This is a genomic window from Streptomyces sp. NBC_01451, assembly GCF_036227485.1.
Lineage (GTDB): Bacteria > Actinomycetota > Actinomycetes > Streptomycetales > Streptomycetaceae > Streptomyces.
The window spans coordinates 803494-859878 of the sequence record NZ_CP109479.1 but is presented as its reverse complement, the minus strand read 5'-3'; the positions used below and the strand labels follow the sequence as shown (position 1 = coordinate 859878).

52 protein-coding genes and 1 pseudogene (1 of these 53 only partly in view) are annotated in these 56385 nt (G+C 71.1%); 28 read left to right on the top strand and 25 right to left on the bottom strand.

Annotated features, from left to right (window positions below; genetic code table 11):
- Positions 1 to 131 precede the first annotated feature (131 nt).
- From OG595_RS03795 to OG595_RS03775, 5 genes are all read left to right on the top strand, one after another.
- Complete coding sequence (locus OG595_RS03795) at positions 132 to 725, top strand: TetR/AcrR family transcriptional regulator (protein ID WP_329282621.1); 594 nt, start codon at positions 132 to 134, stop codon at positions 723 to 725.
- A 74-nt stretch (positions 726 to 799) separates the two neighbouring features.
- Positions 800 to 1957, top strand: a complete 1158-nt coding sequence (locus tag OG595_RS03790) for an alpha-hydroxy-acid oxidizing protein (RefSeq protein ID WP_329267753.1) — start codon at positions 800 to 802, stop codon at positions 1955 to 1957.
- Positions 1958 to 2106: 149 nt separating this feature from the next.
- Positions 2107 to 3255: an ABC transporter substrate-binding protein gene (locus tag OG595_RS03785; protein WP_329267750.1), complete on the top strand. Its 1149-nt coding sequence runs from the start codon at positions 2107 to 2109 to the stop codon at positions 3253 to 3255.
- A gap of 94 nt (positions 3256 to 3349) precedes the next feature.
- Positions 3350 to 4627: a sensor histidine kinase gene (locus tag OG595_RS03780; RefSeq protein ID WP_329267747.1), complete on the top strand. Its 1278-nt coding sequence runs from the start codon at positions 3350 to 3352 to the stop codon at positions 4625 to 4627.
- A complete protein-coding gene (locus OG595_RS03775) occupies positions 4624 to 5289 on the top strand; it encodes a response regulator transcription factor (protein WP_329267744.1) in 666 nt (221 codons plus the stop codon). Before OG595_RS03780 ends, OG595_RS03775 begins: the two co-directional genes overlap by 4 nt.
- A 42-nt stretch (positions 5290 to 5331) precedes the next feature.
- On the opposite strand, the gene OG595_RS03770 is transcribed toward OG595_RS03775, so the two are convergent.
- Positions 5332 to 6393 carry a DUF2235 domain-containing protein gene (locus OG595_RS03770; protein WP_329267742.1) on the bottom strand — a complete coding sequence of 354 codons (1062 nt, stop codon included), beginning with the start codon at positions 6391 to 6393 and terminating at the stop codon, positions 5332 to 5334.
- A 112-nt stretch (positions 6394 to 6505) separates the two neighbouring features.
- Between OG595_RS03770 and OG595_RS03765 the strand changes: the two genes are divergently transcribed.
- The 4 genes from OG595_RS03765 to OG595_RS03750 all read left to right on the top strand — a co-directional run bounded on the left by OG595_RS03765 (position 6506) and on the right by OG595_RS03750 (position 10526).
- Positions 6506 to 7690, top strand: a complete 1185-nt coding sequence (locus tag OG595_RS03765) for a caspase family protein (protein ID WP_329267738.1) — start codon at positions 6506 to 6508, stop codon at positions 7688 to 7690.
- The gene (locus OG595_RS03760) at positions 7687 to 8970 is read left to right on the top strand and encodes a hypothetical protein (protein WP_329267736.1); all 1284 of its coding nucleotides are present in this window, start codon (positions 7687 to 7689) and stop codon (positions 8968 to 8970) included. Before OG595_RS03765 ends, OG595_RS03760 begins: the two co-directional genes overlap by 4 nt.
- 51 nt (positions 8971 to 9021) lie before the next feature.
- On the top strand, positions 9022 to 10065 hold the full coding sequence (locus OG595_RS03755) for a ComEC/Rec2 family competence protein (RefSeq protein ID WP_329267734.1): 1044 nt from the start codon (positions 9022 to 9024) through the stop codon (positions 10063 to 10065).
- 95 nt (positions 10066 to 10160) lie between these two features.
- Complete coding sequence (locus tag OG595_RS03750; RefSeq protein WP_329267731.1) at positions 10161 to 10526, top strand: cupin domain-containing protein; 366 nt, start codon at positions 10161 to 10163, stop codon at positions 10524 to 10526.
- A gap of 9 nt (positions 10527 to 10535) precedes the next feature.
- On the opposite strand, the gene OG595_RS03745 is transcribed toward OG595_RS03750, so the two are convergent.
- The 8 genes from OG595_RS03745 to rhaI all read right to left on the bottom strand — a co-directional run bounded on the left by OG595_RS03745 (position 10536) and on the right by rhaI (position 20730).
- Positions 10536 to 11915 carry a vWA domain-containing protein gene (locus OG595_RS03745; protein ID WP_329267729.1) on the bottom strand — a complete coding sequence of 460 codons (1380 nt, stop codon included), beginning with the start codon at positions 11913 to 11915 and terminating at the stop codon, positions 10536 to 10538.
- Positions 11912 to 12769 (bottom strand): AAA family ATPase, encoded by an 858-nt coding sequence (locus OG595_RS03740; RefSeq protein WP_329267727.1) that lies wholly within the window; start codon positions 12767 to 12769, stop codon positions 11912 to 11914. The genes OG595_RS03745 and OG595_RS03740 overlap by 4 nt, the downstream gene beginning before the upstream one ends.
- 163 nt (positions 12770 to 12932) lie before the next feature.
- The gene (locus tag OG595_RS03735; protein ID WP_329267725.1) at positions 12933 to 13619 is read right to left on the bottom strand and encodes a LutC/YkgG family protein; all 687 of its coding nucleotides are present in this window, start codon (positions 13617 to 13619) and stop codon (positions 12933 to 12935) included.
- Positions 13616 to 15097, bottom strand: a complete 1482-nt coding sequence (locus OG595_RS03730; protein ID WP_329267724.1) for a LutB/LldF family L-lactate oxidation iron-sulfur protein — start codon at positions 15095 to 15097, stop codon at positions 13616 to 13618. The genes OG595_RS03735 and OG595_RS03730 overlap by 4 nt, the downstream gene beginning before the upstream one ends.
- A complete protein-coding gene (locus OG595_RS03725; protein WP_329267722.1) occupies positions 15094 to 15849 on the bottom strand; it encodes a (Fe-S)-binding protein in 756 nt (251 codons plus the stop codon). The genes OG595_RS03730 and OG595_RS03725 overlap by 4 nt, the downstream gene beginning before the upstream one ends.
- A 72-nt stretch (positions 15850 to 15921) precedes the next feature.
- The gene (locus OG595_RS03720; RefSeq protein WP_329267720.1) at positions 15922 to 17388 is read right to left on the bottom strand and encodes a rhamnulokinase; all 1467 of its coding nucleotides are present in this window, start codon (positions 17386 to 17388) and stop codon (positions 15922 to 15924) included.
- On the bottom strand, positions 17385 to 19424 hold the full coding sequence (locus OG595_RS03715; RefSeq protein ID WP_329267719.1) for a bifunctional aldolase/short-chain dehydrogenase: 2040 nt from the start codon (positions 19422 to 19424) through the stop codon (positions 17385 to 17387). The genes OG595_RS03720 and OG595_RS03715 overlap by 4 nt, the downstream gene beginning before the upstream one ends.
- A gap of 136 nt (positions 19425 to 19560) precedes the next feature.
- Positions 19561 to 20730: an L-rhamnose isomerase gene (rhaI, locus tag OG595_RS03710; RefSeq protein ID WP_329267717.1), complete on the bottom strand. Its 1170-nt coding sequence runs from the start codon at positions 20728 to 20730 to the stop codon at positions 19561 to 19563.
- A gap of 288 nt (positions 20731 to 21018) precedes the next feature.
- Between rhaI and OG595_RS03705 the strand changes: the two genes are divergently transcribed.
- The 8 genes from OG595_RS03705 to OG595_RS03670 all read left to right on the top strand — a co-directional run bounded on the left by OG595_RS03705 (position 21019) and on the right by OG595_RS03670 (position 30127).
- Positions 21019 to 22536: a sugar ABC transporter ATP-binding protein gene (locus OG595_RS03705; RefSeq protein ID WP_329267714.1), complete on the top strand. Its 1518-nt coding sequence runs from the start codon at positions 21019 to 21021 to the stop codon at positions 22534 to 22536.
- Complete coding sequence (locus OG595_RS03700; protein WP_329267713.1) at positions 22533 to 23573, top strand: ABC transporter permease; 1041 nt, start codon at positions 22533 to 22535, stop codon at positions 23571 to 23573. The genes OG595_RS03705 and OG595_RS03700 overlap by 4 nt, the downstream gene beginning before the upstream one ends.
- Positions 23566 to 24561, top strand: a complete 996-nt coding sequence (locus tag OG595_RS03695; RefSeq protein WP_329267712.1) for an ABC transporter permease — start codon at positions 23566 to 23568, stop codon at positions 24559 to 24561. The genes OG595_RS03700 and OG595_RS03695 overlap by 8 nt, the downstream gene beginning before the upstream one ends.
- Positions 24562 to 24662: 101 nt before the next feature.
- The gene (gene rhaS, locus OG595_RS03690) at positions 24663 to 25745 is read left to right on the top strand and encodes a rhamnose ABC transporter substrate-binding protein (protein ID WP_329267709.1); all 1083 of its coding nucleotides are present in this window, start codon (positions 24663 to 24665) and stop codon (positions 25743 to 25745) included.
- A gap of 17 nt (positions 25746 to 25762) precedes the next feature.
- The gene (locus OG595_RS03685; protein ID WP_164413693.1) at positions 25763 to 26083 is read left to right on the top strand and encodes an L-rhamnose mutarotase; all 321 of its coding nucleotides are present in this window, start codon (positions 25763 to 25765) and stop codon (positions 26081 to 26083) included.
- Positions 26084 to 26152: 69 nt separating this feature from the next.
- On the top strand, positions 26153 to 27577 hold the full coding sequence (locus tag OG595_RS03680; protein WP_329267706.1) for a BNR repeat-containing protein: 1425 nt from the start codon (positions 26153 to 26155) through the stop codon (positions 27575 to 27577).
- A 91-nt stretch (positions 27578 to 27668) separates the two neighbouring features.
- Positions 27669 to 28700 carry a LacI family DNA-binding transcriptional regulator gene (locus tag OG595_RS03675; protein ID WP_329267704.1) on the top strand — a complete coding sequence of 344 codons (1032 nt, stop codon included), beginning with the start codon at positions 27669 to 27671 and terminating at the stop codon, positions 28698 to 28700.
- Positions 28701 to 28822: 122 nt separating this feature from the next.
- Positions 28823 to 30127, top strand: a complete 1305-nt coding sequence (locus OG595_RS03670; protein WP_329267702.1) for an alpha/beta fold hydrolase — start codon at positions 28823 to 28825, stop codon at positions 30125 to 30127.
- A gap of 14 nt (positions 30128 to 30141) precedes the next feature.
- Here OG595_RS03670 and OG595_RS03665 read toward each other — a convergent pair whose 3' ends face one another.
- Both OG595_RS03665 and OG595_RS03660 read right to left on the bottom strand, forming a co-directional pair.
- Positions 30142 to 30342 carry a DUF5999 family protein gene (locus OG595_RS03665; RefSeq protein ID WP_329267699.1) on the bottom strand — a complete coding sequence of 67 codons (201 nt, stop codon included), beginning with the start codon at positions 30340 to 30342 and terminating at the stop codon, positions 30142 to 30144.
- 105 nt (positions 30343 to 30447) lie between these two features.
- Positions 30448 to 31923 (bottom strand): cytochrome P450, encoded by a 1476-nt coding sequence (locus OG595_RS03660; RefSeq protein ID WP_329267697.1) that lies wholly within the window; start codon positions 31921 to 31923, stop codon positions 30448 to 30450.
- Between the two features lie 107 nt (positions 31924 to 32030).
- Between OG595_RS03660 and OG595_RS03655 the strand changes: the two genes are divergently transcribed.
- Together OG595_RS03655 and OG595_RS03650 are read left to right on the top strand one after the other, a co-directional pair.
- A complete protein-coding gene (locus OG595_RS03655) occupies positions 32031 to 32639 on the top strand; it encodes a TetR/AcrR family transcriptional regulator (RefSeq protein WP_329267695.1) in 609 nt (202 codons plus the stop codon).
- Between the two features lie 105 nt (positions 32640 to 32744).
- Entirely contained in the window at positions 32745 to 33470 is a 726-nt protein-coding gene (locus tag OG595_RS03650; RefSeq protein WP_329267693.1) for a DUF2470 domain-containing protein, read from the top strand.
- Positions 33471 to 33515: 45 nt separating this feature from the next.
- On the opposite strand, the pseudogene OG595_RS45285 reads toward OG595_RS03650, so the two are convergent.
- The 3 genes and pseudogenes from OG595_RS45285 to OG595_RS03635 all read right to left on the bottom strand — a co-directional run.
- Positions 33516 to 33611, bottom strand: a pseudogene (locus OG595_RS45285) (hypothetical protein); the annotation flags it as partial.
- Between the two features lie 253 nt (positions 33612 to 33864).
- Positions 33865 to 34908, bottom strand: a complete 1044-nt coding sequence (locus OG595_RS03640; protein WP_329267691.1) for a hypothetical protein — start codon at positions 34906 to 34908, stop codon at positions 33865 to 33867.
- Positions 34909 to 34975: 67 nt separating this feature from the next.
- Positions 34976 to 36241, bottom strand: coding sequence for an FUSC family protein (locus OG595_RS03635; RefSeq protein WP_329267689.1), 1266 nt, complete (start codon positions 36239 to 36241; stop codon positions 34976 to 34978).
- Between the two features lie 162 nt (positions 36242 to 36403).
- Here OG595_RS03635 and OG595_RS03630 point away from each other — a divergent pair, with 162 nt between their 5' ends.
- The 3 genes from OG595_RS03630 to OG595_RS03620 all read left to right on the top strand — a co-directional run bounded on the left by OG595_RS03630 (position 36404) and on the right by OG595_RS03620 (position 39060).
- Entirely contained in the window at positions 36404 to 37300 is an 897-nt protein-coding gene (locus OG595_RS03630) for a DUF3626 domain-containing protein (RefSeq protein WP_443072951.1), read from the top strand.
- A gap of 87 nt (positions 37301 to 37387) precedes the next feature.
- On the top strand, positions 37388 to 38359 hold the full coding sequence (locus tag OG595_RS03625) for a phosphotransferase family protein (RefSeq protein ID WP_329267687.1): 972 nt from the start codon (positions 37388 to 37390) through the stop codon (positions 38357 to 38359).
- Between the two features lie 38 nt (positions 38360 to 38397).
- Positions 38398 to 39060, top strand: a complete 663-nt coding sequence (locus OG595_RS03620) for a M15 family metallopeptidase (RefSeq protein ID WP_329267685.1) — start codon at positions 38398 to 38400, stop codon at positions 39058 to 39060.
- Positions 39061 to 39394: 334 nt separating this feature from the next.
- On the opposite strand, the gene OG595_RS03615 is transcribed toward OG595_RS03620, so the two are convergent.
- Both OG595_RS03615 and OG595_RS03610 read right to left on the bottom strand, forming a co-directional pair.
- Entirely contained in the window at positions 39395 to 40357 is a 963-nt protein-coding gene (locus tag OG595_RS03615) for an SDR family NAD(P)-dependent oxidoreductase (protein ID WP_329267683.1), read from the bottom strand.
- A 34-nt stretch (positions 40358 to 40391) separates the two neighbouring features.
- Positions 40392 to 41528 (bottom strand): PHP domain-containing protein, encoded by a 1137-nt coding sequence (locus OG595_RS03610; RefSeq protein WP_329282616.1) that lies wholly within the window; start codon positions 41526 to 41528, stop codon positions 40392 to 40394.
- A gap of 168 nt (positions 41529 to 41696) precedes the next feature.
- Here OG595_RS03610 and OG595_RS03605 point away from each other — a divergent pair, with 168 nt between their 5' ends.
- Positions 41697 to 41936, top strand: coding sequence for a hypothetical protein (locus OG595_RS03605; protein WP_329267681.1), 240 nt, complete (start codon positions 41697 to 41699; stop codon positions 41934 to 41936).
- A gap of 13 nt (positions 41937 to 41949) precedes the next feature.
- On the opposite strand, the gene OG595_RS03600 is transcribed toward OG595_RS03605, so the two are convergent.
- The 3 genes from OG595_RS03600 to otr(A) form a co-directional block, all read right to left on the bottom strand.
- Positions 41950 to 42471 (bottom strand): VanZ family protein, encoded by a 522-nt coding sequence (locus OG595_RS03600; RefSeq protein WP_329282614.1) that lies wholly within the window; start codon positions 42469 to 42471, stop codon positions 41950 to 41952.
- A 313-nt stretch (positions 42472 to 42784) separates the two neighbouring features.
- Entirely contained in the window at positions 42785 to 43444 is a 660-nt protein-coding gene (locus OG595_RS03595; protein ID WP_329267677.1) for a DUF4230 domain-containing protein, read from the bottom strand.
- 96 nt (positions 43445 to 43540) lie between these two features.
- On the bottom strand, positions 43541 to 45436 hold the full coding sequence (gene otr(A), locus OG595_RS03590; RefSeq protein WP_329267674.1) for a tetracycline resistance ribosomal protection protein Otr(A): 1896 nt from the start codon (positions 45434 to 45436) through the stop codon (positions 43541 to 43543).
- Between the two features lie 215 nt (positions 45437 to 45651).
- On the opposite strand from otr(A), the gene OG595_RS03585 reads away from it, so the two are divergent.
- Positions 45652 to 46602 carry a ribose-phosphate diphosphokinase gene (locus OG595_RS03585; RefSeq protein WP_329267672.1) on the top strand — a complete coding sequence of 317 codons (951 nt, stop codon included), beginning with the start codon at positions 45652 to 45654 and terminating at the stop codon, positions 46600 to 46602.
- A gap of 78 nt (positions 46603 to 46680) precedes the next feature.
- On the top strand, positions 46681 to 47874 hold the full coding sequence (tuf, locus tag OG595_RS03580; RefSeq protein WP_329267670.1) for an elongation factor Tu: 1194 nt from the start codon (positions 46681 to 46683) through the stop codon (positions 47872 to 47874).
- A gap of 47 nt (positions 47875 to 47921) precedes the next feature.
- On the opposite strand, the gene OG595_RS03575 is transcribed toward tuf, so the two are convergent.
- Together OG595_RS03575 and OG595_RS03570 are read right to left on the bottom strand one after the other, a co-directional pair.
- On the bottom strand, positions 47922 to 48302 hold the full coding sequence (locus OG595_RS03575) for an anti-sigma factor antagonist (protein WP_329267668.1): 381 nt from the start codon (positions 48300 to 48302) through the stop codon (positions 47922 to 47924).
- A 232-nt stretch (positions 48303 to 48534) separates the two neighbouring features.
- Positions 48535 to 48963 (bottom strand): MarR family winged helix-turn-helix transcriptional regulator, encoded by a 429-nt coding sequence (locus OG595_RS03570; protein ID WP_164413654.1) that lies wholly within the window; start codon positions 48961 to 48963, stop codon positions 48535 to 48537.
- A 103-nt stretch (positions 48964 to 49066) separates the two neighbouring features.
- Here OG595_RS03570 and OG595_RS03565 point away from each other — a divergent pair, with 103 nt between their 5' ends.
- Entirely contained in the window at positions 49067 to 50521 is a 1455-nt protein-coding gene (locus OG595_RS03565; RefSeq protein WP_329267664.1) for an aldehyde dehydrogenase family protein, read from the top strand.
- Between the two features lie 63 nt (positions 50522 to 50584).
- The gene (locus OG595_RS03560) at positions 50585 to 51694 is read left to right on the top strand and encodes an NAD(P)-dependent alcohol dehydrogenase (protein WP_329267661.1); all 1110 of its coding nucleotides are present in this window, start codon (positions 50585 to 50587) and stop codon (positions 51692 to 51694) included.
- Positions 51695 to 51849: 155 nt separating this feature from the next.
- Here the strand turns inward: OG595_RS03560 and OG595_RS03555 are convergent, their stop codons facing one another.
- Together OG595_RS03555 and OG595_RS03550 are read right to left on the bottom strand one after the other, a co-directional pair.
- The gene (locus OG595_RS03555) at positions 51850 to 52413 is read right to left on the bottom strand and encodes a TetR/AcrR family transcriptional regulator (RefSeq protein WP_329267660.1); all 564 of its coding nucleotides are present in this window, start codon (positions 52411 to 52413) and stop codon (positions 51850 to 51852) included.
- Positions 52410 to 52772 carry a DUF1304 domain-containing protein gene (locus OG595_RS03550; RefSeq protein ID WP_329267658.1) on the bottom strand — a complete coding sequence of 121 codons (363 nt, stop codon included), beginning with the start codon at positions 52770 to 52772 and terminating at the stop codon, positions 52410 to 52412. Before OG595_RS03550 ends, OG595_RS03555 begins: the two co-directional genes overlap by 4 nt.
- 138 nt (positions 52773 to 52910) lie before the next feature.
- On the opposite strand from OG595_RS03550, the gene OG595_RS03545 reads away from it, so the two are divergent.
- Complete coding sequence (locus OG595_RS03545; RefSeq protein ID WP_329267656.1) at positions 52911 to 53402, top strand: GNAT family N-acetyltransferase; 492 nt, start codon at positions 52911 to 52913, stop codon at positions 53400 to 53402.
- On the opposite strand, the gene OG595_RS03540 is transcribed toward OG595_RS03545, so the two are convergent.
- Together OG595_RS03540 and OG595_RS03535 are read right to left on the bottom strand one after the other, a co-directional pair.
- The gene (locus OG595_RS03540) at positions 53403 to 55037 is read right to left on the bottom strand and encodes an amidohydrolase (RefSeq protein ID WP_329267654.1); all 1635 of its coding nucleotides are present in this window, start codon (positions 55035 to 55037) and stop codon (positions 53403 to 53405) included.
- Between the two features lie 173 nt (positions 55038 to 55210).
- On the bottom strand, positions 55211 to 56385 hold the 3' portion of the coding sequence (locus OG595_RS03535) for an APC family permease (RefSeq protein WP_329267653.1). The gene runs 373 nt beyond the window's last position; only the last 1175 of its 1548 coding nucleotides appear in the window; its start codon lies beyond the right edge, outside the window; the stop codon is at positions 55211 to 55213.

Here is a 56385-nt window from a genome sequence, read left to right as displayed (position 1 = left end):
CTACGGTGGCCCAAACCGGAGAAGTAAGTCAAGCGTCCTGGACATTTGACTTACTTCTCTGGCCGACTGGTTATCCTTAACGGGCGAATCCACAGGTGAGACCGGTGCGGAGAGGAGAACGCGTGCCCCGCATGGCGGCGAGCGACCGGAGAGCGGAGCTCCTTGAAGCGGCGATCCGGGTCATGGCACGCGACGGCGTAGCCAAGGCCACCACCCGCGCGGTGGTCACCGAGGCGGACATGACCCTCGGGGCCTTCCACTACTGCTTCGAGTCCAGGGCGCAACTGCTCGAACTCGTCACCGAGACCCTCACCGAGCGGTACGTCGCCGAGGTCCGCGGCCTGTTCGCGCCGCACAAGGACATCCGCGACAGCGTCCTCGACAGCCTGCACGCGTTCTGGAAGGGCTTCGAGGCCAACCCCGGCGAGCACCAGATCAGTTACGAACTCACCCAGTACGCGCTGCGCAACCCCGGTTTCGAGGACGTCGCCGGGAAGCAGTACGAGATCTTCCTGCGCGCCTTCGTCGGCCTGCTCGAACTCGCCGCCGACAACGCCGGGATCGAGTGGACCGAACCCGTGCCGGTGCTCGCGCGGTACGTCCATTCGACGATCGACGGCCTCAACATGACCTGGCTCGTCGACCGCAACACCGCCGACAGCCGGGCGGCGCTGGAACTGCTCGCCGACCACCTCCTCCTGCACGCCCGGCCACGAACCGCCTGAGCACGAACCGCCTGAGCCATGAACCGCCTAGCCGCGAGGCGCGAGCTGCTCGACCTGAGCGAAAGGGTGTCCCGATGGCGTTCGCCGACTACCAGAACGAGATCTACCTGAACGGGCTGGGCGGTGTCCTGCCCGCCTTCCCCATGGAGTTCGCCGAACTGGCGGACCGGGCCCGGTCCGCGCTGCCCCCGTCCGTCTGGTCCTACGTCGCCGGGGGCGCCGGCGACGGGCACACCCAGCGGGCCAACGTCGCCGCCTTCACCCGCTGGGGCCTGATCCCGCGCATGTTCGTCGGAGCCGCCCAACGCGACCTGACCGTCGAACTGTTCGGCACGACACTCCCGTCGCCGGTGTTCCTCGCCCCGATCGGTGTCATCGGACTGTGCGCCCAGGACGGGCACGGCGACCTGGCGACGGCCCGCGCCGCCGCCCGAACCGGAGTCCCGATGGTCGCCTCCACACTGTCCGTCGACCCGCTGGAGGACGTGGCCGGCGAACTCGGCGACACCCCCGGCTTCTTCCAGCTCTACACCCCGACCGACCGGAGCATCGCCGAGAGCCTCGTCCACCGGGCCGGGCGGGCCGGGTACCGGGGCATCGTCGTCACCCTCGACACCTGGATCACCGGCTGGCGCCCGAGGGACCTCGCGACCGCCAACTTCCCCCAGCTGCGCGGCCACTGCCTCGCCAACTACACGAGCGACCCGGCCTTCCGGGCAGCGCTCGGCCGCTCGCCCGAGGAGGATCCGCAGGCCGCGATCCTCCACTGGACCCAGATCTTCGGCAACCCGCTCACCTGGGCCGACCTGGACTGGCTGCGCTCGCTGACCGACCTCCCCCTGATCGTCAAGGGCATCTGCCACCCCGAGGACGCGCGCCGGGCCCGCGACGCGGGAGTGGACGGCATCTACTGCTCCAACCACGGCGGCCGGCAGGCCAACGGCGGCCTCCCCGCCCTCGACGTCCTGCCCGCCGTCGTCGAGGCCGCGGGCGAACTGCCTGTGCTCTTCGACTCCGGCGTCCGCGGCGGCGCCGACATCGTCAAGGCCCTCGCCCTGGGCGCGACAGCGGTCGGTATCGGCCGCCCGTACGCCTACGGCTGCGCCCTCGGCGGCACCGACGGCATCGTCCACGTCCTGCGTGCCCTGCTCGCCGAGGCCGACTTGATCATGGCCGTGGACGGATACCCGTCCCTGAAGGACCTCGTGCCCACCGCACTCCAGGCCGTCTGACCGGCCGGCCACCCCCGTTCAACCGATCGGTTGAACGGGGGTTCGTCCGGCGGCTCGCCGGCCCGCTCCGTACAGCCGACGCGCGGACCCTCTCGCCCGCGTCAGGATCGAACTCCCAGCGCAACTCCCCCCATCGAGAGGCCCGCAGAGTGTCCAGTTTCCTCAGCCGACGACGTGTACTCGCCACCGGAGCCGGAGCGGCGCTCGGCGTCGGCGCGCTCGGTGCCACCGGGACCCCCGCCGCCGCGGCCTCGTCCACCGGATCCCACTCGGCCACGGGCGCCGAGGAGACCCGGACGCTCGACGAGCTGTACCAGGCCGCGCTGGCCGAGGGCGGCAAGCTCGTCATCTACGCGGGCGGTGACGTCGACAGCCAGGGCAACGGCGTACGCGCGGGCTTCGCGGCCCGATTCCCGGGCATCGACCTCAAGGTCGTCGTGGACTACAGCAAGTACCACGACGTCCGCGTGGACAACCAGTTCGCGACCGACACCCTCGTCCCGGACGTCGTACAGCTCCAGACCCTCCACGACTTCACCCGCTGGAAGGGGCAGGGGCGCCTGCTGCACTACAAGCCGGCGGGCTTCTCCAAGGTGTACAAAGCGCTCAAGGACCCGCAGGGCGCCTGGACCGCCGTCGCGGTGATCGGCTTCAGCTACATGTACAACGTCGCGGCGGTCGGCGCGGACGCCCCGAAGTCCCCGCTCGACCTGATCGACCCGAGGTGGAAGGGCCGGATCGCGTCGTCCTACCCGCACGACGACGACGCCGTCCTCTACCTCTTCAAGCTGTACGTCGACCACTACGGCTGGGACTGGGCCGCCGGGTTCGCCGCCCAGGACGTCCAGTTCGCCCGTGGCAGTCACACTCCCAGGCTGGCCGCCACGAGCGGGCAGAAGGCGCTCGGTGTCGGCGGTGGTGGCTCGCTCGTGGCGCCGTCCACGGCACCCGTCCGGTGGGCCGTCGCCGAGGGGCACCCGTTCATGGCCTGGGGTCAGCGGGCCGCGATTCTCAAGCAGGGCCGGAACACCACGGCCGCCAAGCTCTACCTCAACTGGCAGCTTTCCACCGCCCAGCAGCAGAGCGTCACCAACGGCTGGTCGATACGGACGGACATCACCCCCGCCGGTGGCCTGAAGCCCGTCTGGGAGTACCCGAACGCGAACCTCGACGGCTTCCCGCGGTTCATGGCCGACCGGGCGCAGGTCGAGCGGTGGAAGCAGACGTTCGCGCTGTACTTCGGTGAGGTGAAGGGGGATCCGACCCCCGGCTCACTGGGGCTGCACCCCGGCGCGTAGCCGGTCCTCGGCCGACTCTTCACAGCGGTCATACAAACGGTCGATAGAATCGGGGCCCTGTTCGATTGGATCAGTCCGCCCAAGGGGATCTGCCGTGTCCGACCGTGCCCCCGTCCGTTCACCGCTGACGGTTCGCGGCAGGTGGTTCACCCTGGAACACGTGTCGCATCTGGCGTTCTTCGTCATCGTGGCATCCGCGCTGCTCCAACTCACCTGGCTCAACAGCGAGTTGTGCTGGTACATCGCGACCGTCAGCGGGTTGCTCGCGCTCACGTACACGGGCGGAGTGACGCTGTGGGGCCGGCTCGGAGCGGTCGGCCGGGCGGCCTGGATTCCGGTGCTGCTCGCACTGTGGGGCCTCCTGCTGTTCCTTGTGCCCGCCGCGCTGACCTCCGCCTTCGTGTGGTGCGCCCTGCCGCTCGCGTGCGCCGCGCAGCGCGTGCTCGGCCGCCGGTCCGCGACCGCGGCACTCGCCCTCATCACTGTCGTGCTCGTCACAGCACAGGTCGCGGCCGGCGGCCGGTTCATGATCGACAGCGTGCTGGTGCCCGTGGCGGCCGTCTGGGGAACCGTCGCCCTCTACCGCGCCCAGCAACGGGACGCCGAGGCGCGCCGGCGTCTCGTCGAGGAACTGCGCGACACGCGCGACCTCGTCGCCCGGCAACAGCGCCGGGCGGGTGTGCTGGCGGAGCGGACGCGCATCGCCCGCGACCTGCACGACACCCTCGCCCAGGAACTCGCCGGCGGCCTGATGCTGCTCCAGGCCGCCGACCGGGACTGGGACGACCGCCCCGACGTGGCCCGCACGCGCGTACGGGCGGTCGCCGACGGCCTGGGCACCAACCTCACCGAGACCCGCCGCATGATCGGCGACCTCACCCCGGCAGCCGTCGCCGAGACCGGCCTCGAAGGCGCGCTGCGCGTGCTGTGCGCGCGCTCCCAGGCCGACGGGACCGCCGCCCAGGTACGGTTCCGGGCGGTCGGCGACCCCCAGCCGGTCCTCGACGAACACGCCGCCACCACCCTGTTCCGCGTCGCGCAGAGCACACTGGCCAACGTCCGCGAACACGCCCACGCGGTGAACGTCCAGGTCACCCTCAGCCGGCGGCAGCCCGACCGGGTGGACCTCGAAGTCAGCGACGACGGCGTCGGATTCGACCCGGCCGAGGTCCTCACCCGTACGCCGACGGGCCCGGGCCGCGGTTTCGGACTGCCCGCGGCGCGGGCCAGGCTGCGCGAGTACGGCGGTGACCTGGACGTCAGCGGGGCACCGGGCCGGGGCACCCGGATCCGGGCCACGGTCTCCGCGCGGCCCCGGCCGCAGGCCGCAGCGGGACCCGTCGCGCCCGTCCCCACGGTGACCGCGCGATGACCGCGGACCCGCCCGGCGCGGCCGGGCCGCTGCGCGTCCTGGTCGCGGACGACCACGCCGTCGTACGGGCGGGACTGCGCGCGCTCCTGGAGGGCGAACCCGGCATCGAGGTGATCGCCGAGGCGGGCAGCGGTGAGGAGGCTGTCTCCCTGGTCGCCCGGATGCTTCCCGATGTCGCGCTGATGGACCTCCGGTTCGGGAGCCCGGCAGGCGGGATCGACGGGATCGAGGCGATCCGCCGGCTCGCCGCCGAGGCGCCCGGTGTGGCGGTGGTGATGCTGACCAGCTATGCCGGACGGGCCGATGTGGTGCGGGCGTTGGAGGCGGGCGCCCGGGGCTATGTGCTCAAGGCGGGGCCGCCCGAGGAGCTGTTCCGCGCGGTGCGCGGGGCCGCCGCCGGGGCGCTGGGGCTGGCACCGGAGATCGTCGGGGAACTCGTCGGTCAAGTGGTCAGCCCGGAGCAGGAGTTGAGCGGGCGCGAGATCGAGGTCGTCCGGCTGATGGCCGAGGGGCTCAGCAACCGGGCCATCGCCGGGGCGCTGTTCCTCAGCGAGGCCACCGTCAAGACGCATCTGGTGCGCGTCTACCGCAAGCTCAGGGTCGACAACAGGGCCGCGGCGGTCTCGGAGGCCGTGCGGCGGGGTGTACTCGAACTGACCTGACGAGAGCGGGGAGTCGGAGGCGGGGAGGGTGTCCTGCGGATGTCACCCCCGGCCGGTGAGCCAGTCCTCGTCGGCCCAGGTGACCGTCTGCGGGATGCGTGAGCCGTAGTCCGGCAGCTCGCCGACGCGGGCGCGGACGCTCGCGTGCACCCGGGCGTGCGGGGGCAGCCGGCGGCGCCGGTAGGTCAGCAGGGCCCAGACCCGGCCCATCCGGTGCACCGTGCCCAGCGCGTACGCGGGGCCGACCGTCAGCTCGCGCCGGTACGCACCGGGCTTCAGCAGGATCCCCTTGCCGTCGACGGCGAGGGCGCCGTCCACGACCCACTTGAGGGCGATGGTGGCCAGCCGGTGATCGTCCTCGAAGGTGCCGCCGACGTCCGAGTGGACTCCCGCGAACCACACCTGCTCGACCCTGTCCGGCAGCGCCGGCTGTTCGCCCGGCGTGACCAGGTACTCGCGGTAGGGCGTCCGCTTCTCGTCGATGGAGACCGCGTGCCGGACCCGGAGGGCGCCCGGCACCTGCCGGGTGTGCGGCCAGCGCAGGTTCCACCGCAGGATGCCGGCCGCCTTCACGGAGTCCCACATGCCCAGGTAGTCGACCGGGATACCGGTCCGGGCCTCCACCCTGATGCTGAACGTGCCCGCGAACCGGTGGAGTTGGGCCCAGTCGTCGGCGGTGAAGGTCCTGTTCCTGGCGTAGACCGACACGGCGTACGGGACGAGGTTCTCCAGTCCGGGCCGCAGCAGGCCGATCGCCTTGAGCATGCCGGTGAGCGCGCGGGCCGTGTACGCGCCCCGGCTGAAGCCGAACACGTGGATGTGGTCGCCCGGTTCGTAGTGCCGCATCAGGTACGTGTACGCCTCGGCGAGGTTGACCCTGATCCCGGAACCGAGGGCGAGCCCGAAGAGCTTCGACAGCCGGCGGCCCACGGGCGTCCAGGCGCCCGCCGCGGAGAACGTGCCGACACCGGGGTCGTAGTACGCGATCTGCCGGGCGGGGTCGGAGAGGTCCAGCATCTCGTAGAGCCGCACGACGTTCGTGTTGCCCTTCGCCCGCAGCTGGTTGCCCGTGCCGTCCAGACAGATGACGAGGTTCTTGGCCATGGCGGGCCTCACCTTCACTGGCGTACGCCAGGACATACCGGGTTGTACGAAATATAGTAGGAGAAATGCTGCCAAGTGGCATGCCCGGGAGCGGTGGTGTTCCGGAGGATCCATGGCCGGTTCAGTGATCCATCTCGAAGAGGCGGCCGATCCGCCGCGCACCCATGCGCTGGTCGTCGGAGTCGGCAGGTATCCCCACCTCGCCGGCGGTGAGTCACCGGTCGCCGACTCCGACGGGATGCGCCAGCTGAGCTCACCCCCGGTCTCGGCCCGCGCCTTCGCCACCTGGCTGCTCGCCGAGTACAACGACCCCGAACGCCCCCTCGGCAGCGTGGCCCTGCTGCTCAGCGAGGAGCACCCGGCGCCGTTCACCGACCCCCGTACCGGGACCGACCACGACGTCGACGAGGCGACCATCGACAACCTCGTCGCCGCGGTCGCCGACTGGTACGACCGGGGTGACACCCACGTCGACAACCGGCTCCTCTTCTACTTCTGCGGACACGGCATCTCCCAGGGCGAGGACATGGCGCTGCTCGCCGCCGACATCTTCGCCGACCACCACAACCCCCTCAACGGAGCACTGGACTTCGCCGGACTGATGAACGGCCTCAAGCGCTGCAAGGCCGGCCAGCAGGTGTTCTTCGTCGACGCCTGCCGCTCCAACTCCGATGTCCTGATCGAGAGTTCGGGCACCCGGTTCGCCGGCCGCACCCCGCTCGGCGCCGGCGCGCGCCCGCTGGACCTGCCCCGGCGCTTCCACATCCCCTACTACGCCACCCTCGCGGGCGACCGCTCGCACGCCCGGCCCGGACAGGTCAGCCTGTTCACCGAGGCCCTGCTGAAGAGCCTCGCCGGGGCCGCCAGCGACGACCCCGAGGGCGACTGGCAGGTCAACACCTCCCAACTCCTCACGGCCATCGACCACTTCATGCACCAGCCGCGCTTCGCCGGCGCCGTCGCGGGCGTCCAGGTCCCCTCGGTCGGTGAACTGCCCGTCTTCGTCCTCCACCAACTCCCCGGCACCCCCGTCGTCCCGGTGTACGTCGGCTGCGACCCGGCCGAGGACAACGCCGGGGCCGAGTTCGTGTGCCGGGAGGACGGACAGGACGGCCGGGAACGGCTTCGCCGGCCTGCCGACGACATCGACGCGGAAGACCCCCAGGGCGAGTGGGCCATCGAACTCGGCTTCGGCAACTACGTCTTCGAGGCGCATCTCGGCGACCAGGAGGTGCGGACCAAACCGGTCACCGTACGGCCGGTGTTCCGGCGCGTGCAGTTGGGGAAGCCGTCATGAGCACCGGCCTGCGGATCACCGTGGCGCTGAGCCTCCACGAGTCCGACCTGCCCGACGGGGCGAAGGTCGTCGGCGACATCTATCCGGCGGACGGCACCGGCAGCGCCCACCGGGGCGTCCTCTTCCCCTGCGGGACCTCGGCACCGGCCGCCCGCTACGAGGTGGACCCCGGGCGCTACCTCGTCTCCGCGACGCTGCCCTCGGGCGTCGTGCTGTCCAAGGACGCCGAGGTGAGCGAGGGCAGGGACACCCATGTGACGCTGTGTACCGCGCCCTCGCCCTACGAGTCGCACTCCTGGCAGTACCTCATGGGCAACATCGAGCCGTACGGCGCCTACCACGACGCCGAGACGATCCCGGTGCCCCGGTCCCGGGGATCGCGCTCCGGGGTGTGGTCGACGGGCGGGGTGGTGCCGCCGGGGAGCGCGGTCTGGGTCGGCGATCCGAAGCCCGAGAGCCGGCGCTTCGCCACGATGCTCGCCCTGACCGACGGACCCTCACCGGAGCCGATCGCCCTCGACCTGGCCCGCTCGGCGCCGCACACCGTGCCCAGCCTCGACCTGGGCGACGCCGCCGCCCGCCTCTACCGCTTCGGCCCGCACGGACCCGTCGACGAACAGGGCGCCTCCACCCTCCAGGGGCCCACGGGCCGACGCCAGTTCCTCGTCGTCTCGCTGACCGGCGCCGAGTACGTCGTCACCCTTCCCGCGCCCTGGGGGAACGCGCAGATCGAGGTGCTGGTCAACGAACGGCAGAGCCCGACCGGCAGTACCGTCTCCGTCACCGTCCGCGACAGCCGGGTGGGACCCGCCCTCGGCTACATGACCCGGGGCGCCTTCGACACGGCGGCGGCGCTGGTCAAGGACGCCGAGGAACTGCTCTACGCCAAGATGGACAACCCCCTCGCCGCGGTGGCCGGCGCCTATGTCCTGGTCGGCAGCGAGCTCACCGAGCGACGGCACCGCTGGGACGCCTGGCTCGACCATCTGCGCCGCGAGTTCGACTGGCTGAGCGACGGCTCACTGCTGTGGGGCATGCGCCATCTGCGCCGCGCCCACACCGAGACCGAACTGCGCGCGGCGCGGGACGCCCTCGTCGAGGCCTTCGACCGGGGCGTCCCGGTCTTCACCCTGGGCCTGAGCCGCCTCATCCACGGCCTCTCCGAGTTCCCCGACGACCCGGAGTGCGTCGCCCGCCTCGACCAGGCGCGTCTGCTGTCCTACCGCGTGGACATGCGCGAGCCGTTCGTGATCGTCGGACTGCGAGGAGTGCCCCAGTAGCGCGAGAGACCCGGTGAGAGACCGGCGAGAGACCCGGCTTGGGAGGCCGCGATGATCCGCTTCACGATGATGCCCGGCGAGGACGGCGACTGCCTGCTCCTGGAATACGGCGACGACACGTTCGTCCGGCGGATCCTCGTCGACGGTGGTCGCGCGGGCACGTATCCGCTGATCAAGCCGGTGCTCGCCGGACTGGACGGGCTGGTGGACGTCCTCGTCGTCACGCATGTCGACCAGGACCACATTCTCGGAGTGCTCGCCCTGCTGGACGATCCGGACCGGTCGGTGGAGATCGGCGACGTCTGGTTCAACGGGTTCGACCACCTCCTCGACACCGAGGGGTTCGGCGCGCAGGACGGCGAGCGGCTCACCAGCGCGCTGCTGGCGCAGAAGGTGCCCTGGAACGACGCGTTCGGCGGGCGTGGCGCGGAGGTCGGCCGGCAGCTCGGCTGGTTCGACGACGGGTCCACGATGGAGGTGCTCTCGCCCGACAGGCGGCAGCTGGAGCGGCTGGCCCCGGTGTGGGTGAGGGAGTGCGCCGCCCACGGGCTGATCCCGGGCCGGGACCCCGACGAGCCGCCCGCCGTCCCCGGCTTCGAGCACTTCGGCGGCGCCGTGGACGTGGAACGGCTCGCCGCGACGCCGTTCAAGGCGGACACCTCGCCGACGAACGTCACCAGCATCGGACTGCTCTTCGAGTTCGAGGACCGGCGGATCGTCCTCACGGGGGACGCCGACGACCGGCGGCTCGTCGACTCGATACGGCCCCGGGCCGAGGCGGCGGGCGGACGGCTGCACGTCGACGTCCTGAAGGTCGCCCACCACGGCAGTGGCCACAACCTCTCCAACGACCTGCTCGGCCTCCTCGACTGCGACCGCTATCTGATCTCCACGAGCGGCGCCCGGCACGACCACCCCGACGACATCGCCATGTCCCGGATCCTCCAGCACGGCGGAGCCCGCAAGGAGATCGTCTTCAACTACCGCGACCGTGCCGCGCTCTGGGACGTCAGCTCCCTCAGGAACCGCTTCGGTTACACGGTGACCGCGCCGGAGCCGGACGCGGAGGACGGCTTCGTGACCCTCGAACTCTGACACCGGAGGACGCCCGGATGGCGGCCCCGGCTTGACAGGCGGACGATGGAGGGGAGCAGGGGGCCGACAGTCATGGAGGGGGATGGGAGGCAGACATGCTGGAGATCAAGACGGTCGAGAAGCCGGACGAGCGGCGTGATTTCCCCCGGGGACACCTCGAAGCCGTACACCTGACAGGCCTCGACTTCGCCGTGGGAACCTTCGAACCGGGCTGGCGCTGGTCCGAGTCCGTCGGGCCCGTCGTCGGCACGAAGAGCTGCGAGATCCACCACAACGGTTACGTCGTCCAGGGCCGAATGCACATCACCATGGATGACGGCGGCGAGGGCGAAGTGGGCCCCGGCGACGTCTTCGTGTGCCCGGCCGGGCACGACGCGTGGGTCGTCGGCGACGAACAGGTCATCGTCTACGACTTCGCGGGAGGCATGGCACAGGAGTACGCGAAGGCACCGGGAAGCTGACCGCAGGGTTCACACGGGGAGCAACCGGCTGATCAGCGCGCCGAGTTGGAGGGCGTTGCGGCACTCGCGCATCTCCACCAGCTCGGCGTACTCGGGCGCCGCGGAGTCGCCCGTGCCCCACTGCGACCGCGCCTCGGGATTCAACCAGTGCACGCGGCGGGCCCGTTCGGCCAGCTGCCGTACCGCGGGCAGGTTCGGGTCGCTCATGTTCGTCCGGGCGTCACCCAGCACGAACACGGTCGTACGCGGGCCGACCGCGTCGCCGTACCGTTGCGTGAACTCGCCGAGGGCGACGCCGTAGTCACTGCTGCCGTGCCAGCCCGTCAGGGTCGCCTCCGCACGGATGCGGGCGCTCAGACCGTCGGCGTCGGCGGCGCCGTGCACCAACAGGCCGGTCACCTCGTCGACGCGATTGACGAAGGCGAACACGCGGACCTTGCTGAACTGGTCGTGCAGTGCCTGTACCAGCAGCATCGTGAAGTCGGAGAACCCGGCCACCGAGCCCGACACATCGCACAGCAGCACCAGTTCGGGCCGGGCGGGCCGACGCCGGCGCAGCACGGGCCGCATCGGCACCCCGCCCGTCGACAGCGACGCGCGCACCGTGCGCCGCAGATCGATCGAGCCGCGGGCGGCCTTGCGGCGGCGAGCCGCAAGCCGGGTGGCCAGCTTGCGCGCGAGCGGCTGAACAGCCCTGCGCAGCTCGGCCAGTTGGGTGCGGCCGGCGAGCAGGAAGTCGACCCGGTCGGCGGTCGGCGCCACCGCCCGCCGGGCGATCTCGTCCCGGCCGCGCCGCTCGGCCACCCGGCGCCGCGCCTCCGCGCCGACCAGCCGCCGGAACTCCTCGATCCGCCCCCGGATCTCGTCGTCGAGCAGCCGGTCGGCGAACCCGGTCTCCCCGCCGCCCTCCCGGAGGCTGTCGCGCACCCGGGCCAGCAGCGTCTGCGGCCGGAGCCGGTCCAGCGTCTGGTACGACGACCAGCCGTCCGACCCCGGTGAGGAGCCGTACCCGCCGAAACCGTCGACCGCCTCGGCGGCCAGCCGGGCCAGCAGCGCCCGGTCGTTCGCGGCCAGCGCGGCGGCGAGCCGGTCGCGCAGTTCGTCCCGCTTCGCGGGCCCGGTGCCGGGCGCTCCGACACCCCGGGGAAAGTACAGCTCGAAGACCGGGTCGAACACCGGGCGCTGGTCCGTGCCGTGCAGCAGGGTCGCGGCCAGCCCTTCGCGCAGCAACTCCCGGTCGGTGAAGCCGAGCAGGGCCAGTGCCCGGGCCGCGTCCACGGTCTCCCCGGTGCCGATCCGCACCCCGTGCGAACGCAGCGCCTGGACGAGCCCCGTCAGCCGTTCGGCGACATCGGCACCCGAACCGGCCTCCGCCGACCGCGCGTTCACAGCGCGTCCAGGTCCAACTTGGCGCTCGCCTTGAGGACATCGTCCTGGTGCTTGAGGAGGACGCCCAGGCTGTCCCGTACGACCGTCTCGTCGAGGGTGTCCGCCCCCAGCGCCAGCAGGGTGCGCGCCCAGTCGATGGTCTCGGAGACCGACGGCACCTTCCGCAGGTCCATCGCGCGCAGCGCGCCCACCACCCGTACCACCGACTCGGCCAGCGCCGTGTCGAGTTCGGGCACCTTCAGCCGTACGATGCGGCGCTCCAGCTCGGCGTCCGGGAACCCGATGTGGAGGAAGAGGCAGCGGCGGCGCAGTGCCTCGGACAGCTCGCGGCTGGCGTTGGACGTGAGGACGACGAAGGGGCGGCGGGTCGCGGTGATCGTGCCCAGCTCGGGGACCGTGACCTGGAAGTCGGAGAGCACCTCCAGGAGCAGGCCCTCCACCTCGACATCCGCCTTGTCGGTCTCGTCGATCAGCAGCACCTTGGGGTTGTCGCCCCGGATGGCGGTCAGCAGGGGCCGGGGGAGCAGGAACTCCTCACTGAAGATGTCCGTGCGCGCCGCGTCCCACGTCTCGTCGCGGCCCGCGCTGATGCGCAGGAGCTGCTTGGCGTGGTTCCACTCGTACAGCGCCCGGGACTCGTCGACGCCCTCGTAGCACTGGAGACGGATCAGGTCGGCGCCGGCGATCTCGGCGACGGCCTTGGCCAGTTCGGTCTTGCCGACGCCGGCCGGGCCCTCCACCAGGAGCGGCTTGCCGAGCCGGTCGGCCAGGAAGACCGTGGTGGCGACGGCGGGCGAGGCCAGATACCCGGTCTCGGCGAGGCGTGCGGAGACGTCGTCGACGGATGTGAACAACGGGGCCTCCAGCGCCGGTGCGAACGGGTTCGACGTCACTATCTAAGCGCTTGTTCACCGCTTGTGTCACGCATGGATCCGCACGACGGCACGGGGGACGGCACTCACGACGGCACTCCGCAACGGGGGCCGGCCGCCGAAGTGCCCGACCCCTCAAGCCTGTTCAAGCCTGGTCACCTCCGTTCGCGTCCGTTCGGTCGGGACCGTCACCGCTCACCAGGACCACCTCCAGGGTGCGCGGACCGTGCACCCCCTCGACCCGGTCGAGTTCGATGTCACTGGTCGCGGACGGCCCGGAGATCCACGTCAACGGCCTTGCCGGGTCCAGGCGTTCAAGGGCCTGGGGCACGGAGGAGACGACCTGGCCGGGCACGCGGACGACACAGATGTGGTGGTCGGGTACCAGGGTGATCCGGCGCCGGCCCTGGTCCGGGCCGCCGTCGAGGACGATGGTGCCGGTCTCGGCGACGGCGAGGGCGCAGCCGGTGACCACGCTCTCGACCTCGTCCAGGTCGTACACGGTGCTCACCGCGCGGTCCTCGACACGGGCGGTGTCAGCGGCCGACAGCCACTCCGGCGGGAGCCCCGGCGGCACGACCACCGACGCCGAGCCGCGCGCGGCCAGTATCCCGGCGAGCACTCCCGGAAGCTCGTCGCCGGTGCAGCGGTGCACGATCGCCCGGTAGTCCGCCAGGTTCTCGGCGAGGAGTTCGACCGTCTCCTCGACGCTCCGGTCACCGTGCTCGCGCAGATAGTCGCGGTCGACGGCCTGGTCGTACGGTGTGTCGTCGTGGGGTACGTCGGCGAGTGCGCGGCGCACCCGGCCCAGGATCAGGTCGCGGCTGTTCACTTGCCGGTGTCCTTTCCGCCGTTCGTGCGCTGCCACCAGTCGCGGAACGGCTCCGCCGGTACGGCCGGCAGGTCGCGGGTGGCGCTCCAGGCCCGGCCGGGACCCGGCAGGGTACGGGGGTGGAAGCGCCGGGTTCGGGAGGCGAGGCGCTGGCCGGTGCGCAGGGCGCCGGGGTGGCTGAATGCCCAGCGGGCGGCCCGCATCGCGGCCCGCTCGGCGGCGTGCCCCTTCGCGGGCTTCAGGACGACCTTGGTGCCCTCCCGGGTGGCCGGCCCGCCCTCGACGACGCGTTCCCGCAGGTGCACCAGTACCTCGGGGATGTCGATGGCGACCGGGCAGACCTCGTAGCAGGCCCCGCACAGCGAGGAGGCGTACGGGAGCGAGGCGTCGATCTCGCTCGCGGTGCCCCGGAGCTGGGGGCTGAGGATGGCGCCGATCGGGCCGGGATAGACCGAGCCGTAGGCGTGGCCGCCGGCCCGCTCGTACACCGGGCAGACGTTCAGACAGGCCGAGCAGCGGATGCAGCGCAGGGCCTGGCGGCCGACCTCGTCGGCGAGGGTGTCGGTGCGGCCGTTGTCGATCAGGACCAGGTGGAAGGTCTGCGGACCGTCGCCGTCCGTGGTGCCGGTCCAGGTCGACGTGTACGGGTTCATGCGTTCGGCGGTCGAGGAGCGGGGGAGGGTCTGGAGGAAGACCTCCAGGTCCTGCCAGGTCGGCACGATCTTCTCGATGCCGACGACCGAGATCAGCGTCTCGGGCAGGGTCAGGCACATCCGCCCGTTGCCCTCGGACTCGACCACGACCAGTGTGCCGGTCTCGGCGACCATGAAGTTGGCGCCGGAGACGCCCACCTTGGCGCGCAGGAACTTCTCCCGGAGATGGAGCCGGGCCGCCTCGGCCAGTTCGGCGGGCGTGTCGGTGAGACCTTCGGGGGCCGGGCGGCCCCACTCGCTCATCTCGCGCGCGAAGATGTCCCGGATCTCACCCCGGTTGCGGTGGATCGCCGGGACGAGGATGTGCGAGGGCCGGTCCTTGCCCAACTGGACGATCAGCTCGGCGAGATCGGTCTCGTAGGCCGCGATGCCCTCGGCCTCCAGGACCTCGTTCAGCCCGATCTCCTGCGTGGCCATCGACTTGACCTTGACGACCTCCGACTCACCGGTCATCCGCACCAGGTCGATCACGATCCGGTTGGCCTCGTCCGCGTCGGCGGCCCAGTGCACGACGCCGCCCGCCGCCGTGACCGACTCCTCCAACTGGACGAGATAGCGGTCGAGATGGCGGAGCGTGTGGTCCTTGATCCGCTTGCCCGCCTCGCGCAGCTGGGCCCAGTCGGACACCTCGGCGACGGCCTTCGCCCGTTTGCCGCGGATCGTGTGGGTGGCGTGGCGCAGATTGGCGCGCAGGGTCTTGTTGTTGACCGCGTCGTGGGCCGCCTCCGGGAAGGCCGGCATCCCGACGAACGTACCGCCGCTCATACGCTCGGCTCCTCTTCCGTGCTCGCCAGGATCTCCGCGATGTGCACCGGCTGCATACCGGTGGAGAGCCGGGTCATGGTTCCGCCGATGTGCATGAGACACGAGTTGTCGGCGGCGCACAGCACCTCCGCGCCCGTCGACTCTGCGTTGCGCACCTTGTCGGTGCCCATCGCCGCCGAGACGTCGGCGTTCTTCAGCGCGAACGTGCCGCCGAAGCCACAGCACTCGTCGGCCCCGGGCAGCTCGCGCAGCTCAAGACCCTTGACGGCCTGGAGCAGCTTGAACGGCCGGTCGGCCAGCCCGAGACCGCGCAGCCCGTGACAGGTCGGGTGGTAGGTGACGGTGTGCGGGTAGTAGGCGCCCACGTCCGTCACCCCCAGCACGTCGACCAGGAACTCCGTCAGCTCGTACGTCTTCGGGACCACGGGCGCCAGAGTGGCCGCGAGTCCGTCCCCGCGACCCTCGGCGCGCGCCCGTTCACCCATCCGCGGATACAGCTCCCGCACCATCGCGCCGCACGACCCGGAGGGCGTGACGATCGCCTCGTACCCCCCGAATACATCGGAGAAATGCCGGGCGAGCGGCTCGGCCTCGTGCCGGTACCCGGTGTTGTAGTGGGCCTGCCCGCAGCAGGTCTGCGCCATCGGGAAGTCGACGTCCACACCGAGCCTGGTCAGCAGTTTCACCACGGCGCGGCCCGTGTCCGGATACAGCGTGTCGTTGACACAGGTAAGGAACAGGGCGACACGCATCGCGGCTCCTAGTGATCGATCATCGGATGAGTGCAGGGTACGCGGAGGTCGCGCGGTGGGGGAATCCCCGGCTCACCGGACTTCGGTGAGCCGGGCCTCCGCCGCGCGCCAGGCCGCCGCGTCGCCGGACGGTTCGTAGCGGGTCAGCGGCTGGGTGCGGGCGAGCAGCCGGCGCATGTCCGTACGGTCGCCGACGAGGCCGTGGGCCCTCGCCTGGACGAGGACGTTCCCGAGCGCGGCGGCCTCGGCCGGACCCGCCACCACCGGCAGCCCGCAGGCGTCGGCGGTGAGCTGGCACAGCAGCGCGTTGCGCGTCCCGCCCCCGACGACGTGCACGGCGTCGACACCGTGCCCGGCGAGCCGCTGGGCGTCCGCCACCGCCCGCCGATGGGCGAGGGCGAGGGAGTCGAGGATGCAGCGCGTGATCTCGCCCGGAGTCCGCGGTACCGGCTGCCCGGAGACCCGGCAGGCCTCGGCGATCCGTTCCGGCATCCGCCCGGGCGCCAGAAAGGCCGCGTCCCCCGCGTCCACCACCGACCGCAGCCCGGGCGACTCGGCCGCAGCCCGCAGCAGGTCGCCCAGCTCCGGGTTCCCCCAGGCCCGTACGCACTCCTGGAGCAGCCACAGCCCCATGATGTTGCGCAGATAGCGGACCGTGCCGTCGAGCCCCAGCTCGTTGGTGAAGTTGGCGGCCCGGCTCTCCTCGGAGAGCACCGGCGCGTCCAGCTCCAGGCCCGCCAGGGACCAGGTGCCCGTGCAGATGTAGGCGAACCGTTCGTCCACCGCGGGCACGGCGGCGACCGCGGAGGCGGTGTCGTGCGACCCGACCGTGGTCACCGGCACCGGCCCGGTGAGCCCGGTCTCCTCCAGCACCTCGGCCCGCAGCACGCCCGCCGGATCACCGGGCTGCCGCAGCGGCGCGAACAGCCCGAGGTCGATGTCCAGCTTCCGTGCGATGTCATGGGCCCAGTCGCGGGTGCGGGGATCGATCAGCTGGGTGGTGGAGGCGTTGGTCAGCTCGGTGCCGGCCTCGCCCGTCAGCCAGTACGTCAGCAGGTCGGGGATGAGCAACAACCTTTTGGCGGCGGCCAGTTGACGTGTGTCACGGGCCGCCGTCAGCTGGTAGAGGGTGTTGAAGGGCGCGTACTGCAGCCCGGTCGCCGCGTACAGTTCGGCGGCCGGGACGGACGCCCACACCTTCTCCGCGACACCCTCGGTGCGGGCGTCGCGGTAGTGCACCGGGTTGCCGAGCAGCGCCCCGTCGGCATCCAGCAGCCCGTAGTCCACGGCCCAGCTGTCGATGCCGACGGAGTCGAGTTCTCCGCCGCCGTGGGCACCCGCAGCCCGGAGCCCGTCGAGCACACCCCCGTACAGCGAGAGAACATCCCAGCGCAGCCCCTCGGGCACCCGCACGGGCCGGTTCACGAACCGGTGCGCCTCGGCCAGCTCCAGGGTGTCGGGCCCGACCCGGCCGACCATGACGCGCCCGCTGGACGCGCCGAGGTCGACCGCTGCGTACGACTTGACGGTCCGGGTCATCGCAGGAAGGCGGCGGCGACGCCGGCGTCGACCGGGACGTGCAGCCCGGTGGTGTGCGTGAGCTCGCCGCCGGTGAGGGCGAAGACGGCGTTGGCGACGTGCGCGGGCAGCACCTCGCGCTTGAGGATGGTCCGCTGGGCGTAGAACTCGCCGAGCTTCTCCTCCTCGATGCCGTACGTCGCCGCGCGCTGCGCGCCCCAGCCCCCGGCGAAGATCCCGGAGCCTCGGACGACCCCGTCGGGGTTGATGCCGTTGACCCGGATACCGTGTTCGCCCAGCTCGGCGGCGAGCAGCCGCACCTGGTGGGCCTGGTCGGCCTTGGTGGCGGAGTAGGCGATGTTGTTCGGTCCGGCGAAGACGGCGTTCTTGGAGGCGATGTAGATGATGTCGCCGCCGAGTTCCTGCGCGATCATCACCCGCGCCGCCTCACGCGAGACGAGGAACGACCCGCGCGCCATGATGTCGTGCTGGAGGTCCCAGTCGCGGGCCGAGGTCTCCAGCAGCGGCTTGGAGATCGAGATCCCCGCGTTGTTGACGACGAGATCCACCCCGCCGAAGGCCAGCGCGGCGGCCTTGAACGCCTCGGCGATCTGCTCCTCGCTCGTCACATCGACGGTGACGGCGACAGCCTTGTCCGACCCGCCCAGCTCCTCCGCCACAGCCGCCGCGTTCTCCGCGTTCAGGTCGGCGACGACGACACAGGCACCCTCGGCGACCAGCCGCTCGGCGATGGCCTTCCCGATCCCGCTGCCCGCGCCGGTGACGAGGGCGACCCGAGTGGCCAGCGCCTTCGGCTTCGGCATCCGCTGGAGCTTCGCCTCCTCCAGCGCCCAGTACTCGATGCGGAACTTCTCGGACTCCTCGATCGGCGCGTACGTCGAGACCGCCTCGGCCCCGTGCATCACGTTGATCGCGTTGACGTAGAACTCGCCGGCCACGCGCGCGGTCTGCTTGTCCTTGCCGAAGCTGAACATGCCCACGCCCGGGATCAGCACGATCGCCGGGTCGGCGCCGCGCAGGGCGGGGGAGTCGGGCAGGGCGTTGCGCCGGTAGTAGGCGGCGTACTCCTCGCGGTACTCGGCGTGCAGCTCCTTCAGGCGTGCGATCGCCGCGTCGAGGGGAGCGGCGGCCGGCAGGTCGAGGACGAGCGGCCTGACCTTGGTGCGCAGGAAGTGGTCCGGGCAGGAGGTGCCCAGCGCGGCGAGACGGGGGTGCTCGGCACGCGACACGAAGTCCAGCACGACGTCCGCGTCGGTGAAGTGCCCGACCTGCGGCTTGTCCTGCGAGGCGATGGCCCGGACGTACGGGGCGAGCGCGGCGGCCCGCTCGCGCCGCTCCCCGGGCGCGAGGGCCGCGTACCCCTCGATCACCGGGCCGAACGGCTCGGCCTTGCCGTGCTCGGCGAGGAACGCCTCGGCGGTACGGATGATGTGCAGCGAGTTGTTCTCGCACTCCTCGGCGGTGTCGCCCCAGGCGGTGATGCCGTGCCCGCCGAGGACGCACCCGACGGCCTGCGGGTTCGCGGCCTTCACGGCGGCGATGTCCAGGCCGAGCTGGAACCCGGGGCGCCGCCACGGCACCCACACCACGGTGTCCCCGAAACACTCGGCGGTCAGCTTCTCCCCGTCGGCCGCGCAGGCGAGCGCGATACCGGAGTCGGGGTGGAGGTGGTCCACGTGCGCCGCGTCGACGAGGCCGTGCATGGCGGTGTCGATGGACGGCGCCGCGCCGCCCTTGCCGTGCAGGCAGTAGTCGAACGCGGCGACCATCTCGTCCTCGCGCTCGACGCCCGGATAGACCCCCTTGAGCGCGTGCAGCCGGTCCAGCCGCAGCACGGCCAGCCCACTCTCGGTCAGGGTGCCCAGATCGCCTCCGGACCCCTTGACCCACATCAGCTCGACATCACCACCGGTGACGGGGTCGATGTCGGTCCCCTTGGCGGACGTGTTGCCGCCCGCGTAGTTCGTGTTGCGGGGGTCGGCACCGAGCCGACGGGACCGAGTAAGAAGAGCAGCGGCTTCAGGATGGGTTGCCATGCGAGATCAATCCTTACGTGACGTTTTCGACGAGGGCGAGGAGGAGCGCCCTTTCAGGGGCGCGGGGAACTGCGCGATCAGCCACAGACGACGGAGAGCCTGCAACGATCCGAACCAGGCGGACGAGACCCAGAACCTAGGCTCCCCACCCCGCCTGCTCCCCACCGACCCGCTCCGCAACGATCTTCGCCCCCCACCCGGACCGGGCATACGCCGCGATCGGATCCCCGTCCAGCCCCAGCTCCTCCCGAACCTCCACCAGCAACGGCCGCACATCCGTGTTGTACGCGTCCATCAGCACCGCGTTGGCGGCCAGCACATCCCCGGCCCGCTGAGCGGCACCCAGCGCCGACGCGTCGACGAGGAGCGCCTTGGCCGTCGCCTCCTGGACGTTCATCACCGAGCGGATGATCGCCGGGATCTTCGCCTCGATGTTGTGGCACTGGTCCAGCATGAACGCGACCTCGGGCACCAACCCCCCGCCCCGGATCACCTCGTACATGATCCGGAACAGCTGGAACGGGTCCGCCGAGCCGACCATCAGGTCGTCGTCCGCGTAGAACCGCGAGTTGAAGTCGAACGCGCCGAGCTTCCCCTCGCGCAGCAGTGTCGCGACGATGAACTCGATGTTGGTTCCGGGCGCGTGGTGCCCGGTGTCGACAACGACCTGCGCCTTCGGGCCGAGCTTGAGGCAGTGCGCGTACGCCGTGCCCCAGTCCGGGACGTCGGTCGCGTAGAAGGCCGGCTCGAAGAACTTGTACTCAAGGAGCATCCGCTGGTCGTCGCCGAGCCGCTCGTACACCGCGGCGAGGGCCTCGGAGAGCCGGTCCTGCCGGTCACGGATGTCGTCCTGACCGGGGTAGTTCGTACCGTCGGCGAACCACAGCTTCAGGTCCTTGGACCCGGTGGCGTCCATGATGTCGACGCATTCGAGCAGATGGCCGAGCGCCTTGCGGCGCACCACCGCGTCGGGGTGGCAGATGCTGCCGAGCTTGTAGTCGTCGTCCTGGAAGGTGTTCGAGTTGATCGCGCCCAGCTTCAGGCCGCGCTCCTCGGCGTACTTGGCGAGGTTCGTGTATCCGTCGGAGCCCTCGACCTTGTCCCACGGAATGTGCAGGGCGACGGTCGGCGCGACTCCGGTGAAGGCGTGCACCTGGGCGGCGTCGTCCAGCTTCTCGAAGGGGTCGCGGGGCACACCGGGCTGGGCGAACACCTTGAAACGGGTCCCCGAGTTCCCGTACGCCCACGACGGCGTTTCGATGGCCTGGGCCTTGAGAGCGGCCTTCACCGCGCTGAGCTCGGTCACTTCAGGACTCCTGTGACATCGGGTCGGAACGACTGCTGGTAATCAGCACGCGGAACGACGATCTGATGAAACGATTCAGAACGGGAAGCTATGAGCCCCCCGGAGGGGTGTCAAGCCCTCTGACTGATTCGGCCTACCGTGACTTGCCTGTGACCTTTAATTATCGAAAGAATTTCGACACGGACCCATTGACGTGACATGGCTCCCGTGTCTAACGTCCCGGCAACCCAGTTGAAACCTTTCACGACGTCGTGAGGCCAGTCCCACCGGCGTCGTCGAGGAGCCCTCATGACCCACCCGTCCGACCCGGGGCCGGCCCCTGTGCTGGCACTCAAGGACATCTCGAAGTCCTTCGGTGCGGTGCGTGCCCTGCGGGACGTCTCCATGGAGCTGTTTCCCGGCGAGGTGCACGCACTCGCCGGTGAGAACGGCGCCGGCAAGTCGACCCTCATCAAGACGCTCGCCGGCGTGCACCGACCGGACGCCGGCCAGGTGCTGCTCGACGGCGCGCCCGTCGTCTTCCACGGTCCCGGCGACGCCCGGGACGCCGGTATCGCCGTGATCTACCAGGAGCCCACGCTCTTCCCGGACCTGTCGATCGCCGAGAACATCTTCATGGGCCGCCAGCCCCGGCGCGCCCTCGGCCGGATCGACCACAAGGCCACCCACGCGGCGACCGCCGCGCTGATGCGGCGGCTCGGCGTCGAACTCGACCCCGACCGCCCCGCACGCGGCCTGTCCATCGCGGACCAGCAGATCGTCGAGATCGCCAAGGCGCTCTCCTTCGACGCCCGCGTCCTGATCATGGACGAGCCGACCGCGGCCCTCACCGGCAGCGAGGTCGCCCGTCTCTTCGGCGTCGTTCGCACCCTGCGCGAACAGGGCGCCGCCGTGCTGTTCATCTCGCACCGGCTGGAGGAGATCTTCAAGATCTGCCAGCAGGTGACGACCCTCCGCGACGGCGCCTGGATCGCCAGCGAGCCGCTGGAGGGCATGACGGAGGACGACCTCGTACGCCGGATGGTCGGCCGCGACCTCGACGAGCTCTACCCCAAGCAGGACGTCGAGGCCGGCGAGGTCGCGCTCAGCGTGCGCCGGCTGACCCGCGAGGGCGTCTTCACCGACGTCTCCTTCGAGGTCCGCCACGGCGAGATCGTGGGCCTCGCCGGACTCGTCGGCGCCGGCCGCACCGAGGTGGCCCGGGCCGTCTTCGGCATCGACCGTTGGGACGCCGGCGAGGTCGAGGTGGACGGCACCCTGCTGACGAACGGAGCACCCTCCACGGCCATGGCCGCCGGGCTCGCCCTCGTCCCCGAGGACCGGCGCGCCCAGGGCCTGGTGATGGACATGTCCATCGAGCGGAACATCGGCCTGACCGGCCTGCGGACGACCGTCAGGGGCGGACTGATGGACCGGGGCGCCGAGCGCAGCCGCTCCCTCGACTGGGCCGTCAAGCTCCAGGTGAAGTACGCCCGCATCGCCGACACCGTCAACACGCTGTCCGGCGGCAACCAGCAGAAGGTCGTCCTGGCCAAGTGGCTCGCCACCGGCCCCAGGGTGCTGATCGTCGACGAGCCGACCCGCGGCATCGACGTCGGCACCAAGGCCGAGGTGCACCGCCTGCTCAGCGAGCTGGCCGCCGACGGTGTGGCCGTGCTGATGATCTCCTCCGACCTGCCCGAGATCCTCGGCATGGCCGACCGCGTGCTCGTGATGCACGAGGGCCGCCTCGCCGCCGAGATCCCGCGCTCCGAAGCAACCGAGGAAACGGTGATGGCCGCAGCCACCGGGAGGGCCGCCGCATGACGGTGACCGCTCCCAATCCCGCCCCCGCCGCAGAGGTGCCCAAGTCCAGCGGCACCCGCCTGGTGGACCGCGTGTTCAAGATGCGCGAACTCGCCATCCTGGTCGTCTTCCTGGTGATGATCGCCGTCACCCAGGCCGGCAACAGCGAGTTCCTGTCCGAACAGGGCATCAAGGACCTGCTGCTGAACGCGACGATCCTGGTCCTGGTCGCCACCGGCCAGTCGCTGGTGGTCATCACCCGCAACGTCGACCTGTCGGTCGGCTCCACGCTCGGCATCAGCGCCTTCGCCGCCGGCCTCTACCTCCAGGACGGCGGAAACCCCGTCGTGGCCATCGCCCTGGCCGTCCTCCTCGGCATCGGCTTCGGGCTCCTCAACGGACTGCTCGTCAGCTTCGGGCAGGTACCCGCCCTCGTCGTCACCCTCGGCACGCTCTACATCATCCGCGGCATCGACTCCATCTGGGTCGGCTCCCGGCAGATCACGGCGGCCGACCTCCCGGACGGATTCGTCGACTTCGGCTCCGGCGGCATCTCGGCGGTCCCGTACCTCGCGCTGATCGCGCTCGCCGTACTCATCGCCACCGCCTACTACCTCAAGCAGTTCGGCAGCGGCCGTGAGCTGTACGCCCTCGGCTCCAACCCCGAGGCCGCCCGGCTCGCCGGTATCCCCGTACGCAAGCGGATCCTCACCGCGTACACCTTCTGCGGCGCCCTCGCCGGACTCGCGGGCGCGCTCTACCTCGCACGGTTCGGCAACGTCGACTCCAGCACGGGCAACGGCTACGAACTCACCGTCGTCAGCGCGGTCGTCGTCGGCGGTGTCGTCTTCACCGGCGGCTCGGGCAGCGTCTACGGGGCCGCGCTCGGCGCCCTGCTGCTGACCTCCATCAACAGCGTGCTGCCCGCCCTCGGCGTCAGCTCGGTGTGGGTCATGGCCATCAACGGCATCCTGCTCATCCTCGCCATCGCGGTCGACCGGATCGTCGCCCTGCGCGTGGCGTCCGCACTGAAGAAGAGGAACGCCCGCCATGGCTGACTCGTCACTCGCGCGCGCCATCCGCGGGGCCTCCCTGAAAAGGTGGGATTCCGCCGTCGGCGTCCTCCTCGTCGTCGTCCTGCTGCTGTCCTTCGGGTTCGTGGACGGGTTCGGCAACGGGCTCAACCTGTCCTTCCTGATCGGCAACACCCTCCCGATCGCGCTCGTCGCGCTCCCCATGACCCTTCTCGTCGTCTCCGGCGAGATCGATCTGTCCGTCGCCTCCACCGCGGGACTCTCCGGTGCGGTGATGGGTGCCCTGTGGAACCAGGGCCTGACCATCGAGATGATCATCCCGATCTGTCTGCTCCTCGGAGTGGTCTGCGGGCTGGTCAACGGGCTGCTCGTCACCCGGCTCGGTCTGCCCTCCCTCGCCGTCACCATCGGCACCATGGCCGCCTACCGGGGCATCGCACAGATCGTGCTCGGCTCCGACGCGGTGACCGACTTCCCCACCCAGTACCTGGACTTCGCGGCCGGACGCATCGGGGACACCTTCATCCCGTACGCCCTGCTGCCCTTCCTCGTGCTTCTCGCGATCGCCGTGGTCGTGCTGCACGCCACCCCGTTCGGCCGCTCGCTGTTCGCGATCGGCGCGAACGAGGAGGCGGCCCGCTTCGCCGGCCTCCGGGTCAAGCGGCAGAAGCTGATCCTGTTCGCGGTGACCGGTCTCACCGCCTCCCTCACCGGGATCTTCTGGGCGCTGCACTACGCCAGCGCCCGCTATGACAACGCGACCGGCCTCGAACTCTCCGTCATCGCCGCCGTGTTGCTCGGTGGCATCGACTTCGACGGAGGCAAGGGCACGCTCGGCGGCGCGATCGCGGGAGTCTTCCTGCTCGGTGCGCTGCAGAACGTGATGAGCCTGCAGGACGTCTCGGCCCAGTCGCAGATCGTGGTCACCGGCATTCTGCTCGTGCTGTCCGTGCTCGGACCTCGGGTCGCTCGGCAGGTCTCGCTGGCCAGGGCCTCGCAAAGGCTGACGTAGCAGGTCGTTCGATCGCTGCGGGCCCGCTCCGGCTGGTCGCGCAGTTCCCGGCGCCCCCTGAAGGGGGCGCTCCTCCTCACCCTCTGTTCTAAGGAACCCTCATGCGCAAGTCATCCGTCCGCCGTGCCTCCGCGGCTCTCGCCGCGGCCACCTCGCTCGCTCTGGCGCTCACCGCCTGTGGCGGCACCACGAAGAACGACGTCAAGGACGAGGGTGCCTCGGCCGCCGCGACCGGCAAGGCCGACCCGAACGCGGCCATCAAGAAGGGCCTGACCGTCGGCTTCCTGCCGAAGGCGGTCAACAACCCGTACTTCACCTCCGCCGACAAGGGCGGCGAGACCGTGCTGAAGGCGCTGGGCTCCAGTTACAAGGAGGTCGGCCCCAGCAGCGCCACCGACACCTCCGGCCAGGTCTCCTACGTCAACACGCTCACCCAGCAGCAGGTCGACGCGATCGCCGTGTCCGCGCAGGACCCGGGCGCGCTGTGCACCGCGCTCAAGCAGGCCATGAAGAACGACATCAAGGTCGTCACCTACGACTCGGACACCAAGACGGACTGCCGCAACGCCGCCGTCTCGCAGGCCAGCGCCGAGGACCTGGGCCGTACCGAGGTGCAGCTGCTCGCCGAGCAGATCGGCTACAAGGGCGAGATCGCGATCCTGTCCGCCGCCCAGACCGCGACGAACCAGAACATCTGGATCGACTTCATGAAGAAGGAGCTCGCGGACCCGAAGTACAAGGACATCAAGCTCGTCAAGGTCGCGTACGGCAACGACGACGCCCAGCAGTCCTTCCAGCAGACCCAGGGCCTCCTCCAGGAGTACCCGAACCTGAAGGGGATCATCTCCCCGACCACCGTCGGCATCAAGGCCGCCGCCCAGTACCTGTCCGGCTCGAAGTACAAGGGCAAGGTCAAGCTGACCGGCCTCGGCACCCCCAACGACATGCGCAAGTACGTCAAGAACGGCACCGTCGAGGGCTTCGAGCTGTGGGACCCGGCGAAGCTCGGCGCGCTGGCCGCCTACACCGCCGTCGCGCTGGTCTCGGGGCAGATCACCGGCAAGGAGGGCGAGACCTTCACGGCCGGCGACATGGGCTCGTACACCATCGGCAAGGACAGCGTGATCAGCCTCGGCAAGCCGACCGTGTTCACCAAGGACAACATCGACCAGTTCAACTTCTGATTGGCCGGGGGCTGTTGATGCAACGCGTGTGCTTTCTGCTGAAGGTCCGGGCGGACCGCCTCGACGAGTACCGCGAGCGGCACGCCGCCGTGTGGCCCGAGATGCTCGACGCGCTCTCGGCCACCGGCTGGCACAACTACTCGCTCTTCCTGCGCGAGGACGGCCTGCTGGTCGGCTACCTGGAGACCGAGGACTTCGCCGCCGCCCAGGCCGGCATGGAAGCAGCGGAGGTCAACGCCCGCTGGCAGACGGAGATGGCGCCGTTCTTCGAATCGCTGGACGGCGCCCGTCCCGACGAGGCCATGAAGCCCCTCACCGAGGTGTTCCACCTCGCCTGATCACCCCGCTCGTCCCCTCCCCCCACTCCCGTCCTTCCGCTCATTTCGCAAGACAACGGAGTCCCCGAGATGAAAAGACGTACGTTGCTGGGCGCCGCCCTCGCCGGCGCCGTGGTGACCCCCGCCTTCGCCGTCGGCAGTGCCCGCGCCGCCGACCCCGGCCCCTCGGTCACCCAGACCGGCAACACCACGCTCGACTCCCAGGCCGTCTTCTTCGTGTCGTACGACGGGCTGGTCAACAACAACTCGTTCCAGAAGAACGGTCTGCTGACCTACAAGGGCTACCAGTACGCGGTCTGGTACACCGCCGACAAGAACGCCGTCGTCGGCCGCCGCGTCCTGGGCGGCACCACCTGGTCGACGGTCCAGGTGGGGCACACCCTCAAGTCCAGCGACTCGCACAACGTCATCTCCATGGGTGTCTCCAAGACCGATGGCCGCCTCCACCTCAACATGGACTCGCACAGCGACGGCTTCACCTACGTCAAGTCGGTGGCCGGGCTGATGGACAACCCGTCCGGGCTCAGCTGGATCGCGTCCCGCTTCGGCACACCCCAGTCGACGCTCGACGGACTCGCGCTCACCACGCAGTTCACATACCCGCAGTTCGTCTCGACGCCCGAGGGAAAGCTCCAGCTCAGCTACCGCGTCGGCATCTCCGGCAACGGCCGCAACGCGCTCGCCGAGTACGACGGCACATCCTGGACCAGCCTCGGCGAGTGGACCAGCTCCACCGGCACGTACACCAGCGAGCACGGCTCGTCGACGGTCCGCAACATGTACCTGCACGGCATCGACTACGACAAGAACGGCCGCCTGCACTCGTTCTTCACCTGGCGCGAGCAGAACGGCGCCGTCATGTGCAACAGCGGCGGCATCACCAACCACGACACCGGTTACGTCTACTCCGACGACCGGGGCCGCACCTGGCGCAACAACGCGGGCACCCTCGTCGGCACCACCGGCGCCTCCGACAAGGTCGCGGTCACCGACAGCGGCCTGGTGGTCGACGCGCTGAACCCGGACCACTCCCTGATGAACCAGGAGAGCCAGTTCACCGACTCGTCCGGCCTGCCGCACGCGATCATCAGCTACGTCCCCGGCCGCTTCGGCCAGTGCACCACCAACTACGTCACCAACCGCACCGCCAACGGGCGCGCCTTCCACCTGCGCAAGAACTCCGCGGGCACCTGGCAGAAGACCGAGATCCCGGTCCCGCTCAACTCCAGCCAGCGCACCAAGCTGGTCCTCGACAAGTACGACAACGCCTACGCGATCTTCCCGTTCGGGCGGATAGCCGGCGCCTCGAAGTCCTCCGGGTACACCGACTGGACGGTGCTGTTCGACGGCAGCGGTCTGACCGCCTTCGGTGAGGTCGTCGTCGACGAGACGCGAATAGCCCAGGACAACGTCCTTTCGGTTCTCTACCAGGAGACGTCGAGCGGTACGACCCCCTCGGCGCTCCATGTCGTCGACTTCCGGCTTCCCACGTGACCGGAATGATCAGCGGATTAGTCAAGGCCGGGCAGGCCGCTAATGTAAAGGTCTGCCCGCCACCGCACGTTTCCCTGGAGGTCCCCGCCTGATGGCCCAGCCGGTGGGTATCAAGGACGTCGCACGCGCTGCCGGAGTCTCCGTCGGTACGGTCTCGAACGTCATCAACCGCCCGGACTCGGTCGCCACCGAGACCCGGGCCCGTGTGCTGTCCGCGATCGACCGCCTCGGTTACGTCCGCAGCGAGTCGGCCCGTCAGCTGCGCGCCGGGCGCAGCCGGATCATGGGGTTGCTCGTCCTCGACATGGGCAACCCCTTCTTCGTGGACGTGGCACGCGGTGCCGAGCGGGCCGCGCGGGACGCCGGGCTCGGTGTGATGGTCTGCAACAGCGCGCAGAGCGCCGGTGAGGAGGCCGACTACCTGTCGCTCTTCGCCGAGCAGCGGGTGCGCGGAGTGCTGCTCACCCCGGCCGACGCCACCGGCCGCAACATCGAGTCGTTCCGCCGGCACGGCATCCCCTTCGTCCTCGTCGACCGGGTCGCCGAGGGCACCACCGAGTGCTCGGTGTCCGTGGACGACGTCGCGGGCGGCGCACTGGCCGTACGCCATCTCGTCGACGCCGGACACCGCTCCATCGCGTACGTCAGCGGACCGCCCAGTTTCAACCAGGTGCGCGACCGCCGCACGGGCGCCATGAACGCGCTCGCCGAGGCCGGCCTCAGCCCCACGGCGCTGCGCGAGCTGCCCACCGAGCGCCTCGACGTCGCCGCGGGCCGGGACGCGGGCGCCCGCCTCCTGGGCCTCGCCGACCGCCCGACCGCCGTCTTCTGCGCCAACGACCTGCTCGCCCTCGGCGTCCTGCAGGCCATGTACGCGGCCGGTGTCGGCGTCCCCGACGACCTCGCGATCGTCGGCTACGACGACATCGAGTTCGCCGCCGCCGCGGCCGTCCCGCTGACCTCCGTCCGCCAGCCCGCCGTGACCATGGGTGCCCTGGCCGCGGAACTCCTCCTGGAGGAGACCGAGACGGAGGCGGAGATGGGCGGGAGGCGGCACTCCCACCGCAGGGTCGTCCTCCAGCCGGAGCTGGTCGTGCGCCGCTCCAGTCTGTCGGCGCGCTGACCCGGCACTGATCCACTATTCAGTACCGGATTGCGCACATCTGCATGATCCCGGGGCTCGGCAGCGCCCCGGACATGTGCTGAACTGGGGCGGCCTGGAATCCAACCGTCTCGGGAGCCCCGTTGACCGTCAGCTACCGCCAGCCCGGTGTCGTCCTCACCGACCGCCGCTTCACCGTGCCCCTGGACCACGACGACCCCGGGGGCGAGACCATCGAGCTGTACGCCCGCGAGGTCGTCGCCGGCGACAGGGCGGGCCGGGACGACCTGCCGTGGCTGCTCTACCTCCAGGGCGGTCCGGGCTTCGGGGCGAATCGTTTCGTCGGCCAGGGGGCCTGGCTCGGCCGCGCCCTGGAGGAGTTCCGTGTCCTCCTCCTGGACCAGCGCGGCACCGGCGCCTCCACCCCCGCCAACCGCCAGACGCTCCCGTTGCGCGGCGGCCCCGCCGAACAGGCCGCCTACCTGACCCGCTTCCGCGCGGACTCGATCGTCCGGGACTGCGAGGCCGTCCGCCCCTCGGTCACCGGCGGCGCCCCCTGGACCGTCCTCGGCCAGAGCTTCGGCGGCTTCTGCACGGTGAACTACCTGTCGACGGCGCCCGAGGGCCTGACCGCCGCCCTGATCACCGGCGGCCTCCCGTCCCTCGACGGGCACGCGGACGACGTCTACCGGGCCGCCTACCCCCGTATCGAACGCAAGGTCGCCGCGCACTACGCGCGTTACCCCCAGGACGTCGAACGGGCCCGCCGGATCGCCGAGTACGTGAGTGTCCACGAGCCGGTCCTGCCGAACGGCTACCGGCTGACCGTCGAGGCCTTCCAGTCCCTCGGCATCCTCCTCGGCGGCGGGGAGGGCAGTCACCGTCTGCACTACCTCCTGGAGGACGCCTTCGTCCGCACCCCGGGCGGCGCGGCCCTGTCCGACGCCTTCCTGGAGGAGGTCCAGGGCCACCTGTCGTACGCCGCCCATCCGCTCTACGCCCTCGTCCACGAGGCCATCTACGGCCAGGACGGCAGCCCCACGGCCTGGTCCGCCGAGCGGGTGCGCGCCGAGTTCCCGCAGTTCGACGCGGGCAAGTCCCTCGCGGACGACGGCCCGCTGCTGTTCACCGGGGAGTCGGTCCACCCCTGGATGTTCGACGTGGACCCGGCCCTGCGCCCGCTGCGCGAGACCGCCGAACTCCTCGCCGCCCACACCGACTGGCCGCCCCTGTACGACCGTGCGCGTCTCGCCGCGAACGAGGTCCCGGCCGCCGCGGCCGTCTACCACGACGACATGTACGTCGACACGGGCCACGCCCTGGAGACCGCGCGGGCCGTCGGAGGGCTGCGGACCTGGGTGACGGACGAGTTCGAGCACGACGGGGTGCGTGCGGGCGGTCCGCGGGTGCTCGACCGGCTGCTCGCCCTGACCCGCGACGAGGTGTGACGGCAGCCGGTTGCTCAGGCGGCGACGGCGAGTCCGCCGACGCCGCGCAGCGGGCCCACGGCCCGTCCGTCCGGCAGGAGTTCACCCGTGTCGTCGAAGACGATGGTTCCGTTGCAGAGCAGGTTCCAGCCCTGCTCGGGGTGGGCGGCGACGATGACGGCCGCGTCATGGTCCGGGCTGTCGACGGACGGGCACGGAGGCTGGTGGGTGCACATGGTCTCTCCCGCGTCTCAAGGTTCTGTCTCTGTCATAGCGGAGGTTGTTTTCCTCTGTATGTGGAGACACCGACACGCCGGGAAATTCAGCTGTGAGGTTGAGGCTCAGACAGCCGCCAACTCCGTTCCGGGGGAGCGGCGTTCGAGGTGCAGCCGCAGTCCCTCCGGTATCACCGTCAGCCGTTCCGCCACCCGCAGCCGGTAGTCCGGGTCGGGCTTCAGGTCGTAGCGGCGCAGCAGCAGACCGAGGACGAGTGTCGCCTCGTGCAGGGCGAACTGGCGGCCGATGCAGGCCCGGGCCCCGGTGCCCCAGGGCTTGAACGCGTGGGCGGGGCGGGCGCGTACCGCTGCCGCGTCGAAACGGTCCGGGTCGAAACGGTCGGCGTCGGCGCCCCAGACGGCCGGGTCGCGGTGCAGCAGCGGAGCGAGGACCAGGGTCCAGGCTCCCTGGCGCATCGGATGCTCGCCGCCGAGCACCGTGTCGTGGCGGGCTTCGCGGGCGAAGCCGGGGGCGGTCGGCCACAGCCGCAGTGACTCGTCGAGCACCCGGCGCACGTACCGCAGCTTGGCGACCTGGTCGTAGCCGGGGACGGCCGCCGTGCCCCAGACGCGGTCCACCTCGGCGCGGGCGCGGGCGGCGACCTCCGGGTGCCGGGAGAGGTAGTGCAGGGCGAAGGAGAGCGCGCCGGACGTCGTTTCGTGGCCGGCGATGAGGAAGGTGAGGACCTGCCGGCGCACGTTCTCCGGCGCGAGGCGTTCGCCGGTCTCCGGGTGGGTGGTGTCGAGCATGCGGTCGAGCAGGTCGCCGGTGCCGCCGCCCTCGCCGCCGGCCTCCCGCCGGGCCCGTATCAGCTCGTCGACCGTGCGGTTGAGGTACGCGATGCCCGCCTCGTTGCGGCGCGTGGCCCGGCGCAGCAGCAGCGGGGCGAGGGGTGCGGGGACGATGTTCAGATACTGGGCGTGGTTCAGGGCGCCCACCATCGCCGTCACGAAGGGGTGCGGGCGCTCGCGTTCGAAGGAGCCGAAGTCGTGCCCGAAGCCGGTGCGCGCGATCGTCTCCAGGGTCAGCTTCGTCATGTCGCCCGGCACGTCCACCGCACGGCCCGCGACCAGTTCCCGGTCCCAGTGGTCCGTGAGCCGCTCGGCCACGGCCAGCATCATCGGGTGGTAGCCCGCCATCGCCTCACGGCTGAATCCGGGGGCGAGGACGTTGTGCGCCAGCTGCCAGTTGGGCTCGTCGTTGTACGCGGTGAACAGGCCGTCCCCGGCGACCGGACGCAGGTTGGCCACCCCGAGGCCCACGTGCTTGGCGAAGCGCGACTCGTCCGCCAGATCGGCGGTGAGATCCGCGCCCCACACGAACACGATCTCCTTGCCGAACGCCCTGCGCCGGAAGATCGGGCCCAGGGGCAGCCCGATCCGCATCGAGTCCTGGAGGGGCGTACGGGGACTGACACCGACCAGGTCACCGAGCAGCGGGATCCGGTGCGGCGGACGCGGGATCCGGTGCAGTTCCGGCCAGTCCAGCTCGGCACTGCGGAATCCCCTGGACGGAGCGGTCCGGGTCGCCGTCTCGGTCATGACGCCATCTCCCTTGATGCGGCGGCGTGTTGATGCTGTTGTACGTGGATTCAATAACGGGGTCAGTCTGATCCCGCTGTTGAATCGGCGTCAAGTAAAGTGCGGGCATGGCCGCGAAAGAGGGTGCGCGCACGCGTCGGCGGTTGAGCACCGGCGAGCGTCGGGAGCAGCTTCTGGCGGTCGGTGCGCGGCTCTTCTCGGAGAGCCCGTACGACGACGTGTGGATCGAGCAGGTCGCCGAGATCGCCGGAGTCTCGCGTGGGCTGCTCTACCACTACTTCCCGACCAAACGGGTCTTCTTCGCGGCGGTCGTGGAGCGGGAGAGCGAGCGCATGCTGCGGATGACGGCCACCGTGCCGGGCGTTCCCGCACGTGAGCAGCTCGACGCGAACCTCGACGCCTTCCTCGCGTACGTCGAGGAGCACGCGCACGGCTATCGCGCCTTCCATCGCGCCGACGCGTCCGGCGACCAGGCCGTACGGAAGGTCTATCAGCGGGCGCTGGCCGCGCAGGAGCGGCAGATCCTCGCGGCGCTGGCGGCCGATCCGGAGTTCGGGCGGCTGTCCGAGGAGCGGCCCGAACTGCGGCTCGCCGTCCGCGGCTGGCTGGCGTTCACGACCGCCGTGTGCCTGGAGTGGCTGCGTGGCTCGGACCTGTCCCGGCAGCAGGTTCGGGACCTGTGCGCGCGGTCGCTGCTCGGCACCCTCGCGCCCTGAAGGCGCTCCGCCTCCGGCAGTGGAAACGCACGGGATCGTGGGAAGTGGTTGGCGTACACCCGGATCTTCGATAAGTTAGGCAAGGCTTACCTAAGGAGATCTGGGATGGGTGACAGTCAGACCTGGACGGCCGCGCCCGCCGCGGCGGAACGCGCGCGTTCGGTGCTCGCCGCCGCGTGGTCCTGCGCGGTGACCGCGGACGGCGGGCGCGAGGAGTTCGTCGGCGCGCACACCGTCCGCGAGGACGGCCGGGTGGTCCTGGACGTGCCGGCGGACAGCACACTGCTCGCCGCCGCCGTCTTCGCCCCGCGCGGCGAGCCCTCGGCCGTGCTGGAGTTCGCCGACGTCTCGCCCGTCCCCGTACGCAACCGGATCCGCGCCCGGCTGTGGATGGCCGGCTGGTTCTCCGTCGAGGGCGAGCAGCTCGCGTTCCGTCCGACGCGCGTGGTGCTGCGCCAGGCCTCCGGCGCCACCGTCGTCGACCTCGACGAGTTCACCGCCGCCGCGCCCGACCCGCTGGCCACCGCCGAGGCGGGACTGCTGAGCCACCTCGCCGACTGCCACGGCGACGCCGTCGAGCGCCTCACCCGTCTGGTCGAGCCGGACAGCCTGCACGGCGCCGTCAAGGTCCAGCCGCTCGCCGTCGACCGGCACGGACTCACCCTGCGCATCGAGCGCGCCCGCACCCACGGCGACGTACGACTGGCGTTCCACCAGCCCGCCGACAGCGTCTCCCAGCTCACCGAGCGCATGCACATCCTGCTCACCCAGGCCAGTGCCGCCACCTGCCCGCGCGCACTGCAACGGCAGCGCACGGACGACGACGGGTGACGCGAACGGCTCACCCACGAGCCGCAGTTCACCACTGGCGCGGTCTGCAGGGAAGCCGCTGACCGTACCCGAGCGCCGGTGCGCCGCGCACAACAGGTTCCCGTACGGCGGGAGGGCGATGTGGTGCGGGAAGCCGCCCACGATCGGCACCGTGCCGAGGAGCCGCGGACGGGCCCCGCCCGCCCCGACGGCGTACCGCGGCGGGCTTGTTGTACCCGCGGTTCGCCAACTACGCGTACCGTCCGTCCCCGTCCACCACGAACCGGGCCGGGCAGCTCACGTGCCCGTCCCCGCCGCCGCGCTCACGAACCGGCGCCTGCTCCAGCCGCCGCGCGCACCCCGCTCCGGCTCCGTACCACCGCTCATGAGCACGCATGATGCGATGGCGGCGCGGCTACCAGTCCCCGTCCTCCACCGGCTTCCCCGTCAGCGGCTTCACCTGCCCGGGCGACGGCGCCTGCCAGGGCTCGTGGTCGTCGCCGAGCCACTCGCCGACCGGCTGCACGGCCGTCAGGGGGTCCGTGGGAGCGAGGTCCTCCGCGTCCTGGTCGAAGTAGTCGAACCAGGGCAGACCTGCCCGCGTGTACGCGGCACGGTCCACGGGCGACGGGGGCGGCGCCTCGCCCGTGATGCGCCGCCACTCGGGCGGCGTCACGAGGTGCACGAACACGCGTCCGGCAGGGCGCTCGGACCATGCCTTGAGCGGCCGGTCGTCCTGGTAGACCTCCTGGCGCATGGAACCGCCGACGCCCAGACCCATCGCCGCCCCCGACCGCTGCGGCCCCGCCACACCGCCGGGCGCGGGCGGGGCGGCCATCGCCATGGGCGCCATGGGTACGGCCCCGCCGTAACCCCCGGTCGACGCGATCGCCGCCCGAGCCCGCTCCGCCCGCCGCTGTTCCTCCTCGCGCCACTTAGCCAGTTCCGCGTCGGTCAGCGGGAACGACTGGAGCTGTACGCCGCCCCACACCTCCTCGCCCGTGACCTGGCCCTCCACGGTCGCACCCAGCCCGAGCGGCACCGCCACGAACTGGCGGACCGTGCCCTTGCCCGAGTTGATGCCGTCCAGCCACGGCTGACGCGGCAGCACCACGTAGTTCTGCGGCTTCCTCGACAGCCGGTCGCTCCACGGCTTCCCCGACACCGCGCACACCTTGCCCACGCCCACCTGCAACGCGGCGGGCTGCGTCGTGCCCCCGAAACTCAGCCACATCGCCTCGCGCAGATACACCGGCAGCAGCACCCCGCCGCGCGCCCGCCAGGCCTCCGGCACCGTGTCGGCGTAGTCGGCGACCCTGCGGACCGGGAACTCGCCGAGCCCCGGCGGCAGCGGATGCGTGCCGGTCTCCGGCAGCCGGAGGGTGCGGATGAACCGTACGGCCACACCGCCCGGCAGCCTGAGTGTGTTCCCGTCGATCCGCACACCGGAGTCACCCATGCGCAGCCCCCTCAATCCCGGTCGGTGCCAGTCGTTCTGTTCCGTGCGACATCTCCATGCGACTACGTCACATAGAACGACGTGACACCGCCCTGCGGTTCCTGCCCGCCACGCGCACGTGCTTTCCGTACTTCCGCAGCCGGGTCACCCACGGCATCCGTTCCCGCTCCTCACGCGTGCAGCGGTCCAGCTCCTCCAGCAGCCGCCGGGAGCGGTGCTCCGTGTCCAGCTCGTCGAGGATGCGGTTGACCTCGGTCAGCACGGCACCGTGCAGCTGCCACTGCGCCGTGATCCCGGCGTTCTGCTGGATCTCCGCCAGCAGCAGCTGGGCCAGCTTGTCGCGGGTGGCCGTCGCGGCCCGGAGTTCGGTGGTCAGCCGGCTCTCGGCCGACTCGGCGCTGACACTGACGTCCGTGGTGACGAGGACCGCGAAACTGACCACGGCGTCGGCGATCTCGGCCAGCAGCCGCTCCAGCGCGGCACCCGTCTCCGGGGCGAACAGCCGCTCCGGCTCCCGTTCCTTGGCCAGGTCGGTGAGGCTGCGGGCGAGGACGCGCAGGACGACCGTGCAGATCTCCAGCGTGTCCAGGCCGGTGCGCAGCACCACCCGGTGCAGCAGGCCCTCCCGGACGCGCGGGTTGAGCCGCAGACTGTCCTCGGCCTGCTTCAGGGCCGCGTCCACCTCGACGATGTCGTGGTCGAGCCTGCGGGCCTCGTGCAGCCGGGCGGTCGCGTGGTCCACGGGGGTCCGGCCGGCCGCCTCCTCCCCCATGCGCAGCATCAACTGCCGTACCCGGCGCGCCAGCCCCTCGATGGACTCGCCGGCCGCGTCCACCCACACCGGTGGCGCGAACAGCAGATTGAAGGCCAGCCCGACGACAGCGCCGATCACGGTCTCCAGGACCCGCGCCCACGCCGTGTCCCCGACCCGGGTGACGCCGAGCACCAGCATCGCGCTGATCGCCACCTCGGGCACGAACTCACTGACCCGCACCAGATGCCCGACCGCCAGCGAGGCCAGGATGATCAGACCCAGGCTCCACCACGTCAGGCCCACCAGCACGCTGAAGCCGATCGCGATGACGACTCCGGCGACCACGGAGTTCACCCGGCGGATGCCGGTGGTGATCGTGGCGTAGAGGGTGACCTGGACGACCAGCAGCGCGGTCAGCGGGGCAGTGAGCGGCGCGGCCTCGGGGCTGAAACGGAGCGCGACGACGTACGCGATCGTCGCGGCGGCCGTCGACCGCAGGGACTGGACGACCACGGGCTCGCGGTGCTTTCGCACGAACCGGACGACGGACGCCGCCCACTCACCAGCTACTGCTCGCATGCGCGCGCACGCCTCCCTTCCCGCAAACGGACCGAGCGTACTCACCCGGATCCCCGGGCGCGCGGGATGCGGAGGGAGGCCTTCCTCACGCGATCAGGGAGTTTCCCCCGGTGACCAGAAAATTGTGGATCTTCGGGGCCGCCGGGTGATCTCCTGGTACGCATGATGGACGACCCCGATTCCGCGCACACGAAGGCACTCCGTCATGTCGCCTCCCTCTCCGCCGGCCCGGCCGTGCCCCCGGATCTCCGGGTGACCCTGAACTTCCACCCCGACCGCACGGTCCGCGAACTGCCCCTGCTGCGCGCGCTGGCGCAGGACGGCTTCTACCGCTCGCAGTTCGTCACCGGCACCAGCAACGGCGGGCTCACCGCCCGCCCCGGCGGCGACCGCTGGCGCTGGGAGAGCCGGATGTTCGCCGGGGCGTACGACAGTGCGCCCGCCCGACAACGCCCGGTGTACGGCGCGTTGAACTTCCGGCGCCAAGTCGTCGGCGCCGCACCGAGGTTCGGCTCCTCGCACTTCAGACTGACCGGCGCCGTCCTCGCGCGGTCCACCTTCTGCTACCCGGACAGCGCTGCGGAACCCGACCACTTCGGGGTCGCCGCCGGCATGTCCCTCGTCGCCCTCGCCGAGGCGGACACACAGGACGCGCTCGACGACTACATCGAGGCCCAGGTGCACGGCCCGGTCGCGCTCGGCGAGGACGTCGAGGCACTGGTCCTCGACGCGAGCTATCGCGGCACCCTGGTGGAGAAGGCGGCCCGCGCCCTGCCCGTACCGCTCGAATGGCACCCCGGATACCGGCTCTCCGTAGGTGAGTTGCGCCACCGCGCCGACTACCGGGGACCCGAGTACGTCGAACTGGGCGCCCGGATCGCCGAGGACGGCCACCTCGACCCACGGATCATCGGCGACGCGGCACGCACCGGACGCCACGAACTCCAGCACCTGAAGATGGTGTGGCACTGCCTCGCCCGCTTCGGCGCCCCCGAGGGCGCGGGCACCGCCCGCTCCGCCCGGCCCCTCCCGCGCCCCGGGTCCGTCCGCGGCGGGTGAGGGCGGCCGACAGCGCCTTTCGTACCCTGTTACGGTGCCGCACGCAGCTTGCGGACGCGGCCGGTCGAGGCAGGGGAGGCACGGACGGTGAGCGATTCGTGGGAGCGGGCCAGGCAGGTCCTCGTGTCGGCGGGGCTGCCCCCGGACCACCTCGCGGACTGCCGTCCGCTCACCGGCGGGACGTACAACACCGTCGAGGAACTCCGGCTGGTCGACGGCGGCAGGTACGTCCTGAAGATCCCACCGCCGAACACCGTGCCGGGGCTGCGCCACGAGTCCCAACTGCTTCTGTCCGAGGCGGAGTTCTATCGTGCCGCCGACACGGTCGGCGTACCGGCGCCGAGTGTCGTGACCGCCGGGGACGGGCACCTGCTGATGACCGCCTGCCCGGGCGACCCGTGGGACGACTCAACGACCGGCGCCGAGCGGGCCCTGCTGAGGGGGGAACTGGGCGGCCTGGTGGCCCGACTGCACCAGGTCACCGGGCCCGCCTTCGGCTACCCCTCCGGCGCCCTCGGGCCACTCGCCCCCGACTGGCGTACGGCCTTCACGGCGATGCTCGACGCCGTGCTCGACGACGCCGTTCGCTACGACGCGTGGCTGCCGGTCCCGGTGGACGAGGTGGCCCGTACCGTCCGCGCCGCCTACGACACCCTTGACGAGGTCACCGTTCCCCGGTTGGTCCACTTCGATCTCTGGCAGGGGAACATCCTGGTGGACCGTTCGGCGGCCGTGCCCCGGCTCGGCGGCCTCATCGACGGCGAGCGCATGTTCTGGGGCGACCCGGTGGCCGACTTCGTGTCACTGGCACTGCTGGGGGACATCAGGGGCGACGAAGCATTCCTGAGGGGCTATCAGGAAGCCGGAGGACGCGTCGAGTTCGACGAGCCGACCTGCCGACGACTCGCTCTGTACCGCGCCTACCTGTACCTGATCATGCTCACCGAGACGGTGCCCCGGGCTGTGGGGGAGGAGCGCGTGAAGTGGACGCGGGAGGTGGTGGGGCCCGCGCTGGTGGGCGCGTTGGACGATCTCCCGCCCGCGCACCGCCCGTGCTAGGTGATCACCGGCGGCGGGAACCGGGAGATGATCCTGCCATGAGTGAGATCATCCTGATGTCCGACGCGAAGGTGGCCGCCGTACCCGTCTCGGAGTGCGGGGAGCGTCTGGTGGAGGTGCGAGGCGCCCTGCTCACCGACGACCGGCAGCAACGGGAGTCCGGCGGCGCCCAGTTCCGCCTGCGTCAGGGCGTCCTCGCCCGGCTGCTCGACGCGCAGACGCTGCTCCCCGACGGCATTCGGCTGCTGTTCGTCGAGGGCTACCGGCCGCCCGCCCTGCAACGCCGCTACTTCGAGGGGTACTCCGCCGAACTGCTGGCCCAGCACCCGGACTGGCCCGCCGACCGGCTCCGCTCCGCCGCCAGCCGCTATGTCTCCCCGCCCGAGATCGCCCCGCACAGCGCGGGCGCAGCCGTCGACCTGACCCTCGCCGACGCCGACGGCAACGAACTCGACCTGGGTACCGCCATGAACGCGAACCCCGAGGACAGCGCGGGCGCCTGCTACACCCACGCCGACAACATCGGCGTCGAGGCCCGCGCACACCGGGAGATCCTCGGGAAGGCCCTGAGCGAGGCCGGACTGGTGAACTACCCCACGGAGTGGTGGCACTGGTCGTACGGCGACCGCTACTGGGCCCTGACCACCGGCGCCCCCGCCGCGCTGTACGGCCCCGCGGAACTCGACGCGGGATCATCCTGATCGGTGGCTGGGTGGCTGGGTGGCTGGGTGGCTGGGTGGCTGGGTGGCTGGGTGGCTCGGTGGCTGGGTGGCTGAGCCACTCAGTGGATCAGCGGCCGAGTGGCTCAGCTACCCAGTGGTTCAGTGACCGAGTGGCCGGGCCACCCTGTGGTCGACTGGTTCAGTGACCGAGTGGCTGAGCCATCCTGTGGCCAGCGGCCCAGCGGCCCAGCGGCCCAGCGGCCCAGCGGCCCAGCGGCCCAGCGGCCCAGCGGCCCAGCGGCCCAGCGGCCCGGTGGTCGAGCGGCCCAGTGGCTGAGCCACCCAGTGGTTCAGCCGCCGAGCGGCCCAGTGGTTAGACCACGAACGCGTCCACCCCGGTCAGCCGGGCCGACAGCTCCCACAGGCGCGCCGCCTGCTCGGCGTCGACCGCGTAGTCCCGTACGCCGCTGCGCTCGTCGCCCGCCGAGGCGGGCTCGGCGATGTCGCAGTCCTCGCAGTACACGCCGCCCATACCGGCCAGCTGCGGGGAGGTCGCGGCCCAGACCTGGGTGGCAGCCCCCTGCTCGGGTGTCTTGACGCCCGCCAGGTCGGCCAGGTTGCCCTCGGCGTCCCGCCAGCCGCGCTCGATCTGCTCGGCGACGGGGATGTGGCGCTGGAGCGGGGTGAAGATGGCGCCGGGGTGGAGCGAGAAGGCGCGTACGCCCTTGTCGCGGCCGAGCCTGTCCAGGTGGACGGCGAACAGGACGTTCGCCGTCTTGGCCTGGCCGTACGCCTCCCACTTGTCGTAGCCGCGCTGCCAGTGCACGTCGTCCCAGCGGATGCCGGCGAAGTGGTGGCCGCGCGAGGAGACGGAGACGACGCGGGCGCCGCCGGGCTCGATGGCCGGCCACAGCCGGTTGACGAGCGCGAAGTGGCCGAGGTGGTTCGTCGCGAACTGGGCCTCCCAGCCGGGTCCGACCCGGGTCTCGGGGCAGGCCATGATCCCGGCGTTGTCGATCACGATGTCGAGGACGCGTCCGGAGGCGAGGAAGCGGTCGGCGAAGGCGCGCACGCTCTCCAGGTCGCCGAGGTCCAGCGCGTCCACCTCGACGCCCTCGACATCGGCCAGCGCTTCCCGGGCGGTCTCCGGGCGGCGGGCGGGAACGACGACCCGGGCGCCCGCCCTGGTGAGCGCCCGGGTCGTCTCCAGGCCCAGGCCCGAGTAGCCGCCCGTGACGAGCGCGAGCCGCCCGGAGAGGTCGATGCCCGCGAGGACGTCGTCGGCGGTGCTCCGGGCGTCGAAGCCCGAGCCGATCTTGTGCTGTGCGGTGGTCATGCGCGGCACGCTACGAATTGGAGTGCTCTCGAAGTCAAGCCGCGCCGCCGTCCTCCCCGAGACCATCCCCGTGGCCCTCTCCGAGGCGCGTCCCGAGGTCCGGCGGCAGCCTGCGCTCCCGCGTCCAGGCCAGCAGATCGTCCACCGGCCAGGTCGTGACCACCCGCTCGGCCGGTACACCGCACTCCTCGGCGCGGGCGCACCCGTGGATCTGCCAGTCCAGCTGGCCGGGCGCGTGCGCGTCGGTGTCGATGGAGAACAGCACGCCCGCCGCCACGGCCCGCCGCAGCAGCCGGCGCGGCGGGTCGAGCCGCTCCGGCCGGCTGTTGATCTCCACGGCCGTGCCCGTCTCGGCACACGCGGCGAACACCGCGTCCGCGTCGAACTCCGACTCCGGCCGTGTACGGCCCCCGCCCCGCTCTCCCCGCCCGCCACCGCCACCCCGCGGCTCGGGCCCGACGAGCAGCCGCCCGGTGCAGTGCCCGAGCACGTCCGAGCGCGGATCGCGTACGGCGGACACCATCCGGCGGGTCATCGCGCGCGCGTCCATGCGCAGCCTGGAGTGCACGGACACCACGACCACGTCCAGCAGGTCCAGCAGCTCCGGGTCCTGGTCCAGGGAGCCGTCGTCGAGGATGTCGCACTCGATGCCGGTCAGCAGTCTGAACGGTGCCCAGGTCGTGTTCAGTTCCCCGACCAGGGCCAACTGCTCGCGCAACCGCTCCGCGGACAGGCCTCGCGCCACCGTGAGACGCGGTGAGTGATCCGTGAGCACGGCCCACTCGTGCCCGAGCCGCGCCGCCGTGCGGCCCATCTCCTCGACCGGGCTGCCGCCGTCGGACCAGTCGGAGTGCAGGTGGCAGTCCCCGCGCAGCAGCGCCCGCAGCCGCTCCCCGTCCCGGACAGGCGGGGCCACCCCCTGCTCGCGCTCCAGCTTCTCCAGGTAGGCGGGCACCTGCCCGGCCAGCGCCTCCCGCACCACCTGCGCGGTCTTCGGGCCGATGCCTTTGAGGGACTCCAGCGTGCCGGTGCCGGACCGCTGCCGTATCTCGTCCGGGGACAGCTCCGCCAGCACGCCGATCGCGGTTCGGAACGCCCGTACGCGATACGTGGGCGCCAGGGAGCGCTCCAGCAGGAAGGCGATCCGGTCCAGCGCCTCCACGGGATCCATCGCCATGACCATCGTCACCTCCGCCTCCAGCGTCGCGCGGGCTCGGCGGGTCCGCACCACGGAGATGCCGAGGAGCGGACGTGTGGAGGGTATGGAGGGGGCGAGGCAGGCGTTCCGGAACTATTCCTGGCCGGTACATGATGGCCGGATTCGCTCTACGCTCGATGCATGACCGAAATAGCGAGCCCCTACATGTCCCATCCGCGGATCATGGTGCTCGGGGTACAGCCGGGCGTCCCGCCGTTCCGGATCGTGGAGATCGACGGTGAGGTGGCCGGAGCGGCGCGGACGCTCACCGACGTGCTGAGGGTCGCCGCCTCGGCCGGCATCACGGTCCATGATCTCGACGATCCGGACACGGTCCGCTGGGTCGGCGGCGACAAACTCACCTGGACGAGGCCGGGGTAGCCGGCCCGGCGGGCTATGCCTTCTGCCGCTTCGGCGCGTGCACCGCGCGGCTGAGTCGACGGCCGAGGAGCAGGTAACCGATCAGCGCGCCCGTCGTGTTGAGGATGACGTCGTCGATGTCGAAGGCGCGGCCTGTGATCATCGCGCCCTGGGCCACCTCGACCATGAGCATGACGATGGCGGTCAGGAACACCACGCGCAGGACTCCCCGGGTCCGGGGCGCGATGACGGGCATCAGGATGCCGAAGGGCACGCCGAGCAGCAGGTTTCCGCCGATCTGCCGGATGGCGTCCCGCATTTCGGGCTGGTCGAGGTAGGCGCGCAGCGAGCGGCCCGGATGGAAATTGGTGTGGGTCAGTGCCACGGACGCCGGGGACGGCTCAAGTGTCAGCCTGGCCAGGATCACGGCGAACGCCACCATGAACACGAAGGCGCACAGAACCGTCAGCACCCGGGCCAGGAAGGCGAACGGCCGACGCTTCGGCCGGACCTGCTCGGGCGCCGGGTCCGGAGCGGCCTTCGGGTTCCTCCGGATCTTCGACGAGAACTTCGAGGAGAACCCCGACGACCCCTTCGCCCCCTTCGAACCTTTCGGTCCCTTGGGCGACTTGGGAGACTTGGGTGTGGACCTCGGTGGGGACTCGGGTGGGGACTTCGGCGGGATCCTGGGCGGCTTGCTCTCGGCCTTCGCCGGGCGCAGGCGCGCGGCGAGGGTGCGCGGAGCTGATCGGGCCATCAACGTCCTCCGGTCTTCAACTGATCCCCGTGCAACGGCAGCTACCCCCGAACAGGCCGAGAATGCCGCTCCGGCCTGCCCCGATCCCAGGACCCGGGCAGGCCGGCATCTCTCAGGTCCCGTACGTGACCTTCACGTCCGTGAAGCCGAGGGAGCCGAGCAGGCCCTTGAGCATGGTGGTCGTGTTCTGCTCGGCACGCACGGTCAGTTCGCTCTCCTTCGCCGCGTCGCCGATGTGCCGGGCCGCCAGCTTCTGGACGGCCTGTTCGTCGTTCGGGTTGTCGGAGAAGAGGTCGGTGATCCGGTCGAAGATGCCGCGCTGCTTGGAGACCGCATAGGAGCGGTCCGGGTTCAGCGCGGGCTTGCCGAGTGCCGCGTGCGGCAGCCGGAGGGTCGCGGACGTGCGGTCCTTGTTGACCGTCACGTCGTCCTTCGCGACCTTGCCGAGATCGACATAGGCGTCGACCGTCCCGGCACCCACATAGAGCACACGGGTGCCCTTGATCGCGTCGGGCAGGTACTTGGTGTCCTTCTCCAGGTCCACGACGACCTGGAAGTTGCCGGACGCCGCTTCGTAACGGCTCATGTCCTGGATGGATTCGAGGAGCACGGGTCCCGAACGATCGTGCGTCTCCTCGCCGAAGATGTCCCCCAGCCCCGGCAGCACCGCCAGCCGGAGACCGGCCAGCAGCAGCGCGAACACCAGCACCACGGCACTGAGCACCTTGGCCCAGAGGGGCATGCGTCGCACGGCCTTGATGGGCGTCGTCATGGCGACGGACCTCCTTCTTCCTACGTACTGAACCGGATGCCCGCCAAATGCACTGCCAGACCGTCCTGTTGACGTATCGCAACAATCGGGAGGGGCTTACCGGAGTGCGCGGTCGCCCGAGACGCGCGACCACCACACTCCCTCGCCGTGCGTCAGCCCCGGCAACCGCAGTTCGGCCTCACGCACCCGGCGGGCCGCCAGCTCACCGGTGAGGTGCCAGCAGGCGCCGCCCCCCGTGGTCCGGCCGAACTCCGCGCCGAGGGAAGCGAGCAGACCGGTCACCGGCGCCAGCGCGCTCGCCGGGATCTGCAACTCGAAGGCGTGGTACGGCTCGTACACCCGCGTCCCGGCCCGCTCCAGAGCGCGGCGCAGTACCACCGGAGTGAGCGCCCGGAAGTCCGCTGCGGTGCTGAGCGGCCCGACGAACCCGGAGCGGACGAGGACGACCCGGCAGTCGGTGACCGGCCACTCGTGCGGGCCGGCCGGCAGAGCGGTGTGGACGGAGTCCTCGATCGCCTGGTGGAACGCGCGGGGGAGCGCGCCGAGTTCGGTGTCGTACGTGAACACCGCACCCGAGCCGGGCGACCCCGGCTCGACGCGCAGTCCGACCGTCGCGAAGCAGCGGGCGCCGTCGAGCCACGGGTTCTCCTCGTACGCCTCGCCGGTGCCCGCGGGCCGCTCCAGGAACCGGACGCGGCTCGGTTCGAACTCGGCGTCGATGCCGAAGTCCTGGGCGAGGGTGGCGGCGAGGACCTCCTTCTGCACCTCGCCGTAGAGCAGCAGCGAGGTGCTGCCGTCGGCAGCGGGCCGGGCGTGGGTCAGCGGGTCCTGGTCGGCCAGGGTCAGCAGGGCGGAGCGCAGGCGCGCCGACTGCTCCGGATGCCGGGCCCGGACCAGGGTCTCCAGGGTCGGAGGCGCGAACTGCGGGGAACGGGTGGTGAGTTCGCCGAGGCGGTCGCCGACCCGGACGGCGCCGAAGCCGGTCAGCGCGGCGATGTTCCCGGCGGTCAGCGGGCCATGGCGGCCGATCACTTCGAGGCCGGTGACCCGGCCGGGGACCTCGGTGGTCCGGCCGTCGGCCTCACGCCGCAGGAACGTCAGCCGCTGACGCTCCGTCACCTCACCTTCGTACAGACGCAGATACGCCGTCCGCCCGCCGCCCGGTGCGGGGCGTACGGCGAACACCGTGCCGCGTGGGGCCGCGTCCGCGCCGGTAGGGGCGGGCCGGGGGACCAGCCGGGTCAGGGCCTCGACGAGTTCGGGTACGCCCTGGCCGCCCAGCGCGGAGCCGAAGAGGAGCGGGTGGAGCGAGCCGTCGGCGGTGCGGGCGGCCAGGGCCTCCGCCAGGTCGTCCGGGGTCGGCGCGGGGCCGTCCACGAGGGCCGCGAGAATGCCCGGATCGACCTCGGCGATCGCCTCCGCCGTGGCCCCGGCCGTGAGGGGGCGGGGCCGGGTGCGGGCGGCCGGAGTGCCTACGCCGTCGACGTGGGTGAGCGGAACGATGTGCGGGGTCAGACGGCGGCGGACGTCCGCGAGCAGGGCCTCGGACCGGGCGCCCGCACGGTCGATCTTGTTGACGAAGACCAGCGTGGGCAGCCGGAGCCGCCGCAGGGTCCTCATCAGCACGCGCGTCCGGGCCTGGACGCCCTCCACGGCGGACAGCAGCAGCACCGCGCCGTCCAGGACCTCCAGGGCGCGTTCGACCTCGGCGACGAAGTCGGAGTGCCCCGGGGTGTCGATGAGGTTGATCTGGGTGTCGCCGGCCGTGAACGCGGCGACCGCCGAACGGATGGTGATCCCGCGCTGCCGCTCGATCGCGCCGTCGTCCGTCCGGGTGTCACCGGCGTCGACACTGCCGAGCCGGTCGATCGCGCCGGAGTCGAACAGCAGCCGCTCGGTGAGGCTGGTCTTACCGGCGTCGACGTGGGCCAGAATCCCGATGTTCAGGGTGTACGGGGTGTGCTGGGTGTGCGGGGTCCGCAAGGTGTGCATGGGTGGTCGAGTCCTCGGGAACGGTGATCCGGCATGGGCGGAGGGTTCCGAGGAATCGGCGCATTCCGTGCTCCTGGGGTCGGGGAGATTCGGCCGTGGTCATCATGACGCGACCCCGGCGGTCGGCCGCAACCGAATATCCCGGCCGGTGGCGGACCGGGAAGGTCAGTAGCATGGGCACCGGCCGACCGGAATGATCATGCTAGGAGCAGATCGTGCGAGACATCGCCGTGTTCAGCGGTAGTGCCCACCCCGAACTGGCCGCCGAGGTCTGCGAGCACCTGGGGGTGCCCCTGCGGCCCACCCAGGTCAGCCGGTTCGCCAACGACTGCCTGGAGGTCCAGCTCCAGGCCAACTGCCGTGAGCGGGACGTCTTCCTCATCCAGCCGCTGGTCACGCCGGTCCAGGAGCACCTCGTCGAGCTGCTGATGATGTGCGACGCGGCGCGCGGGGCGTCGGCGGGGCGGATTTCGGTCGTCATGCCGCACTACGCGTACGCCCGCTCCGACAAGAAGGACATGCCCCGCATCTCGCTCGGCGGACGACTGGTCGCGGATCTGCTGGTGACGGCCGGTGCGAGCCGCGTCCTCGCGATGACCCTGCACTCCCCGCAGGTCCACGGCTTCTTCTCGGTCCCGGTCGACCATCTGCACGCCCTGCGCGAACTCGCCGAGCACTTCCGCCAGTACGACCTGTCCCGTACGACGGTCGTGTCGCCCGACCTCGGCAACGCCAAGGAGGCCGCGCACTTCGCCCGGCTGATCGGAGCCGAGGTGGCCGCCGGGGCCAAACAGCGGTTCGCGGACGACCGGGTGCGCATCAGTTCCGTGATCGGCAAGGTCGCCGGGCGGGACGTCATCGTGCTGGACGACGAGATCGCCAAGGGCAGTACCGTCCTCGAACTCCTCCAACGGCTGAGGGAGTTGGGGCCGCGGTCCATCCGGGTCGCCTGCACCCACGGGCTGTTCACGGCGGGCGCGCTCAAGCGGCTCAGCGAGCAGCCGGACGTGCTGGAGATCGTGTGCACCAACACCGTGCCGATCCGGGAGGAGGAGCGCACGGAGAAGCTGAGGGTGCTGTCGATCGCCCCGGCGCTCGCCGAGGCCGTGCGTCGTATTCACAACGGTGAGTCCGTCAGCGCCCTGTTCGACGCACCGGGAACCTAATAGACAGGTAGGACGACCCCGTGCGAGGTCGAGCGGAGCACCACCCCGCGTCACCCGAGGTGATCAGGAGGGCTCGCAGTGGCCAAGGCGAAGTTCGAGCGGACCAAACCCCACGTCAACATCGGCACCATCGGGCACATCGACCACGGTAAGACGACGCTCACGGCGGCGATCACCAGGGTGTTGCACGACCGGTTCCCGAACCTGAACCCGTACACGCCGTTCGACCAGATAGACAAGGCGCCCGAGGAGCGGCAGCGGGGCATCACCATCTCGATCGCCCACGTCGAGTACCAGACGGAGCGCCGGCACTACGCGCACGTGGACTGCCCCGGGCACGCCGACTACATCAAGAACATGATCACGGGCGCCGCGCAGATGGACGGCGCGATCCTCGTCGTCGCGGCCACCGACGGGCCGATGCCGCAGACCAAGGAGCATGTGCTGCTGGCCCGGCAGGTGGGCGTCCCGTACATCGTGGTCGCGCTCAACAAGACGGACATGGTGGACGACGAGGAGCTCCTCGAACTCGTCGAGCTGGAGGTGCGGGAACTGCTCACCGAGTACGAGTTCCCGGGCGACGACGTCCCGGTCGTCAAGGTCTCCGCGCTCCGGGCGCTGGAGGGCGATCCGCGGTGGAGCGCCTCGGTGCTCGAACTCCTCGACGCCGTCGACGAGGCGGTGCCCGAGCCGGTGCGGGACGTGGACCGGCCGTTCCTGATGCCGATCGAGGACGTGTTCACCATCACCGGCCGCGGCACGGTCGTCACCGGTCGGATCGAACGCGGGGTGCTGCACGTCAACCACGAGGTCGAGATCATCGGCATCCACGAGCAGCGGACGAAGACGGTCGTCACCGGCATCGAGATGTTCCGCAAGCTCCTCGACGAGGGCCGGGCGGGGGAGAACGTGGGGCTGCTGCTGCGGGGGGTGAAACGGGAGGACGTCCAGCGCGGCCAGGTCGTCATCAAGCCCGGATCGGTCACTCCGCACACGGAGTTCGAGGCGAGGTCGTACATCCTGTCGAAGGACGAGGGCGGCCGGCACACGCCGTTCTTCGACAACTACCGCCCCCAGTTCTACTTCCGGACGACGGACGTGACCGGGGTGGTGACCCTGCCGAAGGGCACCGAGATGGTCATGCCGGGGGACAACACCACCATGCTGGTGCAACTGGTCCAGCCGATCGCCATGGAGGAGGGGCTGAAGTTCGCCATCCGGGAGGGCGGCCGGACGGTGGGCGCGGGGCAGGTCACCAGGATCCTGAAGTAGCCGGGCCGGGTCGGGCCGCGCCGTGGCCGGTGCCGGTCAGGCGCGGGTCACAACGTGCCGGACGCGGTCTCGGGCAGTCCCAGGGCCGCGTCCAGCGACGCCGCAGGCGGCAGTACCTTGGCCAGGCCGGTGACCTTGAGGACGCGCAGCGTGAGCGGGTGTGTGCAGACCAGATGGAGGCGGCCGTCGTGGGCGAGCACCCGGTGGCGGGCCCGGTACAGCAGGCGCAGCCCCGAGCAGTCGAAGAACTCGACATCCGTCAGGTCGATCACGATCCGGGCGTCCGGATGCCCGGTCGCCGCGTCCAGGTGCGGGATGATCTCGACGGCCGCGGCGATGTCGATCTCGCCGTGGAACTCCAGCACCGTGTGGCCGCGGTCCTCGTGGACACGCAGATACCGGGTGGACGGCGGAGGATCCTGCTGCACGACGACATCGCCTCCAACCGGCTGTTGTGGTGGCGGAACCAGCCAGTCACCGGGGGCCGGGGTGACGTCGTGCGATGAGCGTAGACGTACTGCCGGGCCCAGATGAGCGCAACTGACTGCCCCGTTCTGCAAGTTACCCTCGTTGGAGTGAATTTGAGCATGTTCGATTGACATATGTCTTCGAAATTGAAGCGTGTCTCGCACACGTCTTTCCGTGAATCGTGCGGCGGGGCTACGACAGGGCGTGCCAGGCTCTGGAGAGTGCCTGCCGGAACTGGTCCGCCTGGTGTGACGTGAGGTCGCGGATCATCCGCTCCTCCAGCTCCCGCACGGGCTCGGTGAAGCGGTCGAGCAGTTCGCGGCCGGTGTCGGTCAGCAGGATCAGCAGCTCCCTTCGATTGCGCGGATTGCGCTCCCGGCGCACCAGCCCGCGGTTCTCCAGGGACCGGACGAGATCGGCGATGGACTGCGCGGTGACGAACGAGTCCCGGGCCAGCTGGGCCGCGGAGAGGCCGTCGTGTCGCTCCAGGACGGTGAGCGAGGTGTACTGGAGTGCGGTGATACCGGCTGGTCTGACCAGCTCGTCCAGATGGGAGCGCACTACGAGTTCCACCTGCTTGACCATGTAGAGCAGTGAGGGGGGTGCCTTGGTGCTGACCATGGATTCAGATTAGAGCATTGACAGGAAACCTGGCTGTAATCAGACTGCGGACCAACAGGAATCCTGTTGATTGAAATCTTGGCGATGAGGCTGAGGAGTGGTGATGACCACCTTCGAGATCGAACCCGGGCGACTGTTCGTCGGAGGGCAGTGGCGTGAGGCGGCGGACGGAGCGCGTACCGAGGTGGTCGACCCGTCCCGGGGCACGGTCGTCACGACCGTCGCGGAGGCGTCGGCGGCCGACGTGGACGCGGCCGTGCGGGCCGCGCGGGAGGCGTTCGACAACGGCCCGTGGGCCGCGACGACCGGACGCGAGCGCGGCAGGATCCTGAACCGGGTCGCCCAGCTGATCCGGGAGAACGCGGACGAGATCGCACAGCTGGAGAGCCTCGACGTGGGCAAGCCGATCAGCCTGTGCCACGCCGTCGACGTGACGAACGCGGCCAACGACTACGAGTACTTCGCCGCCCTCGCCTTCTCCCTCGACGGCGCGACCCGCGAGACGGCCCACAACGCGCTCGCCTACACCAAGCGCGAGGCCGTCGGCGTCGTCGCCGCGATCACCCCCTTCAACTTCCCGCTGATCCTGGCCGGTTCGAAGCTGGGCCCGGCGCTGGCCGCCGGCAACACGGTGGTGCACAAGCCCGCCGACGAGACCCCGCTCAGCGCCCTCTACATGGCCAGACTGCTCCAGGAGGCCGGCGTCCCGGACGGTGTCGTCAACGTCGTCACCGGCACCGGCCCGGTGGCCGGCGAGGCACTGCTGCGGCACAACGGTGTGGACAAGATCGCCTTCACCGGCTCCACCGCCATCGGCCGGCACGTGGCGAGCGCGGCGGGCGAGGCACTCAAGCCGGTCACCATGGAGCTGGGCGGCAACGCGGCGCACATCGTCTTCGAGGACGCCGACGTCGAGAAGGCCGTCGGCGCGGTCATCAAGGGCTTCGTCTTCAACACCGGCCAGTTCTGCATGGGCGGCCCGCGACTGCTGGTCGCGCGCCCGGTGTACGAGACCCTGATCGGCATCCTCGCCGACGCGGTGCCCGGGGTCCCGGTCGGCGACCCGCGGCAGCCGGAGACGGTGGTGGGCCCGATGGCGGGTGAGAAGCACCTGCGCAAGGTCGAGGAGTACGTGGCGCTGGCCCGCAAGGAGGGTGCGCGGATCGTCTGCGGCGGCGAGCGGCTCGACCTGGACGGCGGCTACTACTACAAGCCCACGGTGATCGCCGACCTGGCGAACGACTCCCGGGTCGTCCAGGAGGAGATCTTCGGCCCGGTCCTCACCGTCCAGCCCTTCGACTCCGAGGACGAGGCGGTCCAGCTCGCCAACTCCACGCCGTACGGCCTGGCTTCCGGAGTCCAGACCACCAACCTGGCCCGCGCCCACCGGGTCGCGAACCGGCTTCAGGCGGGCATCGTCTGGATCAACGACTGGGCGATGCTCGACCCCGCGATTCCCTTCGGCGGTGTGAAGGACTCCGGCTTCGGCCGCGAGTACGGCCCCGAGGCGCTCGCCTCGTACACCAGGGTCAAGTCCGTCGTCGTCTCGCTCGACTGAGCGCGGACTGCGACCAGCCACCACGCCAACTCGTAAGTCCTTGAGCCCGTAAGGGAGTTCATGATGTCCATCACCACCCGCGCCGCGGTCGTCGAGTCCGGCGGTGCGCCCTTCACCCTCTCCGACGTCGAACTGGCCGAGCCCGCGCCCACCGAGGCACTCGTACGTCTGGTCGCGGCGGGCCTGTGTCACACGGACCTCGGGGTGGCGAGCGGCGGACTGCCCTTCCCCCTCCCCGGAGTTCTGGGGCACGAGGGCGCCGGCGTCGTCGAGGCCGTCGGCTCCGCCGTCACCGGGATCGAGCCCGGCGACCATGTCGTCCTGTCCTTCACCTCCTGCGGTGGCTGCCGCAACTGCCGTGACGGGCACCCCGCCTACTGCGTGGCCTGGCTGCCGCTGAACCTCCTCGGGGGCCGGCGGGCCGACGGCACGGCCACGATCAGCCGTGACGGCACTGAGCTGGGCGGCCACTTCTTCGGCCAGTCCTCCTTCGCCGAGCGGGCGTTGGTCGACCGGCGCAGCCTGGTCAAGGTCGACCCTGACGTCCCGCTGGAGTCCATCGCCCCGCTGGGCTGCGGTGTCCAGACGGGTGTCGGCGCCGTCTGGAACGTGCTGAAGCCGGGCACGGGCAGCACGGTCCTCGTCCTCGGTGCCGGAGCCGTGGGCCTGTCCGCGGTCATGGCCGCCGCACTGACCCCGGCGACCAGGATCATCGCCGTCGACAGGGTCGGCGAACGACTGTCGCTGGCCAGGGAGTTGGGCGCCACCCACACGATCAACGCGGGCGAGGCCGACCTCGGCGAGGCCGTCGCGAAGATCACCGAGGGCCAGGGTGCCGACGGTGCCGTCGAGACCACCGGCAACGTCGCCGTCCTGCGCCAGGGCGTCGACGCCCTCGCCCAGCGGGGCACGCTCGTCGTGGTCGGCGCGCCGCCCTTCGGCACCGAAGTCGCCCTGGACGTCAACGGGTTGCTCCCCGGCAAGCGTGTCGTGGGCCTCACCCTGGGCGACGCCGAGACGCAGACCTTCATTCCGGCCCTGGTGGAACTGGTGAAGGCGGGCCGGCTCCCGGTGGACCGCCTGATCAGCACCTACCCGTTCGCGGACATCGACCAGGCCGTACGGGACATGGGCGCGGGCAAGACGATCAAGCCGGTACTGACCTTCGGCTGACCGACGTGAACGCGCCCAGACGCGCGCCCAGCCCGTCCGGCGTTCGAGGACGGGGCCCCTTCAGGGCCGAAGCGGGGGTCTGGGGGCGCAGCCTCAGTGGGGGGCTCCCGCTGGGGGATGGACAGGACGGGCAGGGGCGGTGAGGGCGAAAACCCTCACCGGCTCCGGTGCAGCGCCACCAGCAGCTGCCAGACCTGGTGGGCGATCTGATCCGGCGTCGCCTCGATCCTGCCGTGCAGCCAGTCCGCCAGCACTCCGGCGAAGGTGGCGGCCACCGCGGAGGCGACCAGGGGAGCGTCCGCGGCGCCCGCCAGTTCGCGCTCCGCGAGGCTCCGTGCCCGCAGGTCCCGGTGCAGCACCTGCCCCAGCGGACCCCCGCCGCCCGGGCTCAGCAGGGCCCGGTACAGCGCGGTGTGCGGGGTGAGGGCCGCGAAGAACTCCACCAGCGCGGCCGGGGCGACCACCGGGTCGGGTCGCCCGCGCCAGGCGTGCAGGGCGTCCACGGCCTCCCGTACGACATCGGCACAGGCGTCGACGGCCAGCGCCTCCAGGTCGGGGTAGTGGACGTAGAACGTGGCCCGGCCGACCCCCGCCCGGCGTACCAGCGCGGCCACGCCGATCTCCGCCAGCGGGTGTTCGGCGCACTCCGCGAGGAGGGCCTCGCGGAGCTTCGCCCGGGTGCGGGCGGCCCGCGGGTCCTCGGGCGCGCCGCGCGTCACCGCGCGACGAGGACGGCGGCCAGGGCGATGGCGCCGGGCAGAGCCTGGGCGAACAGGATGCGCCGGTTGGCGGTCGCGGCCCCGTAGACGCCCGCGACGATCACACAGGAGAGGAAGAAGACCTGCGCGCGGAACCCGGTCGGATCGGCCGCGATCAGACCCCAGATGAGGCCCGCCGCGAGAAACCCGTTGTAGAGCCCCTGGTTGGCGGCCATCTTGGCCGTCGCACCGGCCATCTCCGCGTCGAACCCGTGGAACTTGCGCCCCGGCGGGCGCTGCCACAGGAACATCTCCATCACCAGGATGTACAGATGCAACGCGGCCACCAGGCCGACCAGCACGTTCGCGACCGTCACCATGCTCGGCAATCTCCTGCGTCAGGCTTCTGAAAGCGTCTTCTTGGACAGGTGTCCATCATGGACAGGCGGCCAGCATACATGGACAGCTGTCCAGAAAGTCGACCCGGGTTGTCAGACCCCACCACTAGCGTGCCGACCATGACCGATCACCCGGCCCACACCCCGACGATCACCGTCCGCCGCGCCCGCGCCGACGACATACCAGGGCTCGTCGCCTCCAGCACCGGCCTCTTCGCCGAGGACGCCGGCACCCGTGACCCGAGCGTCGACGCGGACTGGCCGCGCGAGCACGCCGCCGGGTCCTTCGCGGCGGCGCTGGGCGACCCGGCACGCCTGGTACTGGCGGTCGAGTGCGCCGGCGCGGTGGTCGGCCATCTGATGGGCTCGCTCGCCGAACCCACAGCGCGGCAGCCGGTGAAGACCGCCACGCTGATCAGCCTGTATGTCCGTCCCGCCCACCGGAGTTCGGGGACCGGGGCGCGCCTGGTGGAGGCCTTCGTCCGGTGGGCACGGGAACAGGGCGCCGAGCACGCCGAGGTGACCGCCTACGCGGCCAACACCGGCGCCGTGCGTTTCTACGAGCGCAACGGCTTCGCGGCCCAGGCGGTGACCCTTCGCCTGGGCCTGTAGTCAGGCGCCCCCGTCCGCCGCCGCATACACCCGTTCGCCCCCCACATAGGTGAGCGCCACCTTCGTCTCCCCGATCGACTCCGGCGGGCCGGCGTACGGATCGCGGTCCAGGATCGTCAGGTCGGCCAGCGCCCCCGCGCGCACGGTGCCCGTGTCGTCCAGGTGGTTGGCGTACGCCGAACCCGCCGTGTACGCCGTGAGCGCGTCCGTCAGGCCGATGCGTTCGGCGGGGAGGAACACCGGGGAGGACGGGAAACCCGGTGCCGCGCGGTTGACCGCGACGTGGATCGCCTGGAGCGGGTCGGGGCTGCTGACCGGCCAGTCGCTGCCCGCGGCCAGCGTGGCCCCGGAGCGCAGCAGCGCGCCGAACGGGTACTGCCACGCGGCGCGTTCGGGGCCGAGGAAGGGGATAGTGAGGTCGTCCATCTGGGGTTCGTGCATGGCCCAGAGCGCCTGGATGTTCGCGACCGCGCCGAGCCGGGCGAAGCGCGGCACGTCGTCCGGGTGCACCACCTGAAGGTGGGCGAGATGCGGCCGGGTGTCGCTCGGCCCGTTCGCGGCGCGCGCCGCCTCGACGGCGTCCAGGGCGTCGCGTACGGCCCGGTCGCCCAGCGCGTGGAAGTGGCACTGGAAACCGAGGGCGTCCAACTGCGTCACGTACTTGGGCAGTTCGGCCGCGTCCACGAAGCTCGTGCCCCGGTTGGCCGTGGCGCAGCCGCACTTGTCGAGGTACGGGTCGAGCAGCGCGGCCGTGCCCGTCTCGGCGACCCCGTCCAGCATCAGCTTCACGCTGCCCGCCCGGAACCTGCCCCGGCTCAACGCGGCCCGCCGCTCCACGAGTTCGGGGATCTGCTCGGCCCCGCGCTCCCGGTCCCACCACAGCGCGCCGACCACCCGCGCGGTCAGCGAACCGTCCCGGGCGGCGGCCAGGTAGGTCTCGGAAGGATCCTCCATACCGAGGAACGAGCCGACCAGCGCGTCCTGCCAGGCCGTGACGCCCAGCGAGTGCAGCCGCCGTTGCGCGGACAGCAGGGCCGCCCGTCGCTCCGCCGCCGTGACCGGCGGGGTCAGCCGGCCCACGTACTCCATGGCTCCTTCCTGGAGCATGCCGGTCGGCTCGCCGTCGGCGTCCCGCTCGAAGCGGCCGTCCGCCGGGTCCGGGGTGTCCCGGGTGACGCCCGCGAGTTCGAGGGCGCGGGTGTTGACCCAGGCCCCGTGATGGTCCCGGTTGGGCAGGTACACCGGCCGGTCCGGGACCACCGCGTCCAGCAACTCGCGGGTGGGCGTGCCCCCTTCGAAGGCCTCCATGGACCAGCCGCCGCCCGTGATCCACTCCCGCTCGGGGTGCGCGAGGGCGTAGGCGCGGACGACGGCCACCGTGTCCTCGGCGGTCTTCGTGCCGGTCAGGTCGCACTGGGTCAGTTCGAGCCCGGCCGGCAGCGGATGGACGTGGGCGTCCTGGAAGCCGGGCAGGAGCAGGCGCCCGGCGAGATCGACGACCTCGGTCCCCGCCCCGATCAGGTCGTGCACCTCGGCCCGGCCCACGGCGGTGATCCGGCCGCCGGTGACCGCTACGGCCGTGGGGTTCCCGGGGGCGAACACGGGTCCGCCGGTGAAGAGGAGGTCAGCGTGCATGTTCCGTTTCCTTGAGGTGTGGGGAGTGGGAGGAAAGGGGTCGGCTGCGGATGCGCTGTCAGGGCGGTGCTGGTGAAGAACGGTGGGCAACGGCGCCCCGATAGGGGCGCGGGGAACTGCGCGACCAGCCCCCACGGGCCCGCAGGTGAATCGAACCGCCGACCCCGCGGAGCTCACCGTGCCGACGACGCCTCCTTCACCGCGAGCAGCTGCGGCGCGTCCGCGTCGGTGCCCCGGCCGGTGCTGAAGTACGGGCTCCTGCGTCCCCACTTCGCCCAGGCCGCGGCCAGGAAACCGGACGCGACCATCAGTGACGGTACGAGGAGCAGGAACCAGCCGTTGTCCGGGCTGAGTTCGAGATGGTCGGCGGAGGTGTAGAAGGACCAGCCCAGATAGCCGCCGAGCCCCAGCAGCGTGGCCGCGCTCAGCGCGGGCAGCACCACCGCTCGCAGGCCGTCCCGCCAGTTCTCGCGCAGCAGACCCCGGAAGCGCACTGCGGCGGCGAGTGCGGTGAGCGCGTACGACAGGGCGACGACCATGCCGATCGCGTTGACCGCCGCCAGGATCATGTCGGCGAGGCGCGGCAGGACCAGGGCGAGCCCGGCGACGGTCGCCGCCAGCGCGCCGATCATCAGGGTGCCGGCCGCCGGGGTGCCGTACCGGGGGCTGACCCGGGACCAGGAGGGGCCGAGCGTACGGTCGCGGCTCATCGCGAACATCGCGCGGGCCGTCGGGATCACCCCGGCCTGCAACGAGGCCACGGCCGAGAACATCAGCGCGACGAGCGGCAGCGCGGCCAGCGGCTGGTCGGCGAGCCGGTTGCCGAAGAAGGCCAGTCCTTCGGCACCGTGTCCCGCCAACTCGCCCTCGGACAGGACTCGTTGGAAGGCGATCGAGCCGAGCAGGAACAGTCCGAGCATGGTCACCAGGGTGGTGATCCCGGCCCGCGACGCCTGTCCCGGGTCCTTCACCTCCTCGTTCACACTGAACGCGGCCTCGAATCCCCAGTAGCAGAACACCGACAGCAGCATGCCCTGCGCGAGAGCCGACGCCGAGGGGATCTGGAAGGGGTCGAACCAGCTCAGGCTGAACGGGTGCGGGCCGACGGCGATGCCGTAGCCGCAGAAGCCCAGCAGCACGACGTACTCGAAGATCAGCAGTCCGCCCTGGAGCCGGGCGGCCGTCCTGATGCCGGAGACCGCGGTCAGGGTGACGGCGGCCAGGACCAGGACGCCGACGCCGGTCGTCTGCGCGGTCGACCCCGGGTCCAGGGACAGCCCGGCCACCCGGTGCAGTCCCGCGTCACCGGCCAGCTGGATGACCGCCGAGCCGGTGACCGCCGTGGTGT

What these genes read in the sequence shown, in the direction of transcription:
- OG595_RS03795 (WP_329282621.1), top strand. Translation starts at nt 132, where the DNA reads ATGGCGGCGAGCGACCGGAGAGCGGAGCTCCTTGAAGCGGCGATCCGG.
- OG595_RS03790 (WP_329267753.1), top strand. Translation starts at nt 800, where the DNA reads ATGGCGTTCGCCGACTACCAGAACGAGATCTACCTGAACGGGCTGGGC.
- OG595_RS03775 (WP_329267744.1), top strand. Translation starts at nt 4,624, where the DNA reads ATGACCGCGGACCCGCCCGGCGCGGCCGGGCCGCTGCGCGTCCTGGTC.
- OG595_RS03770 (WP_329267742.1), bottom strand. Translation starts at nt 6,393, where the DNA reads ATGGCCAAGAACCTCGTCATCTGTCTGGACGGCACGGGCAACCAGCTG.
- OG595_RS03765 (WP_329267738.1), top strand. Translation starts at nt 6,506, where the DNA reads ATGGCCGGTTCAGTGATCCATCTCGAAGAGGCGGCCGATCCGCCGCGC.
- OG595_RS03760 (WP_329267736.1), top strand. Translation starts at nt 7,687, where the DNA reads ATGAGCACCGGCCTGCGGATCACCGTGGCGCTGAGCCTCCACGAGTCC.
- OG595_RS03755 (WP_329267734.1), top strand. Translation starts at nt 9,022, where the DNA reads ATGATCCGCTTCACGATGATGCCCGGCGAGGACGGCGACTGCCTGCTC.
- OG595_RS03750 (WP_329267731.1), top strand. Translation starts at nt 10,161, where the DNA reads ATGCTGGAGATCAAGACGGTCGAGAAGCCGGACGAGCGGCGTGATTTC.
- OG595_RS03730 (WP_329267724.1), bottom strand. Translation starts at nt 15,097, where the DNA reads ATGAGCGGCGGTACGTTCGTCGGGATGCCGGCCTTCCCGGAGGCGGCC.
- OG595_RS03725 (WP_329267722.1), bottom strand. Translation starts at nt 15,849, where the DNA reads ATGCGTGTCGCCCTGTTCCTTACCTGTGTCAACGACACGCTGTATCCG.
- OG595_RS03720 (WP_329267720.1), bottom strand. Translation starts at nt 17,388, where the DNA reads ATGACCCGGACCGTCAAGTCGTACGCAGCGGTCGACCTCGGCGCGTCC.
- OG595_RS03715 (WP_329267719.1), bottom strand. Translation starts at nt 19,424, where the DNA reads ATGGCAACCCATCCTGAAGCCGCTGCTCTTCTTACTCGGTCCCGTCGG.
- OG595_RS03705 (WP_329267714.1), top strand. Translation starts at nt 21,019, where the DNA reads ATGACCCACCCGTCCGACCCGGGGCCGGCCCCTGTGCTGGCACTCAAG.
- OG595_RS03700 (WP_329267713.1), top strand. Translation starts at nt 22,533, where the DNA reads ATGACGGTGACCGCTCCCAATCCCGCCCCCGCCGCAGAGGTGCCCAAG.
- OG595_RS03695 (WP_329267712.1), top strand. Translation starts at nt 23,566, where the DNA reads ATGGCTGACTCGTCACTCGCGCGCGCCATCCGCGGGGCCTCCCTGAAA.
- rhaS (WP_329267709.1), top strand. Translation starts at nt 24,663, where the DNA reads ATGCGCAAGTCATCCGTCCGCCGTGCCTCCGCGGCTCTCGCCGCGGCC.
- OG595_RS03685 (WP_164413693.1), top strand. Translation starts at nt 25,763, where the DNA reads ATGCAACGCGTGTGCTTTCTGCTGAAGGTCCGGGCGGACCGCCTCGAC.
- OG595_RS03680 (WP_329267706.1), top strand. Translation starts at nt 26,153, where the DNA reads ATGAAAAGACGTACGTTGCTGGGCGCCGCCCTCGCCGGCGCCGTGGTG.
- OG595_RS03675 (WP_329267704.1), top strand. Translation starts at nt 27,669, where the DNA reads ATGGCCCAGCCGGTGGGTATCAAGGACGTCGCACGCGCTGCCGGAGTC.
- OG595_RS03665 (WP_329267699.1), bottom strand. Translation starts at nt 30,342, where the DNA reads ATGTGCACCCACCAGCCTCCGTGCCCGTCCGTCGACAGCCCGGACCAT.
- OG595_RS03660 (WP_329267697.1), bottom strand. Translation starts at nt 31,923, where the DNA reads ATGACCGAGACGGCGACCCGGACCGCTCCGTCCAGGGGATTCCGCAGT.
- OG595_RS03655 (WP_329267695.1), top strand. Translation starts at nt 32,031, where the DNA reads ATGGCCGCGAAAGAGGGTGCGCGCACGCGTCGGCGGTTGAGCACCGGC.
- OG595_RS03650 (WP_329267693.1), top strand. Translation starts at nt 32,745, where the DNA reads ATGGGTGACAGTCAGACCTGGACGGCCGCGCCCGCCGCGGCGGAACGC.
- OG595_RS03640 (WP_329267691.1), bottom strand. Translation starts at nt 34,908, where the DNA reads ATGGGTGACTCCGGTGTGCGGATCGACGGGAACACACTCAGGCTGCCG.
- OG595_RS03635 (WP_329267689.1), bottom strand. Translation starts at nt 36,241, where the DNA reads ATGCGAGCAGTAGCTGGTGAGTGGGCGGCGTCCGTCGTCCGGTTCGTG.
- OG595_RS03630 (WP_443072951.1), top strand. Translation starts at nt 36,404, where the DNA reads ATGATGGACGACCCCGATTCCGCGCACACGAAGGCACTCCGTCATGTC.
- OG595_RS03620 (WP_329267685.1), top strand. Translation starts at nt 38,398, where the DNA reads ATGAGTGAGATCATCCTGATGTCCGACGCGAAGGTGGCCGCCGTACCC.
- OG595_RS03615 (WP_329267683.1), bottom strand. Translation starts at nt 40,357, where the DNA reads ATGACCACCGCACAGCACAAGATCGGCTCGGGCTTCGACGCCCGGAGC.
- OG595_RS03610 (WP_329282616.1), bottom strand. Translation starts at nt 41,528, where the DNA reads ATGGATCCCGTGGAGGCGCTGGACCGGATCGCCTTCCTGCTGGAGCGC.
- OG595_RS03605 (WP_329267681.1), top strand. Translation starts at nt 41,697, where the DNA reads ATGACCGAAATAGCGAGCCCCTACATGTCCCATCCGCGGATCATGGTG.
- OG595_RS03595 (WP_329267677.1), bottom strand. Translation starts at nt 43,444, where the DNA reads ATGACGACGCCCATCAAGGCCGTGCGACGCATGCCCCTCTGGGCCAAG.
- OG595_RS03570 (WP_164413654.1), bottom strand. Translation starts at nt 48,963, where the DNA reads ATGGTCAGCACCAAGGCACCCCCCTCACTGCTCTACATGGTCAAGCAG.
- OG595_RS03565 (WP_329267664.1), top strand. Translation starts at nt 49,067, where the DNA reads ATGACCACCTTCGAGATCGAACCCGGGCGACTGTTCGTCGGAGGGCAG.
- OG595_RS03560 (WP_329267661.1), top strand. Translation starts at nt 50,585, where the DNA reads ATGTCCATCACCACCCGCGCCGCGGTCGTCGAGTCCGGCGGTGCGCCC.
- OG595_RS03550 (WP_329267658.1), bottom strand. Translation starts at nt 52,772, where the DNA reads ATGGTGACGGTCGCGAACGTGCTGGTCGGCCTGGTGGCCGCGTTGCAT.
- OG595_RS03545 (WP_329267656.1), top strand. Translation starts at nt 52,911, where the DNA reads ATGACCGATCACCCGGCCCACACCCCGACGATCACCGTCCGCCGCGCC.
- OG595_RS03540 (WP_329267654.1), bottom strand. Translation starts at nt 55,037, where the DNA reads ATGCACGCTGACCTCCTCTTCACCGGCGGACCCGTGTTCGCCCCCGGG.